This is a genomic window from Gilliamella sp. Nev5-1, from assembly GCF_001690895.1.
GTDB classification, from domain to species: domain Bacteria; phylum Pseudomonadota; class Gammaproteobacteria; order Enterobacterales; family Orbaceae; genus Gilliamella; species Gilliamella apicola_C.
On sequence record NZ_LZHO01000088.1, the window covers coordinates 1 to 57671 of the forward strand.

52 protein-coding genes, 1 tRNA gene and 1 pseudogene (1 of these 54 running past the window's edge) are annotated in these 57671 nt (G+C 35.9%); 29 read left to right on the forward strand and 25 right to left on the reverse strand.

All coding sequences use genetic code 11. The annotated features are described in order from the left end of the window. The first annotated feature begins 1 nt into the window (after nucleotide 1). The 3 genes from tuf (at nucleotide 2) to nusG (ending at nucleotide 2273) form a co-directional block, all read left to right on the forward strand. Complete coding sequence (tuf, locus tag A9G41_RS11935) at nucleotides 2-1186, forward strand: elongation factor Tu (RefSeq protein WP_075539747.1); 1185 nt, start codon at nucleotides 2-4, stop codon at nucleotides 1184-1186. Between the two features lie 138 nt (nucleotides 1187-1324). Continuing rightward, nucleotides 1325-1726, forward strand: coding sequence for a preprotein translocase subunit SecE (gene secE / locus A9G41_RS11940; protein ID WP_065582368.1), 402 nt, complete (start codon nucleotides 1325-1327; stop codon nucleotides 1724-1726). Nucleotide 1727: 1 nt separating this feature from the next. Further along, nucleotides 1728-2273: a transcription termination/antitermination protein NusG gene (nusG, locus tag A9G41_RS11945; protein ID WP_075539748.1), complete on the forward strand. Its 546-nt coding sequence runs from the start codon at nucleotides 1728-1730 to the stop codon at nucleotides 2271-2273. Between the two features lie 126 nt (nucleotides 2274-2399). On the opposite strand, the gene A9G41_RS11950 is transcribed toward nusG, so the two are convergent. Beyond that, on the reverse strand, nucleotides 2400-4322 hold the full coding sequence (locus A9G41_RS11950) for an ABC transporter ATP-binding protein (protein WP_065582366.1): 1923 nt from the start codon (nucleotides 4320-4322) through the stop codon (nucleotides 2400-2402). A 145-nt stretch (nucleotides 4323-4467) separates the two neighbouring features. After that, entirely contained in the window at nucleotides 4468-6471 is a 2004-nt protein-coding gene (locus A9G41_RS11955) for an OPT family oligopeptide transporter (protein WP_065582365.1), read from the reverse strand. Nucleotides 6472-6693: 222 nt separating this feature from the next. Between A9G41_RS11955 and mazG the strand changes: the two genes are divergently transcribed. Further along, a complete protein-coding gene (mazG, locus tag A9G41_RS11960; protein WP_218057960.1) occupies nucleotides 6694-7497 on the forward strand; it encodes a nucleoside triphosphate pyrophosphohydrolase in 804 nt (267 codons plus the stop codon). Then, entirely contained in the window at nucleotides 7490-7930 is a 441-nt protein-coding gene (locus A9G41_RS11965) for a hypothetical protein (protein WP_065582363.1), read from the forward strand. Before mazG ends, A9G41_RS11965 begins: the two co-directional genes overlap by 8 nt. A gap of 610 nt (nucleotides 7931-8540) precedes the next feature. On the opposite strand, the gene efp is transcribed toward A9G41_RS11965, so the two are convergent. Further along, the gene (gene efp, locus A9G41_RS11970) at nucleotides 8541-9107 is read right to left on the reverse strand and encodes an elongation factor P (RefSeq protein ID WP_065566367.1); all 567 of its coding nucleotides are present in this window, start codon (nucleotides 9105-9107) and stop codon (nucleotides 8541-8543) included. Nucleotides 9108-9140: 33 nt separating this feature from the next. Between efp and epmB the strand changes: the two genes are divergently transcribed. The 6 genes from epmB to nudC all read left to right on the forward strand — a co-directional run bounded on the left by epmB (nucleotide 9141) and on the right by nudC (nucleotide 13682). After that, the gene (epmB, locus tag A9G41_RS11975) at nucleotides 9141-10169 is read left to right on the forward strand and encodes an EF-P beta-lysylation protein EpmB (protein ID WP_065582362.1); all 1029 of its coding nucleotides are present in this window, start codon (nucleotides 9141-9143) and stop codon (nucleotides 10167-10169) included. Nucleotides 10170-10389: 220 nt separating this feature from the next. Beyond that, entirely contained in the window at nucleotides 10390-10530 is a 141-nt protein-coding gene (rpmH, locus tag A9G41_RS11980; protein WP_025314679.1) for a 50S ribosomal protein L34, read from the forward strand. 11 nt (nucleotides 10531-10541) lie between these two features. Continuing rightward, nucleotides 10542-10898, forward strand: coding sequence for a ribonuclease P protein component (gene rnpA / locus A9G41_RS11985; RefSeq protein ID WP_081302171.1), 357 nt, complete (start codon nucleotides 10542-10544; stop codon nucleotides 10896-10898). A gap of 47 nt (nucleotides 10899-10945) precedes the next feature. Continuing rightward, nucleotides 10946-11188 carry a membrane protein insertion efficiency factor YidD gene (gene yidD / locus A9G41_RS11990; RefSeq protein ID WP_065582360.1) on the forward strand — a complete coding sequence of 81 codons (243 nt, stop codon included), beginning with the start codon at nucleotides 10946-10948 and terminating at the stop codon, nucleotides 11186-11188. Beyond that, entirely contained in the window at nucleotides 11188-12816 is a 1629-nt protein-coding gene (gene yidC, locus A9G41_RS11995; protein WP_075539749.1) for a membrane protein insertase YidC, read from the forward strand. Before yidD ends, yidC begins: the two co-directional genes overlap by 1 nt. A gap of 62 nt (nucleotides 12817-12878) precedes the next feature. Then, nucleotides 12879-13682: an NAD(+) diphosphatase gene (gene nudC, locus A9G41_RS12000; protein ID WP_065582358.1), complete on the forward strand. Its 804-nt coding sequence runs from the start codon at nucleotides 12879-12881 to the stop codon at nucleotides 13680-13682. Here the strand turns inward: nudC and A9G41_RS12005 are convergent, their stop codons facing one another. The 4 genes from A9G41_RS12005 to A9G41_RS12020 all read right to left on the reverse strand — a co-directional run bounded on the left by A9G41_RS12005 (nucleotide 13683) and on the right by A9G41_RS12020 (nucleotide 17173). Further along, a complete protein-coding gene (locus tag A9G41_RS12005; RefSeq protein WP_065582357.1) occupies nucleotides 13683-14492 on the reverse strand; it encodes a hypothetical protein in 810 nt (269 codons plus the stop codon). It lies immediately after the preceding gene. Nucleotides 14493-14561: 69 nt separating this feature from the next. After that, the gene (locus A9G41_RS12010; RefSeq protein ID WP_065582356.1) at nucleotides 14562-15347 is read right to left on the reverse strand and encodes a transposase; all 786 of its coding nucleotides are present in this window, start codon (nucleotides 15345-15347) and stop codon (nucleotides 14562-14564) included. 846 nt (nucleotides 15348-16193) lie between these two features. Beyond that, nucleotides 16194-16919 (reverse strand): outer membrane protein, encoded by a 726-nt coding sequence (locus A9G41_RS12015; RefSeq protein WP_075539750.1) that lies wholly within the window; start codon nucleotides 16917-16919, stop codon nucleotides 16194-16196. Between the two features lie 178 nt (nucleotides 16920-17097). Next, nucleotides 17098-17173, reverse strand: a tRNA-Asn gene (locus A9G41_RS12020). 148 nt (nucleotides 17174-17321) lie between these two features. Between A9G41_RS12020 and A9G41_RS12025 the strand changes: the two genes are divergently transcribed. After that, the gene (locus A9G41_RS12025) at nucleotides 17322-17897 is read left to right on the forward strand and encodes a TIGR00730 family Rossman fold protein (RefSeq protein WP_075539751.1); all 576 of its coding nucleotides are present in this window, start codon (nucleotides 17322-17324) and stop codon (nucleotides 17895-17897) included. Between the two features lie 57 nt (nucleotides 17898-17954). On the opposite strand, the gene fruA is transcribed toward A9G41_RS12025, so the two are convergent. The 12 genes from fruA to A9G41_RS12085 form a co-directional block, all read right to left on the reverse strand. Next, nucleotides 17955-19649 (reverse strand): PTS fructose transporter subunit IIBC, encoded by a 1695-nt coding sequence (gene fruA, locus A9G41_RS12030; RefSeq protein WP_065582354.1) that lies wholly within the window; start codon nucleotides 19647-19649, stop codon nucleotides 17955-17957. 9 nt (nucleotides 19650-19658) lie between these two features. Further along, nucleotides 19659-20594 carry a 1-phosphofructokinase gene (gene fruK, locus A9G41_RS12035; RefSeq protein WP_065582353.1) on the reverse strand — a complete coding sequence of 312 codons (936 nt, stop codon included), beginning with the start codon at nucleotides 20592-20594 and terminating at the stop codon, nucleotides 19659-19661. Further along, nucleotides 20595-21797, reverse strand: coding sequence for a fused PTS fructose transporter subunit IIA/HPr protein (fruB, locus tag A9G41_RS12040; protein ID WP_075539752.1), 1203 nt, complete (start codon nucleotides 21795-21797; stop codon nucleotides 20595-20597). It lies immediately after the preceding gene. 225 nt (nucleotides 21798-22022) lie between these two features. Continuing rightward, a complete protein-coding gene (gene cra / locus A9G41_RS12045; protein ID WP_065582351.1) occupies nucleotides 22023-23027 on the reverse strand; it encodes a catabolite repressor/activator in 1005 nt (334 codons plus the stop codon). Nucleotides 23028-23216: 189 nt separating this feature from the next. Then, nucleotides 23217-23972 (reverse strand): iron ABC transporter ATP-binding protein, encoded by a 756-nt coding sequence (locus A9G41_RS12050; protein WP_065582350.1) that lies wholly within the window; start codon nucleotides 23970-23972, stop codon nucleotides 23217-23219. Continuing rightward, the gene (locus A9G41_RS12055) at nucleotides 23969-24940 is read right to left on the reverse strand and encodes an iron chelate uptake ABC transporter family permease subunit (RefSeq protein ID WP_065582349.1); all 972 of its coding nucleotides are present in this window, start codon (nucleotides 24938-24940) and stop codon (nucleotides 23969-23971) included. Before A9G41_RS12055 ends, A9G41_RS12050 begins: the two co-directional genes overlap by 4 nt. Beyond that, nucleotides 24930-25889, reverse strand: a complete 960-nt coding sequence (locus A9G41_RS12060) for an ABC transporter permease (RefSeq protein ID WP_218057956.1) — start codon at nucleotides 25887-25889, stop codon at nucleotides 24930-24932. The genes A9G41_RS12055 and A9G41_RS12060 overlap by 11 nt, the downstream gene beginning before the upstream one ends. Nucleotides 25890-25897: 8 nt before the next feature. Continuing rightward, a complete protein-coding gene (locus A9G41_RS12065) occupies nucleotides 25898-26851 on the reverse strand; it encodes a siderophore ABC transporter substrate-binding protein (RefSeq protein ID WP_065582348.1) in 954 nt (317 codons plus the stop codon). 218 nt (nucleotides 26852-27069) lie between these two features. Beyond that, nucleotides 27070-28524 carry a nitrogen regulation protein NR(I) gene (gene glnG / locus A9G41_RS12070; protein ID WP_065582347.1) on the reverse strand — a complete coding sequence of 485 codons (1455 nt, stop codon included), beginning with the start codon at nucleotides 28522-28524 and terminating at the stop codon, nucleotides 27070-27072. A gap of 11 nt (nucleotides 28525-28535) precedes the next feature. Continuing rightward, nucleotides 28536-29585: a nitrogen regulation protein NR(II) gene (gene glnL, locus A9G41_RS12075; RefSeq protein WP_065582346.1), complete on the reverse strand. Its 1050-nt coding sequence runs from the start codon at nucleotides 29583-29585 to the stop codon at nucleotides 28536-28538. Nucleotides 29586-29647: 62 nt separating this feature from the next. After that, nucleotides 29648-31057 (reverse strand): glutamate--ammonia ligase, encoded by a 1410-nt coding sequence (gene glnA, locus A9G41_RS12080; protein ID WP_065566349.1) that lies wholly within the window; start codon nucleotides 31055-31057, stop codon nucleotides 29648-29650. A gap of 226 nt (nucleotides 31058-31283) precedes the next feature. Continuing rightward, nucleotides 31284-32237 (reverse strand): DUF4952 domain-containing protein, encoded by a 954-nt coding sequence (locus tag A9G41_RS12085; protein WP_065582345.1) that lies wholly within the window; start codon nucleotides 32235-32237, stop codon nucleotides 31284-31286. Between the two features lie 130 nt (nucleotides 32238-32367). Here A9G41_RS12085 and A9G41_RS12090 point away from each other — a divergent pair, with 130 nt between their 5' ends. From A9G41_RS12090 to gpsA, 3 genes are read left to right on the forward strand one after another with little or no spacing between them, the layout of a single operon-like run. Next, complete coding sequence (locus tag A9G41_RS12090) at nucleotides 32368-32808, forward strand: rhodanese-like domain-containing protein (RefSeq protein ID WP_065582344.1); 441 nt, start codon at nucleotides 32368-32370, stop codon at nucleotides 32806-32808. Nucleotides 32809-32833: 25 nt separating this feature from the next. Beyond that, complete coding sequence (gene secB / locus A9G41_RS12095; RefSeq protein WP_065582343.1) at nucleotides 32834-33301, forward strand: protein-export chaperone SecB; 468 nt, start codon at nucleotides 32834-32836, stop codon at nucleotides 33299-33301. Nucleotides 33302-33341: 40 nt separating this feature from the next. Then, a complete protein-coding gene (gpsA, locus tag A9G41_RS12100) occupies nucleotides 33342-34358 on the forward strand; it encodes an NAD(P)H-dependent glycerol-3-phosphate dehydrogenase (protein WP_176700443.1) in 1017 nt (338 codons plus the stop codon). A gap of 74 nt (nucleotides 34359-34432) precedes the next feature. On the opposite strand, the gene A9G41_RS12105 is transcribed toward gpsA, so the two are convergent. Beyond that, on the reverse strand, nucleotides 34433-35413 hold the full coding sequence (locus A9G41_RS12105; protein WP_065582341.1) for an ornithine cyclodeaminase family protein: 981 nt from the start codon (nucleotides 35411-35413) through the stop codon (nucleotides 34433-34435). 196 nt (nucleotides 35414-35609) lie between these two features. On the opposite strand from A9G41_RS12105, the gene aas reads away from it, so the two are divergent. The 12 genes and pseudogenes from aas (at nucleotide 35610) to A9G41_RS12165 (ending at nucleotide 46159) form a co-directional block, all read left to right on the forward strand. Then, nucleotides 35610-37751, forward strand: coding sequence for a bifunctional acyl-ACP--phospholipid O-acyltransferase/long-chain-fatty-acid--ACP ligase (gene aas / locus A9G41_RS12110; protein WP_065582340.1), 2142 nt, complete (start codon nucleotides 35610-35612; stop codon nucleotides 37749-37751). A 15-nt stretch (nucleotides 37752-37766) separates the two neighbouring features. Next, nucleotides 37767-38954 (forward strand): lysophospholipid transporter LplT, encoded by a 1188-nt coding sequence (gene lplT, locus A9G41_RS12115; RefSeq protein WP_065582339.1) that lies wholly within the window; start codon nucleotides 37767-37769, stop codon nucleotides 38952-38954. After that, entirely contained in the window at nucleotides 38941-39846 is a 906-nt protein-coding gene (gene murQ, locus A9G41_RS12120) for an N-acetylmuramic acid 6-phosphate etherase (protein ID WP_065582338.1), read from the forward strand. Before lplT ends, murQ begins: the two co-directional genes overlap by 14 nt. 115 nt (nucleotides 39847-39961) lie before the next feature. Next, nucleotides 39962-40936 (forward strand): mannose/fructose/sorbose PTS transporter subunit IIA, encoded by a 975-nt coding sequence (locus A9G41_RS12125; protein ID WP_065582337.1) that lies wholly within the window; start codon nucleotides 39962-39964, stop codon nucleotides 40934-40936. A gap of 20 nt (nucleotides 40937-40956) precedes the next feature. Then, nucleotides 40957-41757: pseudogene (locus A9G41_RS12130) on the forward strand (PTS mannose/fructose/sorbose transporter subunit IIC). Between the two features lie 15 nt (nucleotides 41758-41772). Continuing rightward, nucleotides 41773-42684 carry a PTS system mannose/fructose/sorbose family transporter subunit IID gene (locus A9G41_RS12135; protein WP_065582335.1) on the forward strand — a complete coding sequence of 304 codons (912 nt, stop codon included), beginning with the start codon at nucleotides 41773-41775 and terminating at the stop codon, nucleotides 42682-42684. A 137-nt stretch (nucleotides 42685-42821) separates the two neighbouring features. After that, nucleotides 42822-43187, forward strand: coding sequence for a DUF956 family protein (locus A9G41_RS12140; protein ID WP_065582334.1), 366 nt, complete (start codon nucleotides 42822-42824; stop codon nucleotides 43185-43187). A gap of 269 nt (nucleotides 43188-43456) precedes the next feature. Then, on the forward strand, nucleotides 43457-43705 hold the full coding sequence (gene rpsP / locus A9G41_RS12145) for a 30S ribosomal protein S16 (protein ID WP_034900786.1): 249 nt from the start codon (nucleotides 43457-43459) through the stop codon (nucleotides 43703-43705). Nucleotides 43706-43728: 23 nt separating this feature from the next. After that, the gene (rimM, locus tag A9G41_RS12150) at nucleotides 43729-44259 is read left to right on the forward strand and encodes a ribosome maturation factor RimM (RefSeq protein ID WP_065566336.1); all 531 of its coding nucleotides are present in this window, start codon (nucleotides 43729-43731) and stop codon (nucleotides 44257-44259) included. Nucleotides 44260-44275: 16 nt separating this feature from the next. Next, nucleotides 44276-45028: a tRNA (guanosine(37)-N1)-methyltransferase TrmD gene (gene trmD / locus A9G41_RS12155; protein WP_065582333.1), complete on the forward strand. Its 753-nt coding sequence runs from the start codon at nucleotides 44276-44278 to the stop codon at nucleotides 45026-45028. Between the two features lie 31 nt (nucleotides 45029-45059). After that, entirely contained in the window at nucleotides 45060-45410 is a 351-nt protein-coding gene (rplS, locus tag A9G41_RS12160; RefSeq protein ID WP_034913735.1) for a 50S ribosomal protein L19, read from the forward strand. Between the two features lie 146 nt (nucleotides 45411-45556). Beyond that, complete coding sequence (locus A9G41_RS12165) at nucleotides 45557-46159, forward strand: MarC family protein (RefSeq protein ID WP_065566334.1); 603 nt, start codon at nucleotides 45557-45559, stop codon at nucleotides 46157-46159. A gap of 183 nt (nucleotides 46160-46342) precedes the next feature. On the opposite strand, the gene A9G41_RS12170 is transcribed toward A9G41_RS12165, so the two are convergent. Genes A9G41_RS12170 through lysA form a run of 4 tightly spaced genes read right to left on the reverse strand, consistent with a single transcriptional unit; the run spans nucleotide 46343 to nucleotide 51763 of the window. Then, complete coding sequence (locus A9G41_RS12170; RefSeq protein WP_065582332.1) at nucleotides 46343-47719, reverse strand: amino acid permease; 1377 nt, start codon at nucleotides 47717-47719, stop codon at nucleotides 46343-46345. Between the two features lie 54 nt (nucleotides 47720-47773). Further along, entirely contained in the window at nucleotides 47774-48880 is a 1107-nt protein-coding gene (locus A9G41_RS12175) for an alanine/ornithine racemase family PLP-dependent enzyme (protein WP_065582331.1), read from the reverse strand. A 4-nt stretch (nucleotides 48881-48884) separates the two neighbouring features. Further along, the gene (locus A9G41_RS12180; protein ID WP_065582330.1) at nucleotides 48885-50312 is read right to left on the reverse strand and encodes an APC family permease; all 1428 of its coding nucleotides are present in this window, start codon (nucleotides 50310-50312) and stop codon (nucleotides 48885-48887) included. 53 nt (nucleotides 50313-50365) lie between these two features. Next, nucleotides 50366-51763: a diaminopimelate decarboxylase gene (gene lysA, locus A9G41_RS12185; protein WP_065582329.1), complete on the reverse strand. Its 1398-nt coding sequence runs from the start codon at nucleotides 51761-51763 to the stop codon at nucleotides 50366-50368. Between the two features lie 250 nt (nucleotides 51764-52013). On the opposite strand from lysA, the gene A9G41_RS12190 reads away from it, so the two are divergent. Next, nucleotides 52014-53453 carry a sigma 54-interacting transcriptional regulator gene (locus A9G41_RS12190; RefSeq protein WP_141675207.1) on the forward strand — a complete coding sequence of 480 codons (1440 nt, stop codon included), beginning with the start codon at nucleotides 52014-52016 and terminating at the stop codon, nucleotides 53451-53453. Between the two features lie 19 nt (nucleotides 53454-53472). On the opposite strand, the gene A9G41_RS12195 is transcribed toward A9G41_RS12190, so the two are convergent. Further along, nucleotides 53473-54654, reverse strand: a complete 1182-nt coding sequence (locus A9G41_RS12195) for an NAD(P)/FAD-dependent oxidoreductase (protein WP_065582327.1) — start codon at nucleotides 54652-54654, stop codon at nucleotides 53473-53475. A gap of 590 nt (nucleotides 54655-55244) precedes the next feature. Here A9G41_RS12195 and gltB point away from each other — a divergent pair. Further along, a protein-coding gene (gene gltB / locus A9G41_RS12200; RefSeq protein WP_065582326.1) for a glutamate synthase large subunit crosses the window boundary here: on the forward strand, nucleotides 55245-57671 show its 5' portion. It continues 2031 nt past the right edge of the window; 2427 of the gene's 4458 nt are visible here — the first part of the coding sequence; it begins with the start codon at nucleotides 55245-55247; its stop codon lies beyond the right edge, outside the window.

Consider the following 57671-nt stretch of genomic DNA (forward strand, 5'->3'; position numbering starts at 1 on the left):
GATGTCTAAAGAAAAATTTGAACGTACAAAACCCCACGTTAACGTTGGTACAATCGGCCACGTTGACCATGGTAAAACAACTTTAACTGCAGCAATTACTTCTGTTCTTGCTAAAAAATACGGCGGTCAAGCTCGTGCATTCGATCAAATCGATAACGCACCAGAAGAAAAAGCACGTGGTATCACCATCAATACTTCACACGTTGAATACGATACACCAACTCGCCACTATGCGCACGTAGACTGCCCAGGCCATGCTGACTATGTTAAAAACATGATCACTGGTTCGGCACAAATGGACGGTGCTATCTTAGTCGTAGCAGCAACTGATGGTCCTATGCCACAAACTCGTGAGCACATCCTTTTAGGTCGTCAAGTAGGTGTTCCTTACATCATCGTATTCTTAAACAAATGTGATATGGTTGATGACGAAGAGTTATTAGAATTAGTTGAAATGGAAGTCCGTGAGCTTCTATCTCAATACGATTTCCCAGGTGATGACACACCAGTAATCCGTGGTTCAGCGCTTAAAGCATTAGAAGGCGAAGCAGCGTGGGAAGACAAAATTGTTGAATTAGCTGAAGCATTAGACAGCTACATCCCAGAGCCAGAGCGTGATATTGATAAACCATTCCTATTACCAATTGAAGACGTATTCTCAATTTCAGGTCGTGGTACAGTAGTAACTGGTCGTGTTGAACGCGGTGTAATCAAAGTGGGTGAAGAAGTTGAAATCGTGGGTATCAAACCAACAACTAAAACCACTTGTACTGGTGTTGAAATGTTCCGTAAATTACTTGACGAAGGTCGTGCAGGTGAAAACGTTGGTGTATTACTACGTGGCACAAAACGTGAAGAAATCGAACGTGGTCAAGTACTTGCAAAACCAGGTTCAATCACTCCACATACTGATTTTGAATCAGAAGTGTATATCTTAAGTAAAGATGAAGGTGGTCGTCATACTCCATTCTTCAAAGGTTACCGTCCACAGTTCTACTTCCGTACAACTGACGTAACGGGTACTATTGAATTACCAGAAGGCGTAGAAATGGTAATGCCTGGTGACAACATCAAAATGACAGTATCATTAATTCACCCTATCGCGATGGCTGAAGGTTTACGTTTTGCGATTCGTGAAGGTGGTCGTACTGTTGGTGCTGGTGTGGTTGCTAAGGTTATTAAATAATTTAAAGGCTTGCAATTATGAGATGAGGGTGTCATTTGATGCCCTTTCTTATCTAGTCTGTTTAGCAAAATGTTTTTATTTAAAAGAGCATTTTGGAAAGTAGATATTATTATAATATAACATAATCATGGGTTTTATATGCTAGTAAGTAACGAGGGTCAAAATACAAATACTGCTCTAGACAAATTGAAATGGTGTTTAGTTTTAGTATTGATTGCGTTTGTTGTTTGGGGAAATTTTTATTTTGCTGAACCTAATGATATATATCAACCTAATACGATCGTTCGGATTATAGCGGTTGTTGTGCTTTCGCTATTAACTTTATTAATTGCGATCACGACAGCTAAAGGTAAATCATTTTTGTTGTTTTTACAAGAATCACGAAAAGAGTTAAGAAAAGTTGTATGGCCGACTCGTAAAGAAACGACACAAACAACCATGCTGATTGCTGCTATCACAGTTATTGTTGGTTTAGCGCTTTGGGGAATGGATTCTTTATTCGGTTCAGCCATCTTTTATTTAACATCAATAGGGCGTTAATATGAGCGAAACACAACAAAAACGTTGGTATGTTATACAAGCGTATTCTGGTTATGAAGCGCGTGTAGTACAATCATTACGTGAATATATTAAATTACATGATATGGAAGATTCTTTTGGGGAAGTATTAGTACCAACCGAAGAAGTTGTTGAAATGAAAAGCGGTCAGCGCCGTAAGAGTGAACGTAAATTCTTTCCCGGTTATGTATTAGTTGAAATGGCGATGAATGATGCGACTTGGCATTTAGTAAGAAGTGTGCCAAGAACAATGGGCTTTATTGGTGGTACTTCTGATAGACCTGCCCCGATTAGTCAGCGTGAAGTTGATGCTATTATGAATCGCTTACAACAAGTTGGTGATAAGCCACGTCCTAAAACTTTATTTGAACCAGGTGAGCTTGTTCGTGTTAACGAGGGTCCATTTGCTGACTTTAATGGTGTTGTTGAAGAAGTTGATTATGAAAAAAGCCGCTTAAAAGTATCGGTTTCAATCTTCGGTCGTTCAACGCCTGTTGAGCTTGATTTTAGTCAAGTTGAAAAAAGCTAATCAATTTTATTAGAATAAATTATTTGATAAAATCAAAAAATCACAGAGTTAAATCTGTGATTTTTTTTATTCTAGCCAATAAAATTAAACTTATTTATTACAATATTGCATTACAAGTGAAATAATCTATTCTATTTGAAATTCTTCAAGTTGCTGTTGCAAATCCAACCACTTTAACTCGCTTTGCTCTAACTCGCTTTTCAGTTGGCTTTGTTGCAAAAGTAAACTTGTTAAATCCGATTTTTTATTGGCTTCATACATCATCGGATCAGACAGTTGTTGTTCTATCATTTGCAATTGTTTTGCTAAATTTTCCTGTGTTTGCTCTTCTTTTTGTAACTGTTTTTTTATTGGCTGCATTTGTGCGCGTAATTCAGCTTGCTTGCGTTTTTGCTCTTTACGATCTTGAGCTGATATATTAATTGTATTTTCTTTTTTGGGTGAATTTATTTCGTCATTTGATTGGTTATCATTTTTTTGTGCTTCGGCTAACCATTTTTGATAATCATCAAGATCGCCGTCAAATGGTTCAACTTTATGATCATGGACTAAATAGAATTCATCGGTGGTCGAACGTAGTAAATGGCGATCATGTGACACCACAACTAATGCACCGTCAAAATCAATTAGCGCTTCTGTCAACGCTTGTCGCATATCTAAATCTAGATGGTTAGTTGGTTCGTCTAATAAAAGGAGATTCGGTTTTTGCCAGACAATTAAAGCTAAAACAAGACGTGCTTTTTCACCGCCCGAGAAAGTTTTAACTGGCTCGGTGACTTTATCGCCTTGAAAATCAAATCCACCCAAATAATTACGCAGTTCTTGCTCTGTATTTTTTTGTTCAGCAAGTTGCGTTAAATGCCAAAGTGGTGACTCATCGGGGCGTAGATATTCTAATTGATGTTGAGCAAAATAGCCTAATTGAACACCTTTAGCGAGATTAATATGTCCTTCCTTAGGTGCAATTTCTCCGGCGAGTAATTTAATCAGTGTTGATTTTCCCGCACCATTGCGCCCTAATAAGCCAATGCGCGAACCGGGAACTAGATTAAGCTTAATTTTTTCTAGTATAATTTTGTCATCGTAACCCGCGACGACTTTGTCCATCATTAACAAAGGGCTTGGTAAGAATTCAGATGGCTTAAAATTAAAATGAAATGGATTATCAACATGCGCAGGTGCAATCAGCTCCATTCTTTCTAACATTTTTATACGGCTTTGTGCCTGTTTAGCTTTTGTTGCTTTGGCTCTAAAGCGATCGATATAATTTTGCAAGTGTGCAACTTTGAGTTGTTGGCTTTCATAAAGCGACTGTTGTTGAGCAAGTTTAGTTGAACGTTGGATCTCAAAGGAGGAATAATTGCCCGTATATTCAAATAAACTCTTTTGCTCAATATGAATAATTTTATTGACTAACGGATCCAAAAAATCACGATCGTGAGAGATTAAAATCAAAGTTCCCGGATAGTTACTTAACCATTTTTCAAGCCAAATCACGGCATCTAAATCAAGGTGATTGGTTGGTTCATCAAGCAGTAATAAATCAGAACGACACATTAATGCCTGAGCCAAATTTAATCGCATCCGCCAACCACCAGAATAGGACTTAACCGGTAACATTAATTGTTCATTAGAAAATCCTAGTCCATGTAGTAGCGTTGCGGCTCGAGCGCGAATTGTCCAAGCATCAATGGTATCAAGCTTTTCATGAATAACCGCAATTTGCTGACCATTATTTTGTTCATTAGCGGTATTTAATTGTTTTTCTAATTGTCGATACTCACGATCGCCATCAATGGCATATTCAATCGCAGGGATATCTAATGCGGGTGTTTCTTGATTGACCCAAGCGAGTTGCCATTGCGATGGTATATTTAACGTGCCAGCATCAGCTTGAATTTCACCTTTAATCAGTGAAAAGAGCGTCGATTTTCCGCAACCATTTTTACCCACTAATCCCACTTTTTGTTGAGGATTAATAGTTGCTGAAGCATTATCTAAAAGCAAGTTAACGCCTCGGCGCACTTGGATTGAATCAAAAACTATCATGATATTTTTGTCTATTATTCAAAATAAAATAAGTTAATAAAAATTGTTTTAATCATCCAAAATTAGGGACGTTATAACACAATCAATTTAAACAAAAAAGCCCTTTGATAAAACGAAAAGGGCTTAAATTTAATAATTCACAGGACTATTTTTTTATTGCTGATAAAGCACGACGAATAAAGAACGTACATATACCAACAAAAACAAAGAGACCTAAAAGTTGAGGTAACATACCTAAATCGAGCGGTATTGCAAGTGGAGCATCATTTCCACCATTGGTGATGCTAATCACAATCACAATGGCTAATAAAACGCCCACTAAACTTTCACCAACAATCAAGCCTGATGCAATTAATGCCGCTTTACGATCAGCTTTTTTGAATTGCTCTTCTGGATCTAAATTTTGTGCTTTGGCTTTTTTGTAAGCATTACGTTTAATTATCCATGATAATAAAGTGCCAATAAAAATTGGTGTTGTGATACTTGGTGGTAAATAAATGCCTAAACCAACAGCAAGTGCAGGTATGCGAAAGTTAGATTTATTTTGGGCAAGAATTAAATCAATAATAATAATGACAGCGCCTAAAGCAAGCCCTATTAAAATCATCGTCCAGTCAAGTTGATGGGCAAAAATACCTTTAGCAATTGTTGTCATCAGTGTTGCTTGTGGTGCTGCCAAAACTTGAGTTGTATCCATATCAGAACGAGGTAAAGCGCCAGTAAAGCCGTAAGCGTTATATAAAATCTCTAAAATAGGCGCAATAACAATTGCACCAACAACACAGCCAAGTAATAATGCCACTTGTTGTTTCCATGGGGTAGCATTAACCAAATGACCTGTTTTTAGGTCTTGTAAATTATCATTTGAAATACATGCTATTGCCAAAACGGCACTAGTAGTAAAGAGTGCAAGGGCTGTGGCAAAGTTGGAGCCTTCAATAGAAGCTAGCATACCATTCGCTTCACCTAAACCTAATAAGATTAATGAAATGACAACCACTGCAACAATTGCTATTCCTGATATTGGGCTTGCTGATGAGCCAACAAGTCCAGCCATATAACCACATGCGGCAGCCACTAAAAAGCCCATAATAAAAGCAAATAATACAGCGCAAAAAACTAATGTCCAAGCCATGCTTGCTGATAAACCACTATCGGCAATAAAGCTATAAAAAGTCACTAACAAAATAACTAACATACCACCCATAATTAATAAAATAGCTTTAGGTGATAAATCCCGCTCGGTTGATGCAATATCATTGCCAGACACATCTGAACGCATACTTTTAAATGATATTTTTAAACCTTCAATCATCGGTTTGATTAATGTCAGTAATGTCCAAACCGCTGCAATAGCTATGACCCCCGCACCAATAAAGCGTATATCTTTTGCCCAAAATCCCATTGCAACTTTAAATAAAGGCTGACTGGTATCATAATCGGTAATTGCACTTAAAATTGGAACGCCAAATACCCAACCAATAATGGTTCCAATTAAAATAGCAATTCCTGACATAATTCCGATCAAATAACCAGCACTGAGTAACGCTAACGAGAATCCCATAGGCAGTTGAAAAATGGATTTGCCAGCGGTAAACCAATAAGCAGTACTTTCAGATAATAGGCGAAAACCATTAGTAAAAAGACTAACAATAGAGGCAATGATGCCGCCAAATAAAATATCCTTTAAACCATCGTTAGCTTCTTTATTATCGGATTTAGATCCTGCCTTTAAAATTTCAGCAGCGGCTACACCTTCAGGGTAAGGTAAATTACTTTTAACGACCATGACATGACGCAATGGAATTGAAAATAAAACCCCAAGCATTCCGCCTGCGGCACATATTGCAAAGGTTAGCCAAAAGGGAAAGTCTTGCCAGTAACCAATCATTAACAAACCCGGAAGCACAAAAATAATTGAAGATAATGTACCCGCTGCTGATGCTTGAGTTTGCACCATGTTATTTTCTAAAATAGTTGAACCCGAAAACAGTTTCAATATTGCCATTGAAATCACTGCCGCAGGAATTGCGGATGAAAACGTTAATCCAACTTTCAAACCAAGATAAACATTCGATGCAGTAAAAATGACAGTAATAAAAGCACCAAGAATGGTGCCTCTTAAAGTAAGTTCACGTAAATTATTCATATATCAATAAAGTTAATTTAATAGAGGAGTATTATATACTTAATTCGCTTTTATCGGCTACAAGTTCCGTAAATAGCTTTAGTTTAGTGCTTTTATCATTATTTTGGGTGAAATAATTAGCAATAACATCAAAATATATTGGCATTAACCTTTAAAAAATAACCGTTTTGTTATTAAACCTTTACAATGACGCTGATTAATTACTTATTTGTGGGGGATATTTTGAACGCATTACAGCGCTTACAAGCTATTATTAAACAACTTCGCGATCCAATTAATGGTTGCGAATGGGATCGAATTCAAACTTTTTCGTCTTTAAAATCATATACACTAGAAGAAACGTACGAAGTGCTTGATGCAATTGATAAACAAGATATGGAGGAGCTAAAAAAAGAACTTGGCGATCTATTGTTTCACATTGTCTTTTATGCTGATTTAGCCCAAGAACAAGGAAGCTTTGATTTTGATGAGGTCTGTTTAGCGGTTGCTGATAAGTTAGTTTATCGTCATCCGCATATTTTCACCGAAAATAAGGTAGAAAAACCTAACTGGGAACAACTTAAACAAAAAGAACGCGATCAAAAAGCACAATACTCATTGCTCAATGATATTCCCCAAGCAATACCTGCCTTAATGCAAGCTGAAAAAATTCAAAAGCGTTGTGCCTCGGTTGGTTTTGATTGGCATGATATAAAACCTGTGCTTGATAAGGTAAAAGAGGAAATTGATGAAGTTGAGCAAGAGCTTGAACAAAACAAACAAGATCCACAAAAAATTGAGGAAGAACTTGGTGATTTATTGTTTGCGACCGTCAATTTAGCTAGGCATTTAAAGGTTAAATCAGAACTCTGTTTACAGCAAGCCAATAAAAAATTTACCCGACGATTTCAACAATTAGAATCGATACTCAAACAAAAAAACTTATCTTTAATTGATGCAACGCTTGAACAAATGGAAGACGCGTGGCAAAGTGTTAAGCAATTAGAACAGATTAAACTCAATAGCGAAGTGAATAAAAATGACTGAACAAAAAAATGAATTATATCAAGAGATCGAAGCATGGGCACAAAATGCGATATTAAATAGTCCAACATGGAGCATTAACCAGCTCGATTACTCTGAAAAAAGTATTACGGTTGTTGAAATGATCATCAGTGAACTGGCTGAAAAAAACTTTAGCATTCCAGAAGAACAACTCAACATGATATCGCAAGAATACGGATGTTATTTATTGCTCACCGCCCATAAAATATACGGCGGTGAATTTTATTGGAACGAAGAATTTGAACAACCCATGTTAATTTGCTGTGAACCTGATGCCATGATAGTCCTCATGACATGGAACAAAGTAAAAGGACGGTTAGTAGGGGATAAAGCCGATCATATTGCCTATTTCTTAGATGAATTTGGCAAAGCTACTTTTCAACCCGAAAAAGGCACTCATGTGGTTTATTTATAATTCGCTTAAATTGAAATATAGCCTGATAAATACGATAATAGCCTCTAATATGAGGCTATATCACTGCCTAAATATTTTCACCGATAGCTTGCTAACTCGACTAACGGCAACAAACAAAACCACGCTACAATTCTGGTTATTGAAAACGACATCAATATGTTGCTTAATTTTTATTGGCAATATACGATAAAAATTAATAACAATATGGTTTAATGGGAAATATTTGATTATTTCGACTTCGTAACAAAACTTTAGAATTTATTAAAATTGAGTAATATTTTGAAAATTAATACTTACCGCTATGCCATCATCCAAAGATAAAAGCTGCAAAATATAGATCCCTTATCGCATACTAGATTCAGTAAAAAATAAAAAAATCCAATAAAATCAATGTGTTTTCTGAATGATTTTTAAGTGCTAGATGCATTGTTTTGGGGATTATTTAATTTAGTACTTTTTAAGCTTTGTGGATAAAACTCACTATTGATGATAACTTTCGAGTAGGAGATTAGACTTCTTCCAGAGGTAAGCAACATGGATTTGGGTAAGCAAGAGAGAGGTCAAGAAACCTCTCTTGTTTATGATAAATTAAAATTAATCATAAGCTACTTTATTTTACGCGTGAAACATATTCGCCAGAGCGTGTATCAACTTTTAGAATTTCGCCAATTTGTACAAATAGTGGCACACGTACGACAGCACCAGTTGATAGCGTTGCTGGTTTTCCACCCGTTCCTGCTGTGTCACCTTTTAGACCTGGATCGGTTTCAATCACTTCAAGTTCAACAAAGTTCGGTGGCGTTACTGCAATTGGCTGACCATTCCATAAAGTTAAAATACATTCAGCTTGATCAACTAGCCATTTGGCATTATCACCAACCGCTTTAGCATCAGCTGAAAGTTGTTCAAATGTTTCATTATTCATGAAATGCCAAAACTCGCCATCGGTATAAAGATAAGTTAAATTCATATCCACAACATCAGCGGCTTCAACTGATTCGCCAGATTTGAAAGTTTTATCGACAGTTTTTCCTGAAAGTAATTTTTTAATTTTTACGCGGTTAATTGATTGACCTTTACCGGGTTTGTAAAATTCATTTTCAACAATGACACATGGCTCGCCATCTTGCATTATTTTAAGACCCGCTTTAAACTCATTAGTACTATAAGATGCCATAAAAGCTCCAACTAAAATTCTGAATTACAAAAAATGAGCCACATTATACAGCAAAAAATTGAACTACCAAATAATAAAGATAGATGGATTATAGAGCTTGCCAATGTTGTGACAGATATCAATGTTTTATATGCTTATTTGGATCTAGACCCAAAAACCATTTCAAGCTCTATGCAATTGGCAAAAAAGCAGTTTCCACTTCGTGTACCTATGGCTTTCATCAACCGGATGAAAAGAGGCGACAATAACGACCCTCTTTTATTGCAGGTGCTTTGCGATGATAACGAATTATTAAAAGTAAAGGGTTATAGCAATGACCCATTACAAGAGCAAGATAATGTTATCCCTGGGCTATTACATAAGTATCATAACCGAGCATTGTTAATAACGAAAACAGCCTGTGCAATTAACTGCCGTTACTGTTTTAGGCGGCATTTCCCTTATCATGATAACCAAGGCAATAAAAAAAATCTGGCTTTTGCACTTGAATATATTGCTAACCATCCAGAACTTGATGAAATTATTTTATCAGGTGGTGATCCTTTAATGGCTAAAGATCATGAAATAGCATTTTTGATTAATGCCTTAGAACAAATCCCACATATTAAACGTTTGCGTATCCATACCCGTTTAGCAGTTGTTATTCCTTCACGAGTAACATCTGAGCTTTGCAAATTATTTTTTGAAAGCAGGTTGCAAATTGTAGTAGTTACTCACATTAATCATCCCAATGAGATTGATAATGATGTTGCTAATGCAATTAGGCTTTTAAAACAAAGTGATGTGACAACACTGAATCAAAGCGTGTTATTGAAAAATGTTAATGACAACGCCAAGGTTTTAGCACAGTTAAGTAATCGGCTTTTCGATATTGGTATTTTACCTTATTACATCCATTTGTTAGATAAAGTGCAAGGCGCCGCCCATTTTTTAGTCGAAGATGATGTTGCAAAAATCATAATGAAACAGTTAGCCGAAAAGATATCGGGTTATTTGGTACCTAAATTAGCACGCGAAGTCGGTGGCGAAAAAAGTAAGCGTGTACTTGCTTTTATGGATTAGTTGATTTATTTTTGTTTTTTTAACCTATTATGTTATAAGAATTTGTTTAATTTTATTCAATTGTGCCATAATGAACTGTTAATGGTTTTTATTCAAATAAATCGGTGAAATCTCATTGACGAAAAATAAAATAGTCTCTATAATTCCGACTTCTTTAATTAATGCTGTGGAGTTTAGACTCTGCAACCTGTTGATAAATTAGATTTGGATATAAATCGTCATGAAACGCACATTTCAACCATCAGTATTAAAACGCAATAGAACTCACGGTTTCCGTGCTCGTATGGCAACTAAAAACGGTCGTCAAGTTCTTGCTCGCCGTCGTGCTAAAGGCCGTGTTCGTTTAACTGTTGCTAGCTGATTTAAAGTTGGGTGATTAAGTTCACTTTTCCTCGGGAGTTACGATTGCTAACTCCCTTTGATTTTAATCATGTCTTCCAAGAGTCTGTGCGTGCTGGATCGCCATTTTTAACCTTAGTCGCACGTAAAAATAACTGTACCCATATACGGTTAGGGTTTGCTATAGCGAAAAAACAGGTAAAAAGAGCGCATGAGCGTAATCGTATTAAGCGATTGACTAAAGAGTATTTTCGACATCATCAACATCAACTTCCTAATATTGATTTTATTTTGATGGCTAAACAGCCTGTTATAGATTTAGATAATCAACAAATCGTTGAAACACTCAATAAATTATGTCAACGAATCATAGCCAAAATCGATATTTAGATAAATTCATATCAATTATTAAGCTGCACGTTTATGCATGTAACCACATGATAGTTAATACTTTTGTTTTTTTTGTGCGTGTTTATCAACGTTTTATTAGTCCTTTATTTGGTCCAAAATGCCGCTTTACGCCGACATGTTCACAATATGCAATAATTGCACTAAGACGCTTTGGATTCATAAAAGGTGGTTGGCTAACAGCTAAACGTGTATTAAAATGTCATCCTTTACATGACGGAGGAGAAGATTTTGTTCCTCCAAAAACTAAAACCAATAGAGAAAAACACTAATGGGATCTCAACGTAATATTTTAGTCATTGCTTTACTTTTTGTATCTTTTTTTATTTGGAAAGCGTGGGAGGAAGATCACGCACCTAAGCCTCCGATCACAAACCAATTAACACAACAAATAGGTGATGATAATTCAACAGATGGCTTGGCACAGGGTAAAATAATTACTGTAAAATCAGATGTGTTGTCACTCACTATTAATACTTATGGTGGTGATGTACAAGCTGCACAATTATTAAAATATGAGCAAACACTGCATTCTGGTACGCCTTTTCAGTTATTAGCATCACGTCCTGATTTCATCTATATTGCTGAAAGTGGTTTAACAGGTAAAGATGGCCCAGATAATGCTAAACAAGGTTCAAAACGCCCAGTATATAAAACTGAAAAATCAGAATATGTTTTAGCTGATGGTCAAGATGAGTTGCGTGTTCCATTAACGTATCAGGTCAATGGGGTAAGTTATACTAAATATTACATATTACATCGTAATAATTATGCTATTGATGTTCAATATGACATCAACAATCAAAGTAGCCAGCCTATTGATGTTTCTATGTATGGACAACTAAAACAAACTATCAAATTACCTGATGATATTCCAACTGAAGGCGGTAGTGGGTTAGGGCAAAGTGCATTCCGTGGTGCAGCTTACTCTAGTTCTAGTAGCAACTACAGCAAATATAGTTTTGACAATATCAAAGATAAAGCTTTATCGGTCGAGACGCAAACAGGCTGGATTGCGATGCTGCAACACTATTTCGCTTCGGCATGGGTGCCAGCACAGGGTACAAATAATCTATTTTACTCTCGTGCAACTGCGAATAACTCACAAGCAACAATTGGCTTCAAAGGTGAGCCAACCGTTATTCCTGCAGGTAGTACACAAACCATTAGTGCCAAATTATGGTTAGGACCTGAAATTCAAAATCAGCTTAAAGAAACTGCAAATCATCTTGATTTAATTGTCGATTACGGTTGGTTATGGTTCTTGTCACAACCTCTTTTTTATTTGTTGAAGTTTATACAAAGTTTTGTTGGTAACTGGGGCTTCTCAATTATTGTTATTACTTTTATTGTTCGAGGTCTTTTATTCCCATTAACTCGAGCACAGTATCGTTCAATGGCAAAAATGAAATTATTACAGCCTCGTATAGAAGCTTTGAAAGAGCGTTATGGTGATAATAAACAAAAAATGAGCGTTGAAACAATGGCGCTCTACAAACAAGAGAAAGTCAATCCATTAGGCGGTTGTTTACTAATAATTATTCAAATGCCGATTTTCTTGTCATTATTCTATATGTTAAGTAGCGCAGTTGAATTACGCCATACACCATTTGCGCTTTGGATTTATGACTTATCTGCGCAAGATCCTTATTATATTTTGCCTTTATTAATGGGTGGCTCCATGTTCTTAATTCAAAAAATGTCACCAACTCCAGCTACCGATCCATTACAACAAAAATTAATGACTTATATGCCATTAATCTTTACTGTGTTCTTTTTATGGTTCCCATCAGGCTTAGTTTTATATTATATCGTCAGTAACTTATTCACAATTGTCCAGCAACGCCTTATCTACTGGGAACTTGAGAAAAAAGGGCTTCACGAGAAAACAAAAAAATAATATTGTTAAAAAAGGAGGAGGGAACCCCTCCTTTTTTCGTTTTTACTTTTGGCATTTATAATATGAATATACAACAACAATTTAATTTAACTGGCAGTGAAATAGGTTATTGGTTTGTAAGTACTAATGGGCGATTATGGTTGCCTGATGGTGAAGTTCCTGTAGGGCGTGCTGATGAACTTGGTTTTACGAATAAACGAGCTCAACCAATAGGTGAGTTAAATGGACAAACTGCTTGGCTCATTTGTAGTGAAATAAAAAATGCGATGAGTTCAATCCGTCCATTGCTTGATAGCGCAGATCAATCCTTATTTAATATGGCTGGACGAGCTGTGCAGCTTTCTGAATTTTATCGCTCCCATAAATATTGTGGATATTGTGGATATGAGATGTATATCAGTAATACCGAATGGTGCTGTATGTGTGATCACTGCAAAGAACGTTATTACCCACAAATTTCACCATCTATTATCGTAGCAATTCGTCATAAAAATAAAATTTTATTAGCCAAGCACGTTAGGCATAATCGAGATAACTTGTACACCGTATTGGCGGGTTTTACTGAGATTGGCGAAACAATGGAAACCGCCGTTGAACGGGAAGTATTTGAAGAATCAAAAATAAAAATTAAGAATATTCGTTATGTTGGATCGCAACCTTGGCCATTTCCAAATTCATTAATGATGGCTTATTTGGCTGATTATGATAGTGGTGAAATAGTGGTAGACAAAAATGAACTTATTGAAGCAAACTGGTACCATTACACGCAATTACCTAAAATTCCTAAGTATGGCACCATTGCTAGGCGGTTAATTGAAGATACAATTATACTTTGCCGCCAATATGACGAATATGGCTGTGACTAATCAATCATATTGAATTGTTCTGGTTAGATTAACAGTTTTTGATTCGCTACCTGCTGTAATACAAACAGCTTTAGTCCAATCGTTGTTTTGATTATATTCCGAGTAAGTACAAGTTTCTGTTAGTTCAACTTCTTGCTCATTATTCTCATTAATGATGATGTCTCCATTTGATGATAACTTAAATGTTTTAGTAATGGTCTTTTCTATTTGCTCGTTATCATTATATATGACATCTTTTTCTTGTGATAATACTGGGAATTTCGTTTTTTCATCGACAGGAACATAGGCATTATATAATACAAGTTCTACATGATCATTATCATAAATAATTCTACTGCTAAATATCACATTATTTTCGGCAAAATGTGATAAAGTTGTCTCAACCAAACGGCCTTGCTCATCAAATTCCGTACTTGCAACGATGTCATTATCATTATTCTTCATACCAAGAATATTTTTTGATGAATCAAAAACAATGTCATAAACATTTCTGGTGTCGTTCATACCATAGCTATACTTAGCCGTATCATAGTTTATTTCACCATGTAATCCTTCTAAATCATAATTAGTGACAAAGCCTTGTTCATTATAGTTAATTGTTTTACTTGATGAACCTTGGATTTGTTGTTGTTTAATTTTTTTACTAAATGGTAAAAGTTCTGGCTCAGTATGAAAAAGATAACTATTAATAACCGCAGTTGGTAATTGTGATAATCGGGTACCGTCAGATGTTTTTTTACCATCACAACCATTGATTAAAAATGTACTGCTAATTAAGCATATATATAAAAATAAATTATTTTTTTTCATAGAACTGATTTCCATTTATGTTATTGTTTGAAAAATTTATGATAAAACGTCAAATTATCAAATTAATTGTTAATTATTATCTTCTTCTTTATATTTACACCAAATGGCAAGCGCATCACAGTGCCAATACTTCATCATTTTGCACCAATTAGATCGCCATTTACGCACGGTATCGTTGTGTAAGTTAAGTGTTTTTGCTATTTGCAAATTATTTGTCCCAGAAACAATCAAATCAATAAATTGTAGCCATAATTCTGGTTTTGGAATATGGTTTAAGCTGGTATCTCTTAAAATATTAAAACTATGTCGACAACATCGGCAACGATAGCAAGCACGATTTCCAACTTTAGTTGTTTCGTTGGATCCACAATATATGCAGGTTTGATTTTGTTCACCCAATAAATTCGTTACTTTGTCTTTAATTATTTTATATTGTTGTTCTAAAGTTGGAATTAATGTTGTTTGTTTTTTATGAGTATACCAATTATGTAATGATGGATAATTGTTTTTAAGATAATTAATAATTGCACATTCCCGACGAATAACTTTTGCCAGTGAAATATCAAGCTGTTTAGCAATATTGTTATAACTGATATTTTTTATACGGCTAATAAAAATAACTTCTAATTCATTAAATGGCACTAAACGACGGAAAGGAGTGTTGGTTGAAGCAGTAAAATATTTATGACAAGCTTTACAGCGGTATGTTTTAGTTGGTTTTGACCGAACTTTATAAAACTTAGTATTTTTACAAAATGGGCAAACTTCTACATGTTGTGATGCTATTTTTTCTAGATTATGATGAAAAGCTTTAAATTCATCATGCAATTCGGCTGGTGCGAGTTCATAAATCATTTTTATTCCCTTATCGCTTATCCTTGTAAATATTATCAGATTTTTCCCTAAACATATAGCTTTATTGACATTTTTTGCATTTATTACTTTGAGTAATGTATTTATTGTATTGATTTATATTTTTCTGTGGTTTATTTATAGTAAATACTGTTAATAATTCATCGACGAAGATGGCTATTAAAAATATAACTATCGACTAAAATAGCACAGCAAAAAGTAGAAAATTCTCTATAATACAAGCAAAAGAAGATTCAGCCATAAAAATGACCAAGCACTAAATTATGATTATTTTAAAATAAGCTTATGTTGACGCTTTTCTGACTTTAATGGTATATCAAAAAGCAAGGGGATCAATAGCATTATAAGCGGGTATACCAAGCATATTACGAGTTAAAGTTTAATCCACAGGTAAAAAACGTATTGCCCGACGAAAAGTAGAAAATATATCGGCAAGTAAAATTATCTGCTGTTTACAAATTGGAAAATAGAATTAGAGATTGTTTTTCAGACTACTAACAACTAATCAAATAGTTTGCTGTAAATAACCAACGCATTGTAAGCTTAGCAGTTCAAGCATGTGGAAAATCAATACTGATATTTCTTATTATGATTTGCAATATGAATACTCTATAATAAATCATCTTTACGATTAAGCTACATAGACTCTTAAATATTTTTTACAAATTTATAAAATATGACGCCTATTGAACATGAAACATTGACATAGGTAGCGTAATTTTTTAAATGAGATTTATACTAACTATGAGGGTTTTTGTAACTAATTTTGATGCAGCACTTGTTAATCAACTAAAAAGGGCTACAGCCCTTTTTAGTTTAATCAATTAATTAGAAGTTATAACGAACACCTGCTAATAAATCAATTGATCTTAATTTACCACTAGCATTAGTTCGATAGTATTCGTTATATTCTTTAATGGTTACTTTACCAGCATCTACATAACGAGCGGTGAAATCAAGAGCTAGGTTATTATTAACTTTATAAGCAGCCCCTGCAGCAACATTCCATGCAAATTTAGTTTTTGTTTTTGATAATGAACGTTCATAATCAACACCATCATCAACAGAAACATTCCACTTTTCTTTATGACTATGCTCTAATTTGGTGAATGCAACACCTAATCCTGCACCAACAAATGGAGTAATTGGTGAGTCTATTTCAATATCATAATAACCGTTCAACATTAACGTATTCATGCGTACTTTTACTTTTTGCGTAGTGCGACGGCGATAATCCTCATATGTGTTATATCTATTTTCTTTTTTCTCTGCATTACCACGTAAAGTATAAGATAATTCTACTCGAGCTGGCACGTCATAATCATAAAGGTTGTAACCTAAATTTAAAGCACCTGCTAATTTAGTTTTATGCATTGAGTCGAAAATATTGCCTTTCACTATACCACCATGTCTATAATGTAAAGTATCTTCAATGTCACTCGCTTTTAAAATAGTAGCACCTAATTGCCCGCCTAAATAAAATCCATTTACCTCAGCGTAAGCAAGATTTGAGAAACACGCAAATGTTGTAAGTGCAATTAATGTTTTCTTCATTTTATTTCCTTTTCTTTAATTATTTCTGGCTATTAAAAAACCTATTGATTATAAAACATTAAATTTATAAGATCTATATCTAATATTATTGGAAATAAATTTGTATGATTTGATATGGGTTATTAGGCGACAGGTAATCTACTATAAGCAGGCTATAAAAATTGATTGATTGATTGATTGGCTCCTCCAACAGGACTTGAACCTGTGACATACGGATTAACAGTCCGCCGTTCTACCGACTGAACTATGGAGGAACACTTAACGGGTAAAATATTAACGATCTATGGCGATTATGTCAATATCTAAAACACTAAACACAACCGAATGCTCAGCTCGTAAACAAATAAAGTGATTGCTGTGCTAAAATAGTAAGAAAATAACGTAGTGGGTAGAATAAAATTTATGAAAAAAAATATTTGTGTTTTTTGTGGTGCTAATGATGGAAGCCACTTTGAATATCGTACACAAGCAGAACTGTTAGGTAAAACTTTAGCTGAACAAAATCGACGCCTAATTTATGGCGGTGGCAATAAAGGCTTAATGGGGGTGATTGCCAATTCAGTATTAGAGCATGGCGGCAAGGTCATTGGTATTATTCCTAAACTTTTAGTCGAAGCTGAAACTGCTCATCATGGTATTACACGTTTGGAAGTAGTTGATAATATGCATCAACGAAAGGCAAGACTTGCAGAGCTTGCTGATAGCTTTATTGCCATGCCAGGTGGAACAGGCACACTAGAAGAAATTTTTGAGGTATGGACAGCCATGCAAATCGGTTATCATGAAAAACCCGTTGCATTGTTTAATGTAATGGGATTCTGGCAACCTATGCTCAATTTTTTACAACATGCTGTGAATGAAGGGTTTGTTCGAGATAGTTTTTATAAAACATTAATCGTTTCGGAAGATCCACAATCGATATTACAACAAATAGATCACTTTATTCCTAAAGATTTACAGCGTTGGGTAAAAAAATAATGTATTGATGATAAAAAACGCCATCTTTTGATGGCGCTTTTATTTATATGATTAAAATTAAGCGGCAGTTGCAGCTTCTGGCTCTGGTTGTTTAATAAATGCATAAGCCACACCAGCAATAACAGAACCTGTCACAATAGATAACAAGTAGCCAACTACAGGTTTAACCACGCCAGGAATCGCTAAGGCAAATAACCCACCATGTGGCGTCATTAATGTTGAGCCAAAGGCTAACGCCATGCCCCCAGTAATTGCCCCACCAATAATACAACATGGGATAACACGTAATGGATCACGAGCAGCAAATGGAATTGCCCCTTCGGATATAAAGCATAAGCCTAATACCAATGAAGCTTTACCACTTTCTTGTTCAGTTTTAGCAAATTTTTTGCTCGCAATAAGTGTCGCAAGTCCCATCGCTAAAGGTGGAACCATACCACCAGCCATAACCGCTGCCATTGGTGCATAAACTTGTGCTGAAATTAAACCAGTACCAAATGCGTAAGCAACTTTATTAATTGGCCCACCCATATCAGTACACATCATTCCGCCTAAAATAGCCCCCAATATAACCGCATTCGCCGTACCCATTGAGTTTAACCATACTGTTACAACGTTCATTAACCATGCAATAGGGGTACCAACAATAAATTGCATCACAAGGCCTGTAATAAGCGTTGCAAATAGTGGTACGATTAGTATCGGTTTTAATGCCTCTAGCGTTTTTGGTAATGGTAAATATTTTGTGATTAATAGCGCCAAATAACCAGCAAAGTAACCAATAATAATCCCACCTAAAAAACCTGCACCAGTTGATACCGCAAGTAAACCACCCACAAGCCCCGGTGCAAGCCCAGGTCTATCAGCAATAGAATAAGCAATATAGCCTGAAAGCAATGGCACCATAAGCGAGAAAGCAAGCCCTCCAATTTGAGCTAAATGCGGTTCACCTATTAATTTTTGCACCCCTTCAACCATTTCAAATGAACCAAAAGCAAATGAAAGTGCAATAATCAAACCACCTGCAACCACCATTGGTAACATGTAAGATACGCCAGTTAATAGATGTTGATAAACACCTTTTTTCTCATTACTTGCCTTAGCTGTTGAGGAGTTTGCTATTGGCTGATAAACCGTTGCTTCTTCAAATGCTTTATCAAATTCTTGTGCTGTTTTTTTCAGGGCAGGGCCTGTTTTGGTACGATAAAGTTTTTTACCCGCAAATTTGCTTAAGTCGACATCGATATCACATGCAGCGATAACCACATCGGCAGCGGCGACTTCTTCTGGCGTTAATTCATTACCCACACCAACTGAACCACGAGTTTCAACTTTACACCACCACCCCCGTTTTTTGGCTTCTTCTTCAATGGCTTCTGCCGCCATAAAAGTATGAGCAACACCGGTTGGACAAGCAGTAACAGCAACAATACGTTTTACACCATGACTTGGCGTTGCTGTTGGTGCCACCTCAGTAGATTGTTCATAGACACTTGCTTTACTTTGTGCATCAGTTAAAATCTGTTTTGGATTAGCAAAAAGTTGATTTAAGTCTTCAACGACATACACTTTTTTGCCAACCACAGATTTATCACTTATGGTTCCCGAACCGACAGCAACAATAACGTCTGCCGATACAGCAGTGTCAACCATGTTTAAATTTAAGGCATTTGCCGCTAAAGCTAATTCGGCTTTAGCTAAACGTCCATTAACTGGACCTGCATGACTACCTTCAATAATATATATATTCATGAATACTCCTTATGCAGCAATTATTTCAATTTTTTCTAGCATATTATTTACAGCTTGGCGCTCAGCGATACCAACACCAGCCTGTCCAACCGATAGAGCCGCAACGCTTGATGCAAAGACTAAAGTGTCTTTAATTGATTGCTCAGTGATTAAACCATACATTAAACCAGCGACCATTGAATCGCCAGCACCCACAGTACTAACTACTTGGCATTTAGGTGGTTTTGCTAACCATGCTTCATTTTTAGTAACCCATAATGCACCTTTACTTCCAAGCGAAATGATAACATTGTCAACGCCGCAATTAACTAATTCCATAGCAGCTTTTTTTACATCATCCAATGTCGATAATTTGCGACCTATCCACATTTCAAGCTCTTTATCATTTGGTTTAATTAACCATGGTTTTGCTTTTAAGCCTGCGACCAATGCATCTCGACTACTATCGAATACAATTTTTGGACAAATCGTTTTAACTTGTTCCATCCAATTTGTAAATTTATCAAGTGATACTCCAGCAGGTAAGCTACCGCTAATAGCAACCATATCAATGTCTTTTAACCATTCAAGAGAATTTTTTACAAAGCTTTGCCAGTCTTGCTCACTAATAGTAAAGCCTGAAAAGTTGAGATCTGTTACTTCACTATTTTCTTCGGTCAATTTAACATTAATACGTGTACGTCCCGCAATTGTTTCGAATTTATCAACCACATTTAATGATTTAAATAATAAATTAAAGCCATCACGATTTTCTTTACCTAAAAATCCACCGACAGTTAGTTGAACGTCTAAATCAGACAAAACCTTAGCCACATTGATGCCTTTACCAGCAGCAAGTAACGCATTGGTTTGGACTAAATTAACATCACCAAGCTCCACTTTTGGGCAAAAACCTAAAAGATCATAAGCAGGATTTAAGGTGATTGTTGCAATACGATAAGTCATTTAAACACCCTCACCTAGACCGCTTTCAATCGCTTTACCAATAGCATCAAGTGCTTGAGCCGCATCATCGCCAACGGCGGTAAATTTTAATCGACTGCCTTTTTTGGCACCCAATGCAACAATTTTCATTAAACTCGTTGCACTCACTGGCTCGCCTTTGCCATCTAAATTAGCAACAGTTACTTTACTGTTAAATTCTTTAACGAGTTTGACTAAAACGGATGATGGGCGAGTATGTAAACCATTCTCATTAGGAATAATAAATTCACGACTTAATGATTCATTATTTGATTCGGTAATAGACGACTCATTTGGAGAGGTTGATTGAATTTCTGATTCATCAGATCCTACGGTTTGAGAACCAGATAAAAGAAGATTGATAAGCCCATCAGTATTTGCTGATAATAGTAACGCTAATTTTTGATTAAAAGCTAAAGTTGCAATGTTATTTATAATTTCAGAAACAGAATCATCAACGACTGACATAGTAATAAGTAACTTAGCAGGCTTATCATCTTCATTAAGATTACTAATTGTACGGCTAATCGCCATCGCATTTTTTAAATTACCTTCTTTGCTATCATTTAACCAAACACCCTCGCCTAGGTAAGTTGGTTTATTATCTAATACATCAGCAATAAAACTTGCATTGACTGCATTTTGCTGTTTTAAACGTGATGCATTTAATGCTTGTAGCGTTGATAAACTATCAGCAGGAATATCCAATAATAATGCTGATTCATTTACAGTAAATTGACTCTCTTCTGGACTTGTTTTGCCAGTTAAAATGGCAATTGCTTCATCGGCCGATTGAATTTTTTTGATTCGTTCCTCTACCCCATCAGCACCAAGCACATGAGTGAGTTGACGAAGTAATTCTAAATGCTCATCAGAACTTGCTGCAATACCAATTGCAAGATAGGCCTTTTCACCATCATCCCCCCATTCAACACCATTAGGAAAACAAAATACTTGCACCCCTGTTTTTTTCACCAAATGGCGAGTTTTAGTTGTGCCATGGGGAATAGCAAGACCGATACCTAAATATGTCGCTGCTTGAGATTCTCGTTCAAGCATGCCATCAACATAACCATCTTCAACATATCCTGCTTGGGTTAATGCCGATGCAACTTTCTTTATTGCTTCTGTTTTATTTGTAGCTTGCTCATTTAAATGAATGTTTTCTTTAACTAAATGAAACATATAATAAATACCTCTGGGTTAAAATGTTGGGTCGACTAAAATGACTCAGCAAATATAAATCCTTGAATTAACATTATTGAATCGTTTCAGCAATAATGAATAAATTAATATTAATTATCAAATAAATTATTTCTATTGATCAATAATTTGTGATCTGGATCTTATTTTTTATTTAAAATTTAAACTGTTTTAGAGCCAATATAGCGTTTGGTGTCTATCAATATCTTAACGGCTTAAGCTACCTCGATAGATCAATCGCCTCGGAATTATTGTCGTACCTGATTGATAATTCTCGTTATGCAGATAGTTTAAAAACAGTTTTATTGTTACATTGGCAACTTCTTTGTGATCTTGTGAAAGCGATATGACTTTACATGGCAAAAAGTCTAATAACTCATTATCACCAAAGGTAGCAATCGTTAAAGCTTCGGGTAGATGTCCAAATTTTCTTAAAATTGCATCAATACTTCCTTGTAATAAAGAAAAAGAAGTCGTAAAAATGCCATTAGGCATTTCATGGTTTTCTAACCATTGACTAAAGGCAAAATCAGCATCTTGACGACTATAATTATTTGCATATAAAAAATCAATTTGACTACAATTATTAAGTTGAATATCTTTAAAACCATCTAAACGAAGTTGACTAACCGATAAGTTGGGCAAAGCCCCAATATAAACTACCGAATCTTCTACAAAGTTATTAAATGCTTGAGCCAGTAATTTAGAATCTTGTTTATCGGCACCTACAATATTTCTAAATTTAGATATGGATAATATTCTATCGAGTGCGAATAATGGAATCTTTTCGTTTTGCCAGTCATCATAAAAAATATAATCCTGAGCAGAAACGAATGATGATGAAATAATCAAAGCATCTACCCTGCGTTGCTGAAGATGTTTGACGCACTCTTTTTCGATTTGTGGATTGTCTTCAGAACACGCGAGTAATAATTGATATCCCTCTTTTCTTACTAGTTGTTCTAAATAATTGGCAATGCGGGTGTAACTATTGTTTTCTAAATCAGGAATAATAAAACCGATAGTACGTGTTTTACCAGCTCTAAGCCCTGCTGCTACGGCATTAGGTTGGTAATTATGCGCTTTTACCACCGACATGACTTTTTCAACTGTTTTGTCACTCACGCGGTACTTTTTGGCTTTTCCATTGATCACATAACTCGCTGTTGTTGTTGAGACACCAGCCAAAAGAGCGATTTGTTCTAATTTCATAACACCATCCCAACTAAATATAGTTAGTTATTTAACCTGAATCAAAATAATTTGTAAATATTGATTATCATGACTACTCAATAAGTTAGCTGTATTTTACGTTTTATACAAAAAGCCTAAAGATAAAAATGACTAATCAAAAAAATAGGATTTAGTTAGATCTTACCAAAATAATAAGTACATTAATCATTAGTAATAAATAGCAATATTTTGATCATGGACATTTTCAATTTTGACGGGCGTATCAAATATATCTTCTAAAATAGTCGAATTCATAATTTGTTGTGGGCTGCCTTGGTATATTAGCTCGCCATTTTTCATGGCTAAAATGTAATCTGAATATACAGATGCAAAGTTGATATCATGAATAACAATCACAATGGTTTTACCCAGTTCATCAGCAGCACGGCGCAATTGTTTCATCATAGTGACAGCATGTTTCATATCGAGATTATTGAGTGGTTCATCAAGTAATACATATTCAGTATCTTGGCAAAGTACCATGGCAACATAAGCACGTTGCCGTTGTCCGCCAGATAATTCATCTAAAAAGCGCTCTTTATATTCAGTAAGATCTAAAAAATCAAGTGCACGATGAATATGGTTATAATCATCAGCATTTAAGCGCCCTTTGGTATAAGGGTAGCGCCCAAACCCGACTAACTCAAAAACAGTTAATCTACTGGTGAAGCGGTTTTCTTGCCTTAATACTGATAAATAGGTAGCTAATTTATCGCTTGGTGTGTTAACAACATCCATATTTTGAATTTTAACTTGCCCTTCATCGGCTAATAAAAGTCGACTTATAATTGATAGTAACGTTGACTTACCTGCTCCATTTGGACCAATGATAGCAGTAATGCCACCTTGTGTAATTGTCGCATTCACATTTTGCAATACAGGTATTGTTTGATAATTTTTACAAACATTCTCAATTTTTATCACTTTTGAACCTTTTTCAATAATAAGAAGATAAACAAAGAACCACCAATAAATTCAATGACAATAGATAATGCTCCAACCATATTTAACACTCGCTCTAAAAACATTTGTCCACCAACAAGAAAAATAACGCCTAATAAAAAAGCGGTAGGAAGTAAAAAACGATGCTGGCTAGAGCCACTAACACTATAAGCTAAATTAGCAATTAAAAGACCTAAGAAAGTAAATGGACCAACTAAAGCCGTTGATATCGATACCAAAACCGAGACAAGCAATAAAACAATCGTGATACTTCTATGGTAATTAATCCCTAGATTTATTGCATTATCACGTCCCAGCGCAAGCACATCAAATTTAAATCGCATTCGCCATAAAACGACACCAATAATTGAGGCAATCACTAATGAAAATATGATCAATACTGGTTCTGCACGTGTAAATGTCGCAAAAATACGACTTTGTAACACAGCAAATTCAGTTGGTGTCATTAGTCGCTGCAATAGATTAGAAAAACTACGGAATAATGTGCCTAAAATGATACCAATTAATAATACTAAATGTAAATTTTGCTTGAATTTAGTAAACAAACCTCGATACAAAAATAGAGAAAATAAGATTAATAAAAGTGATTCAAATACAAATTTGCCGATAATACCGATATAAGGAATGCCTTGTGTATCAATACAAAAGATCACAACAGTTTGAATGAGCACAAACAGAGATTCAAATCCCATAATTGATGGAGTTAATATTCGATTATTGGTAACCGTTTGAAAAAGTAATGTCGACGTCGCAGCTGAAAAGGCAACTAAAATCATAGTTAGCATAATCCATGTTCGATGGCTCAAAATGTAACTGATATTGCCCTTAAGACCGAAGGTCATAAAGCAAGTTACGCAAATTAGCGCAATAATAAACAATAAAATTACTCTTTTTTGGCATAAAGCATGGCGTTTTTGGCTAACTAACATGGCGTTTCCGACCCAACAATATTAAAAAAATAATAGCGCCAACCACGCCCAAAATCACACTAACTGGAATCTCAAACGGATAGCGAATAATGCGCCCAATGATGTCGCAAATTAAAACTAACCCACTACCAAACAAACAGATCCATGGAATAGTTTTACGGACATTATCACCAAATAATAAACTAACAATATTTGGTACAATCAATCCTAAAAAAGGCAAAACCCCCACAACCACAACCACAATACCACCAATTAATGCAATAACAATAAGTCCTGTCAACATAACAAGTCGATAATTAAGCCCCACATTAATTGAAAAATCTCGACCCAAACCAGCTACAGTGAATTGATCAGCGCTCCAACATGCGAGTAACGTCAATCCACCAACTAACCATAATAGTTCATAACGACCTTGCAAAACCCCTGAAAAATCCCCCGATTCCCAACCACCAAGTGATTGTAATAAATCAAAATACATGGCAAAAAACGTAGTAATTGCACTAATAACCGCTCCTAACATAATACCAATAAGTGGTACCATCAAAGCAGATTTAAAAATGACTTTTCGAGAAATTACCATAAAAATCATTGTGCCAATCATGGAAAATAAGCTGGCAACGACCATTTTAGTCATAACACTTGCGCTAGGCGCTAAAACCATCATAACTAATAAACCAAGGCTAGCTGATTGCGTTGTACCAACCAAAGATGGTTCAACAAATCGATTTTGTGTTAACAGTTGCATAATTAAACCTGCAACACTCATCGCACTTCCCGCTAATAATAAAGCGACAGTTCTTGGCACACGGCTGACAAAAAAAATCTCGCGCATGTTACTATCAGAGCATAGTTCCAATAGCGTCACATGCCCAGCGCCAATAAATAAACTTATTGCAGTCATTATCAATAAAATGAAAATGCCTGCAATAATATAAAAGGACTTAATCATGTTTTACATCAATTCGTTGATGTTTTTTGTAAAGCTTCACGAATTTGATCTATCAAACGGCTATAAGTTTGAATACCGCCTGCAATATACATTGAAGTTGAATCTAAATAGATAATTTGTTTATTTTGCCATGCTGCTGTTTTTTGAATTAAGTCGTTGTTTAGTACTTGCTGTGCAGATTGTGCTTCTTTATTACCAATTGCACTATCTCTATCTAACACAAACAACCACTGCGGATTAACACTTAAGATAAATTCAGAGGTCACCGCATTACCATGACGACCAGCTTCTTGGAAGGTGGTTGCAGGTTGAAAACCAAGTAGATCAAACACAAAACCAAAACGAGATTTTGGACCATAAGCCGACATTTTACCACCATTAACCATAATCACTAATGCACTACCTGCCGCGCTTGTCTTTGGTTTTAGCTGTTCAATTTTTTGATTAAAATCATTAATAAGTTTTTTAGCTTCGTTTTGTTTATTAAAAATAGTGCCTAATTGCTCTGTTCTTTGGGTTAAACTACCTAAAAAGTCTTTCGGATCAATATCTAAAGAAAGTGTTGGAGCAATATCATTCAATTTTTTATAAGCATCAGTTGCACGACCACCAGCAATAATAATATCAGGTTGAATTGAGCTTAATACCTCATAATTTGGTTCAAATAAGGTTCCAACATTAGTATAGGCTTTATCGCTATATTTAGATAAGAAATCTGGTAAATGTACATCAGATTGAGGAACAGCCGAGACAGGAATATTCAAAGCATCAATAATATCAAGTGTTGCAATATTAAAAACAACAACTTTTTTCGGATTTTCAGGAACATCTGTTTTACCTTGAGCATGTTCAACAGTAATCGTATTTGCTGGTGTTTGCGATTCTTTTTTATTGTCACACCCAACTAAAACAAGTAATGCGGTAAGTAAAACTAAAAATTTCACTTTAATATATGAATACATTATAACTCCTAATTATCAGCCTAAATAAAAAACTATAAAACAATGATTATAATAATTATCATTTACATCATGATTGTAACCAAAAAATAGGTAGGGTTCAATGAACTTTATATATTTAACAAAGCAATATATTATTAGAGACAAGTGAAATAAATGTGAAATGGATAAATAGGCTAAAAAGCTATCGATTTATTCGATAGCATAATTCATGTTAATAGTTAGAAAACTTTATTGGGATCACGCGATAACTCTTTAAGTTTTCGAGTTAATGTATTTCGCCCCCAACCTAAGAGATAAGCCGCATCTTGTTTATGGCCACGGGTAAAATTGAGTGCACTTTTTAATAAGATGTATTCAACATCATTTATTGCCTCCGTCAAAATGCCATTTTTACCCTCTATCAAAGCTTGCTTTGCCCACTGTGCTAATAATACTTTCCAATCTGCTTCTTGCTGAGAAAAGTCATTTTCGGACAAAGCCATCGTTTCATTTGTAATAATAGTTTTGGTAGCAGATAACGGCAATAACTCTGGTGGTAAATCTTGAACTAAAACCTCTTGATTTGAAGACATTACCGTCACCCAACGACAAGCATTTTCAAGCTGACGCACATTGCCTGGCCAATTAAACCTACATAAAACACCTAATGCCTCAGGACTAAATACTTTACTTTCTACACCTAATTCTTTAGCTGTTGTATGTAAAAAATGATCAGCAAGCTTTGGAATATCTTGCGCTCTATCACGCAATGGCGGGAGCAAAATGCGAATCACATTTAAACGGTGGAATAAGTCATCTCTAAATTTACCTTCTCTTACTCTTGCTTCTAAATTTTGATGGGTTGCAGCAATAATTCGAACGTCCACTTTTACAGGTGAATAACCACCAATACGATAAAACTGCCCATCTGCAAGCACCCTTAATAGTCTAGTTTGAACATCAAGTGGCATATCGCCAATTTCATCTAAAAATAAAGTACCACCATTAGCTTGTTCAAAACGTCCATGCCTAATTTGAGTTGCCCCTGTAAATGCCCCTTTTTCATGCCCAAAAAGCTCAGCTTCAATCAAATCTTTAGGGATTGCTGCCATATTTAACGCAATAAAAGGGGATTGAGAACGGGGACTATGAGTATGTAATGCCTTAGCAACCAACTCTTTACCTGTTCCTGACTCACCATTAATTAACACACTAATCGATGATTTAGATAATCGCCCAATAATACGAAATACTTCTTGCATGGAAGGAGCTTCGCCAATAATACCTGCTGATGCTTTCGCAGGCGTATTATTACTGGTTTTGTTGCTCTGAGTTTGTAAAATAGCCCGCTCAACCAGCTGAATCGCTTCGTCCACATCAAAAGGTTTTGGGATATAATCATAAGCACCTTTTTGATAAGCATTAACTGCAGCATCAAGATCAGAATGTGCTGTCATAATAATAACAGGTAAATTTGGCATTTGCTCTTTTACATGATGGAGCAATGTTAACCCATCAAGCCCGGGCATTTTAATGTCGGAGATTAATACAGCGGGTTTTTGCACATGTGTATCTAATGCCTCAATAACTTCTTGGCCACTAGCAAAGCTAACACAATTGAAATTTGCATTCGTTAATGCTTTTTCTAATACCCAGCGAATAGAACTATCATCGTCGACAATCCAAACATTCATTTTAATTTACCTCACTGCCTAATTGGCAAATAGATAGAAAATTCTGTATGCCCCGGCCAACTATTAAATTCAATTTTACCATGATGTTGATCAACAATATTATGCGCAATAGAAAGACCAATGCCTGTCCCACCTTCATAACCGCTCACCATAGGATAAAATAAGGTATCTTGGATATGAATAGGAACTCCTGGTCCGTTATCTTCAATATCAATACGAGCACAAAGCCGATAGCGCTGACCATGTAAGGTAACCTGAAAAGCCGTTCGTGTCCTAATGATAATTTTACCAACTTTAGAACCAATAGCTTGTAAAGCATTACGAACAATATTCAAAATCACCTGCTCGATCTGTTCCGAATCATGAATTAAATCAGGTAAGCTTGGATCATAATCACGCAGAATTTCAATATTGATCGGTTTTTCCAAACAGAGTAAAGCATAAATACGTTCTATTGCTTGATGGATATTTTGTTCTTTTTGTTGCAATCGTTGTTGTGGACCTAATAATCTGTCTACAAGTTTTTTCAATCTATCCGCTTGTTCAATAATAACTTTTGTATAATCTTGCAATTCATTTTTGGGTAGCTCTCGTGATAATAATTGGGCAGCACCTCGAAGTCCGCCTAGTGGATTTTTGATTTCATGAGCAAGGCCTCGGACTAATTCACGAGCAGCACTCTGCTGGGCTTGTTGCAATTGTTCTTGGCTAAGGCGTTTGTGATTATTTAACGGAGCCATTTCAATTAAAATTCGAGTACCACCTAATAGTTGAGCTGTCAATGATAAAATATGTAATTCATTATTAATCACTAAATTGACTTCGTTGTCTGTAAAACCTTGATTTTGATTTAATGCACTTAGCATTAAATCAATATCTAAAGAGAAATAACCAATTAAATCGGTCAGGTGACTTCCTAATATTTTTTTAGAACTTTGCGCTAATAATTGCTGTGCAGCCGTATTGGCATAGAGAATATTGAGTTTTGTATCGAGTAATAAAATACTTGTAATCATCGAATCAAGAACAAGATTAGCGTCAGGTTCACTATCAAATATCATCGTTGGGTTCCCGTCCTGATTAGAAGCCACCGCAAGTACGGTAGCTTAACGTTTAAAATACCTTATAAACTATAATACATTTCAAACTCAACTGGATGAGGAGTCATACGTACACGATCAACATCTTGACGTTTTAAATCAATGTATGCATCAATAGTATCATTAGTAAATACATTCCCTCGTGTTAAAAATTCACGATCCGCATCTAATGCATTAAGTGCTTCTTCAAGCGAACCTGCTACTTGAGGAATTAATTTAGATTCTTCTGGCGGTAAGTCGTATAAATTTTTGTCCATTGCATCACCAGGATGAATTTTATTGATAATGCCATCTAAACCAGCCATTAACTGCGCAGCAAAAGATAAGTATGGATTACCTGCTGGATCTGGGAAGCGAACTTCAATACGACGCGCTTTAGGACTGGTAACAACAGGAATACGAATTGATGCAGAACGGTTACGTGCAGAGTAAGCAAGCATAACTGGCGCTTCATAGCCAGGAACTAGGCGTTTATAAGAATTAGTTGCGGGGTTTGTAAATGCATTAATCGCTTTAGCATGTTTGATAATACCGCCAATATAAAATAATGCCATTTCTGAAAGACCGGCATACTTATCCCCAGCAAATAAATTGACTCCATCTTTTGCCAATGATTGATGACAGTGCATACCAGATCCATTATCACCAAACATTGGTTTTGGCATAAAGGTCGCAGTTTTACCATAAGCGTGTGCCACATTTTGTACTACATATTTATAGATTTGTACTTCATCAGCTTTTTTAGTTAACGTGTTAAAACGACAAGCAATTTCGTTTTGACCTGCTGTTGCCACTTCATGATGGTGAGCTTCAACCACTAAGCCAAGTTGCTCCATAATTAAACACATCTCGGAGCGGATATCTTGTGATGAATCAACTGGTGGAAGTGGAAAATAACCGCCTTTAACACCAGGACGATGTCCTTTATTACCTTCATCATATTTAGTACCTGAGTTCCACGCTGCTTCAATATCATCAATATGCACAAAACTTCCAGACATTGGCGAGCCAAAACGAATATCATCAAATAAGAAAAATTCTGGTTCAGGCCCAAAAATAACAGTATCGGCAATACCTGATGACTTTAGATAATCTTCCGCACGTTTAGCGATTGAACGTGGATCGCGATCATAGCCTTGTAGCGTCGCTGGTTCTAAAACATCACAACGGAGATTTAATGTCACATCTTCGAAAAAAGGATCGATAACGGCCGTTGAAGCATCGGGCATTAATACCATGTCTGATTCATTAATCCCTTTCCAACCAGCAATTGATGAGCCATCAAACATTTTACCATCTTCAAAGAAATCAGCGTCAATTTGGCTAACAGGAATAGTAACGTGTTGTTCTTTACCTTTAGTATCGGTAAAACGTAAATCAACAAATTTAACATCATTTTGTTTAATTAGTGATAAAACTTTTTGTGTAGACATGTATCTTCTCCATTGAGGGCAAATAATAATTATTCAGTTTTTAAGGTATTCTTATCAAGTTGCTATAGTGAATGCAAATTTAATGCCAATTTTTTAACTCTATTTTTAGTGGCTTTATAAGTAGCTATAGTAACATAAATATTACAGTTGCATCAAAACAATGCAATTAGCACCAAAATGATGCGCAAAAATGGTCGTATAAAAAATTAAAATCAATTTTTATATCCTATATATCTTCTCGCAGTGCTTCAATGCTCAAATAAAAAGTTATTTTATTCCAGTCATACTTAATTGTTTCTTCTGAACTAAATACTACGTTATACAGCATATGATCTTTAGGATTTACAAAAGATGTAGAAGGATAAACATCCGTGCCCCAATAACAGCAAATTAATTTAAGTTCACCTATTCCCATGGTGTTAGCTAAATACTGATGTGCTTGTTTTGCATATTTACCTTCAATTTTATAAATAACTTTAAGAGGTTTTCCTTGTCCTTTGTCATTTTGTATACAATCATTATATTTAAAGAAATCGGGCGCATCTGTATCAAATTCACGCAAAAAATCACGACAAGTCAAATCAGGATCATAGTAATAGTGCGGGAAATATTCTGAATGTTTGATTTTTACGTTACGGAGTTTTGTTCTCTTTAACTCAGAAATTTGTTTATTAAATTGAGTTAATGCATGTGGATTATTAGGAAATAAAATGGCAAATAAGTCTGACTTTTGCTTTGCTGAAACATAATGACTATTTGAAACAATATCAACAAACATAAAATTCCACAATTTTTCTTGCTGATTCATATATTGTGCTGCATTTACCTCACTAATCATCAAATCATGATTAAATCGATTAAAATCACGATAAGAATCATAATAAAGATCAATTGCCTTAAATACATCTTGCTTAGTGTCATATCCATTTATTATTAACCAAGCAAAAGTATTTTGTATGTAAAATCTTTTTGTAAAACTAAGATTTCTTTTCATCAATTTAGCATATTCAGCATAAGCTTGATGATAATTACCGTTTTCTAAATAATAATTAGCTAATAAAGATTCTGCTTCAATAGTTTGAGTATTAAATTTATTAGATTTATAATAATCATCAGCAAATACCTGAGGAATAATGGAAAATAAGACACACACCAAAAAGATAAGTCGTTTCAATTTCATTAGTCAATTCCTTAAAATTAAATAAATATAATTTATAAAATAGCAAGATTTTCTTATTGGTGCTGTATTTCAGTGCATAATATCGTTATAATCTCACCTTATATTGAAATGACTAGGTAATCATACAAATATGGACTTTATAACACTCGAAATACTACCTTTTGTAAAAAATCATCTTTTACTTTCTTTAGGTTGGATTGTACTGTTTGTTGCAATTATTGTGCTAACCATTAAAAGTAAACTATCTAAGGTTAAAATTATTAATAATGCTCAAGCAATCCATATGATTAATAAGCAAAATGCTGTTATCATTGATATTCGCTCTACCGATAGCTTTAAAAAAGGGCATATCACCGAATCTCACAATGTTTTGCCTATCGATATTAAAAATGCGAGTGCAAAAATAATTGAAAAATTTAAAGAAAGCATTGTTATTTTGGTTGATGAAAATGGTTTATCATCAACAGGTATAGGTGAAATACTGGTCAAACAAGGTTTCTTAAATGTCTTTACATTAAAAGACGGTATTGCCGGATGGAATGGCGAAAATTTACCACTCGTTAGAAAATAATATATTTTAAAAATAAGGTTTTATCATGACAGAACAAAACAATACGCAACAACCCGAAACACAGTTTGCAATTCAACGTATTTATACTAAAGATGTTTCATTTGAAACCAATAATGTTCCTGAAATTTTTACAAAACAGTGGCAACCAGACTTAAATATAGAATTAAACTCATCGTCACAAGTTTTAAGTGAAAATGTGTACGAAATTGCGTTACGCGTTACTGTGACTGTAAAGCAACAAGAGGAAGTGGTGTATATTTGTGAAGTGACTCAAGCAGGTATTTTTTCACTTATTGGATTCGACGAAGGTCAAATTCAACATTGTGTTGGTGCTTATTGCCCAAATATTTTGTTCCCTTATGCTCGAGAAGTTGTGTCAAGCTTAGTTAATAAAGGCACGTTTCCTCAAGTAAATTTAGAGCCAGTAAATTTTGAGGCATTATTCATTAATTATCTTCAACAACAAGCTGAACCAACTGAAACATTGCAATAATTATTGTGTTTCAGACAATTAACAATAAGTTTATTGAGTTATTATGAAAAAAACTGCTGCAATAACAGTAATTGGCTCAGGCTCTTATGGAACATCTTTAGCTATTTTACTGGCACGAAATGGGCATTCAACTTTATTATGGGGTCATAACCCAGATAAAATGACCATTTTGCAGCATGAAAGGCAAAATAGACAATTTTTACCAGATATCCCATTTCCTGATCTGTTACAAATCGAAAGTGATTTAAAAACAGCGGTTTCAGCCGCTCCAATTTTACTTATTGTGGTACCTAGCCACGCTTTTGCAAGTATTCTAACTCAAATTAAACCATTTTTACGCCAAGATACTAAAATTGTCTGGGCAACAAAAGGGTTGGAAGTAGATACAGGTCGATTACTACAAGATGTAGCAAAAGAAATTTTGGGTGATAAAGTTCCATTAGCCGTGATTTCAGGGCCAACATTTGCTAAAGAGGTCGCATCTGGATTACCAACTGCGGTAACGGTTGCATCAACAGATGAACATTTTTTAAATCAATTGCAAACATTATTCCATTGCAGTAAAAGCTTCCGCGTTTATAGCAGCAAAGATTTTGTTGGTGTACAGCTTGGGGGGGCAATAAAAAATGTGATTGCCATTGGCGCTGGATTATCGGATGGACTTGGTTTCGGTGCTAATGCAAGAACCGCATTAATTACGCGTGGGCTTGCTGAAATGATGCGATTAGGTGCAGCATTAGGCGCAGATCCTGCAACCTTTATGGGAATGGCTGGACTTGGGGATCTGGTTTTAACCTGTACAGATAATCAATCTCGTAATCGTCGTTTTGGCATATTATTAGGACAAAATAAGTCTATTGAAGAAGCTCAAAATGCCATTGCCCAAGTTGTTGAAGGATGCAAAAATACAAAAGAAGTCTGGTTGCTAGCCCAAAAATATCATATAGATATGCCAATTACTGAACAAATTTACCAAGTCCTTTATCAGCATAAAGATCCAAAACAAGCAGCTATGACATTACTTGGACGTTCACAAAAAGAAGAGCTAAAAAGCTAGTTTTATACTTAAACACGCATCTACCTAAAAAACTTTTTGATAAAAAAATCGCATTCCAGCCCAAAAATCAATTACTATAAATCCAGACCTATTCCTATTCCTTTTTCTTTTGCTTTGAGATAGATATCATAACCAATATACACATCTAGTACAGCCGTTCCAACTGTTTTAAATAGCGTAATTTGTTCCTCATTTTGTCGGCATTGTGTCGGATCGATGACTAAATCCCCCAACTCTAGAAAATCATCTTCTGATACCAGATTTTGTTTAATTGGATCAATAATATCGCCAGCCTCTGCAAATACCCCCTCTTTAGTATCAAGCACACGAATATCGGCCTTTTCAACAATACTTTGAGGGATTTCATGCATTTGTGGAGTATAAGCACCGACACCATTTATATGCGTACCAGGCTTTACTTTATCACCATTAAATGTCACCACTTTTGATGTAGTAATAGAAGTAATAATATCAGCTTGGCTAATGTCTTCATCCAAATCCTGTGAAAAATAAAAATGAGTAGAATAATGAGAAAAACGACATTTTACCTCATCAGTAAACCGCTTAGCTTTTTGTATATCAATATCAAAAATAGCCACATCTGTAAGCGGACGAACCGTTAACATTGCTTCTAATTGAGATATCGCTTGGCCACCTGTACCGATCAATACTGCACGACGAGCATCTTTACGAGCCAACAAATCCGTTGCCGCACCTTGAACAGCACCTGTTCGAAGCTGAGTAACAAAAGTACCGTCTAACAAGGCACAAACCTCACCAGTTTTTGGATCTAGCATTAACACTTGAGCAGGTACTGATGGTTTGCCTAGCTTTGAATTATCAGGAAATACCGAGACAATCTTAATTCCTACAATATCTTGATCCTTAATATGAGCAGGCATAAATAAACATTGACCTTTTTGCATATCAAAATTGATTCGCAGTGGTACATCACTATTTCCTTCAGTGTAGATTTTTAAGGCTTGTTTATCAGCAGCTACAGCATCTTTCATGGTATAAAATTTTTCAATATCTTTGGCTGTTAAAATCAGCATTTTTATTCCTTACTGGTTTTCCCAGATTTATTCTATGTTTAGTATCTATTATCTAACTTTCAAGTCAATCATTCCAATTACTTTCTAACAAAATGATTTATATAATAAAAACTAAGAATAATTACATCTCTTGTATATTTTATGTATTTTAACTATTATTACACAGTGCAATTTGGCACGCTAATAGAGAAATACGATGTTATTTAAAATATTAAAATTTTTCTTAAAGACTTTATTCCACGTCAAAATTCACGGTAATCTTGACAATTTAAAACAAAACAAGCTTCTTATTACACCTAACCATGTATCTTTTCTTGATGGCATTTTAATTGGTGTGTTTTTACCAATAAGACCCGTCTTTGCTATTTATGCAGGTTATATAAATCACTGGTTAGTCCGCTATGCAAAGCGTTACGTTGATTTTGTGCCAATGGATCCGCTTAGCCCAATGGCAATCAAGCGATTAGTACGCCAAGTTGAAAAAGGTCGCCCGATAGTTATCTTTCCCGAAGGAAGAATTACTGTCACTGGGTCATTAATGAAAATTTATGATGGTGCTGCTTTTGTTGCAGCTCGTTCTCAAGCAACGATAGTGCCTGTCTGGATTGAAGGAGCTGAATTTACACTAACCAGCCGTTTAAAAGGGCTATTTAAGCGCCGTTTATTTCCTAAAATAACGATTCATGTACTTGAACCAACTTCTATTGCTATGCCTGATGCACCGAAGGCTAGCGAAAAACGTTATATTGCAGGAGAGAAACTTCATCAAATCATGATGAATGCCCGTATGGCAAGTCGCCCAAAATTAACGTTATTTGAAGCGCTACTTGAGGCTCAAGTTCGTTATGGTATTAAATCACGTATGGTGCAAGACCCCACAACTCACGAAGCATCTTATCGTAATTTGTTAAAACAAATCATAGGTATTAGCTGCATTATTGCTAAAATTACCCAGAAAAAAGAACGTGTTGGCGTTTTATTACCTAACGCAACTATTACTGTTGCAACAATTTTTGGCTTATCGGTTAAAAATCGAATTCCAGCAATGCTCAATTATACCGCTGGCACCAAAGGGTTAATTTGTGCAATTACCGCGGCCGAAATCAAAACTATCATTACTTCACGCAAATTTATTCGCAAAGGAAAGCTTGATTATCTCCTTGATGAAATAAAAGGTGTTAAATGGTGCTTCCTTGAAGATTTACGTCAAACTTTAACCCTTAAAGACAAACTTTCTGTTTTAGTTCATCACTATATCCCACGCTTAGTTAAACATTCTCAAACAAGTGATGATGAAGCCCTAGTATTGTTTACATCTGGATCAGAAGGTAATCCTAAAGGTGTTGTTCATAGCCATGGTAGCTTGCTTGCTAATGTTGAACAAATCCGAACAGTTATTGATCCAACGCCTGCTGATCGTTTTATGTCTGCACTACCTCTATTCCATGCTTTTGGTATTACTGCTGGGTTATTTCTACCATTATTTTCTGGTAGCCGTACATTTTTATATCCAAATCCATTACATTATCGTATGGTGCCTGAAATTATTTATGACCAGAACTGTACCGTTTTATTTGGCACACCAACGTTCTTAGCAAACTATGCTCGTTACGCTCACCCATATGATTTTATGCGTTTACGTTATGTTGTTGCTGGAGCAGAAAAATTATCAGACGCAGTACGAGAACAGTGGAAAGATAAATATGGAATCCGTATTTTAGAGGGCTATGGCGTTACTGAATGCGCACCAGTTGTATCGCTGAATGTACCAATGGCATTTAAAACAGGTACCGTCGGGCGCTTATTGCCGGGTATGAGCTCAAGATTAATTCACGTCTCAGGCATTAGTGATGGCGGTAAATTGCAAGTTAAAGGCCCTAATGTGATGAAAGGCTATTTAAGGGTTGAAAACCCTGGAGCACTTGAAGAGCCAATTGCAGTCGATGAACATGGGGAGGCTAAAAAAGGTTGGTATGATACTGGTGATATTGTTGCTATCGATAATGATGGATTTGTCAAAATTAAAGGACGCTTAAAACGGTTTGCCAAAATTGCGGGTGAAATGGTTTCACTAGAAAGTGTTGAGACTTTAGCAAAAAAAATTGACCCTGATGCAATGCACGGTGCGACAGTGAAAGCAGATGTTGCCAAAGGTGAAGCGATAGTTCTATTTACTACCTCGACAAAATTAGATCGAGAGCTACTTAATCAAGCAGCTCAAGAACTTGGTATACCAGCATTAGCTATTCCTCGTGATATTCGTGTGGTTAAAGAGTTACCCCTACTAGGTACAGGTAAAATTGATTTTATTGCCTTACGAAAGATGGCTGAAGAATAAGCTAAAGGGTGTTACATGAAACAACATTCACTATTAAATAAAGGCATGGTTGCTACCATGCTGGCACAATTTTTTTCGGCATTTGCTGATAATGCAATTTTTTTTGCTATCCTTGCTTTTATTAAAAAGCTGCACTACCCAGAATGGAGCCAATCGGTATTACAAATTAGTTTTGTGGTACCGTTTATCATCCTTTCGCCGTTTGTTGGGCAATTTGCTGACAGCATGCCAAAAGGTAAGGCCATGATGATTTCAAATAGTATAAAATTACTCGGTACCGCTTGTATTTGCTTAAACATCAGCCCCTTTATCGGCTATTTTTTAGTTGGTATTGGTGCTGCCGCATACTCTCCAGCTAAATATGGAATTTTAGGCGAGCTTACCTCGGGCGATAATTTGATTAAAGCAAATGGGTTAATTGAAGCATCAACCATTGCCGCCATTTTACTTGGTTCGCTAGCTGGTGGACATATTGCCGATCTTAATGTAAGCGCATCTTTACTTATTTGCGTACTACTATATGGGCTTGCGGTTATTGCTAACTTTTTTATTCCTAAATTACCTGTCGCACGGCAAAATACTTCATGGAAACTCAATAGTATGGTAAAGGATTTTGCTAACACAGTTAAAATCATCTTTACGAATAAACTTCTTTTATTGACATTATTAGGCACTAGTCTGTTTTGGGGAGCGGGTGTTACTTTACGGTTTTTGTTGATTAGTTGGGTTCCTGCTGTTTTAAATATTCATGACAATGCAACACCAACAAATCTCAATGCGATTGTTGCTATCGGCATTGTTATTGGTGCAGGGTTAGCAAGTACATTTATATCAATTAACAACACGTTACGTTGCGTCCCTGCGGGTATCATGATGGGGATTGCTGTAATCGCCTTTACATTACAAAGTAATATAATTTCATCTTATATTTTGCTTATTGTCATTGGCGCGCTAGGCGGCCTGTTTTTAGTACCATTAAACGCTCTTATTCAGAAAATAGGTAAAGGGTTAGTGGGAGCTGGCAGTGTAATTTCTGTGCAGAATTTAATTGAGTATACCTCAATGATAGTCATGTTAGGGGGTTATACATTAGCAGTTGCGCTGAATTTGTCCGTTATTACTATAGGTGTTGGCTTTGGTAGCTTATTTGCTATCGTAATATTTTTATTATGGTTAAGGTTAAGAAAGCATGCAACAAATTAATCTTTTAGGAATGGTAACCGAAAGTCGCAATCCAAACAGTGAAAATATTGATAGTTGTTCAACGCTTGAAATACTTAAAATTATAAATAATGAAGATAAGCAAGTAGCACTAGCAGTTGAAAAAGAACTCGCCAATATTAGCTTAGCTGTTGATGCAATTAGCCAAGCTTTTTTAAATCAAGGCCGATTAATTTATATCGGTGCTGGCACTTCAGGACGATTAGGCATTTTAGATGCAAGTGAATGCCCACCGACATACGGCACATCGCCAGAACAAGTCATTGGATTAATCGCTGGTGGTCAGCCGGCTATTCTTAAGGCAGTTGAAAATGCTGAAGATAACCCTGAGTTGGCAACTAATGATCTTAAAAAAATTAATTTTAATTCAAACGACATTTTAGTTGGCATTGCTGCTAGTGGGCGCACACCTTATGTAATAGGTGGTATGCAATATGCTAAATTAATCGGCTCAACAGTGATTGGTTTATGTTGTAATCCAAAATCCCCAATGATTAATTTAGCCGATATCGCCATTACACCAATTGTTGGTGCAGAAGTAATTACTGGCTCATCAAGAATGAAGGCTGGTACGGCACAAAAATTAGTTCTCAACATGTTAACAACAGCAAGCATGATAAAACAAGGTAAAGTTTATGGAAACTTAATGGTTGATGTTGAGGCAACTAATGCCAAACTTATTGAACGACAAATATCCATTGTTATGCAAGCCACCGATTGCAGCCGAGAAAAAGCCATTGTCACATTAACCGAGAGTAACAGGCATTGTAAAACCGCTATTTTGATGATTCTTTCGGGGTTAAATGCAGAGCAAGCGAAGAAAAAACTAACCCAAGCCCATGGTTTTATTCGCCAAGCCCTACAAACAACCTAACCTTGCATTGATGAGCACATATGTCTTAAATTATTTTGTGGTGTAAACTAACCCAATATTTTCATTATATAGACTTTTATATTATGTCATTAATATAAAATTTGGAGGAAAATTTATGGTTGGAATTATCCTAGCAACTCATGGTGAGTTTGCAGAAGGTATTTTACAATCAGGATCGATGATATTTGGTGAGCAAGATAATGTTAAAGCCGTTACCTTGCACCCAAGTGATAGTCCTGAAAGTTTAAAAGAAAGGATGCTTGAAGCAATAGCAACATTTGATAATCAAAGTGAAGTGCTGTTTTTAGTAGATTTATGGGGTGGAACGCCATTTAATCAAGCCAACAATTTATGTGGAGAACATGATAATTGGACTATTGTGGCGGGTTTAAACTTACCAATGTTAATTGAAGCCTATTCTTCCCGTTTTTCAATGGAAACAGCCAAAGAAATCGCTACCGCAATTATTGAACCAAGTAAAGAAGGCGTTCGAACAACTGTCAAAATACAAGAGCAAACCGCTACCAATGCGAAGACTGCAAATACGATTCCTGAAGGAACAGTAATTGGTGAGGGTAAAATGAAAATCGTTTTAGCTCGGGTTGATTCGCGCCTATTACATGGGCAAGTTGCAACAGCATGGACAAAATCAACCAATCCTAACCGTATTATTGTTGTTTCTGATTCAGTTGCAAAAGATGAATTAAGAAAAAAACTTATTCAAGAAGCAGCACCTCCTGGCGTTAAAGCAAATGTTGTGCCAATTAGAAAGATCATCGAAGTAGCACACGATCCGCGTTTTGGTAATACCAAAGCATTACTTTTATTTGAAAATCCACAAGATGTACTTCGAACCATAGACGGCGGTGTTGATATTGATACTCTTAATATTGGTTCAATGGCGCATTCGGTGGGCAAAGTCATGGTTAATAAAGTATTGTCAATGAATGCTGACGATGTTGATACATTTGAAAAATTAAAAGCTAAAAACGTGAAATTTGATGTTCGTAAAGTCCCCAATGATTCTAACAGTAATATGGACGAATTATTGCAAAAAGCGAAAGAAGAATTAGCTCAGCAAAAGAATTAGTTTATTTAAGAGGTTATATTATGACATTATCCATTGTTGCTATCATTTTAGTGATAGTTATTGCCTTTTTAGCTGGTATGGAAGGCATTTTAGATCAGTTTCAATTTCATCAACCGTTAGTGGCTTGCTCTTTGATTGGTCTTGTCACAGGGAATTTAGAGGCTGGTATTGTGCTAGGAGGCTAATTACAGATGATTGCTTTGGGTTGGGCCAATATCGGGGCAGCGGTAGCACCTGATGCTGCATTGGCAGCCGTTGCTTCATCGATTATTTTAGTGTTAGGCGGGCAAGGTGTCGCTGGTGTATCGACTGCTATAGCCGTTGCTATCCCACTTGCTGTTGCAGGGTTATTCTTAACTATGATTGTTCGAACAATTGCCGTTCCTTTAGTGCATATGATGGATGCTGCAGCAACTGAAGGCAATATTCGAAAAATTGAATGGTTACAAATTTTAGGTATCTGTTTACAAGGTTTACGTATCGCTATACCGGCTGCGGCTTTATTATTCATCCCAGCAGAAACGGTTAAAGCAACATTAAATGCAATGCCTGAATGGTTAACAACGGGTATGGCCATTGGTGGTGGTATGGTTGTTGCTGTCGGCTATGCGATGGTGATTAATATGATGGCTAATCGTGAAGTATGGCCATTTTTTATTATCGGATTTGTCGTTGCTGCGATATCGCAATTAACACTAATCGCACTGGGTGCCTTAGGCTTCGCATTAGCATTGATTTATCTTAATCTTTCAGAACGAGGCAATTCATCAAATGGTGGTAGCAAAGGTGATCCACTTGATGATATTTTAAATGATTACTAGGCACTGGAGAAAAATATGACAAATAGAATTCAATTAAGCAAGAAAGATCGTTTAGCCGTTGCTTGGCGTTCAACTTTTCTCCAAGGATCTTGGAATTACGAACGGATGCAAAATGGTGGTTGGGTGTATTCCATGATCCCCGCTATAAAAAAATTATATTCAACTAAAGAAGATCGTGCTGCAGCACTTAAACGGCACTTGGAGTTTTTTAATACACACCCTTATTTAGCTTCTCCAGTTCTTGGAGTAACGCTTGCTCTTGAAGAAGAAAGAGCCAATGGTGCCGCGGTTGATGATGTAGCAATTCAAGGGGTTAAAGTGGGTATGATGGGACCATTAGCCGGCGTAGGTGATCCTGTATTTTGGTTTACCGTAAGGCCAATGCTAGGTGCGCTTGGTGCCTCGCTTGCGCTAAGCGGTAATATCATGGGACCTATTTTATTCTTTTTACTCTGGAATATTATTCGTTGGAGCTTTATGTGGTATACCCAAGAATTTGGTTATAGAACGGGTTCGAAAATTACCGATAATTTATCAGGCGGGTTACTACAAAAAATTACTAAAGGCGCATCTATTTTAGGCATGTTTGTGCTTGCTGCATTAGTACAACGGTGGGTGTCAATAAAATTCCAACCAATAGTATCTATCGTCAAACTAGACAAGGGTGCATTCATTGACTGGAACTCATTACCTGCTGGTGCAGAAGGTATTCAAAAAGCATTGATGCAAATGCAAAATGGGTTATCACTTACCCAAGAAAAGGTAACTACCTTACAAAATAACTTAGATCAATTAATCCCAGGACTAGTTCCCTTACTATTAACTTTCTTTTGTATGTGGTTATTACGCAAAAAAATATCGCCAATTATCATCATTATGGGCTTATTTATAGTGGGTATTATTGGTCATGTCATTGGCCTTTTATAAGCATATAAATTAGCTAAAATAGTCAAGAAAATATAAACCGTTAGAATAAAATTATATTTTTTATTAAATATCCTTTTTATCACCTTAAGTGGTAAAAAGGATGACCTTATTAGTGTGCGAAAAATGGATATCAAAAAATGGTTCAGTCCTTAAATACTAAAATAGACTTAACGATTAAAGCCACTTCTTTTACTGGATTTACCGAATATGGCAGTATAATAGTTGGTGACAAAGCTTTTGAATTCTATCATCAACATGACCCACGTAAATATATCCAAATCCCTTGGGATGAGGTTGATTATGTCGTCGCATCGGTGCTATTTGGTGGAAAATGGATACCACGCTATTCAGTTGAAACGAAGAAAAATGGTACTTTTACCTTTGCATCTAAAGAACCTAAAAAAGTGCTAAGAGCGATCCGTGGTTATATTGACGGGCAGAAGATGGTTCGTTCACTTGGTTTCTTTGATGTTTTAAAACGCGCTTTATTTCATAAAAAATAGTGGCGACAGATGATAAATGCGTGTAAATAGCCCTAAAAACAAAGTGTACTTTTTTTGTAATAATTACTAATTTTGGCCTAATGTAAATGAATGGTAATTAGTATTATTTTATCTACTCTTTTCTCATTTTGCTTTAGTCTTGCATATTCCCCCACCCACCGTCAATAAAGAGTCATTGCACTTTTTGCTAGAAAGGGTATAATTCTGGGGCTTTGATTTTGTCCATGTTGGACAGAAAAAAGATTATTTTTTTAATTTAAGAGGATGTTATGGTAACTATTCGTTTAGCTCGTGGTGGCTCTAAAAAGCGCCCTTTTTATCAAGTAGTTGTCACTGATAGCCGTAACCCACGTGATGGTCGTTTTATTGAGCGCGTTGGCTTTTTTAATCCAATTGCACAAGGTAAAGCAGAAGAATTACGTTTAGATCTTGATCGCGTAAATCATTGGGTTGGTTTAGGTGCAACTGTTTCTGATCGTGTGAATGCACTGATTAAACAAGCACAAAAAGCTGCTTAATTTAGTAATTAATAGTCACTGTAATGATGAATACTGAGAATCTTATTGTTGTTGGTAAACTTGGTTCAAGCTACGGCATTCGCGGATGGCTCAGAATTTTTTCGTTTACAGAATTGCCAGATAGCATTTTTGATTACACTCCTTGGTATATCCAGCGAGCCGGACAATGGCAAGAAGTCATTGTGGAAAGCTTCAAACCACATAATCATGATATGATTGTGAAACTCAAAGGTATTGATGATCGTGATCAAGCTAATGCATTAACCAATATTGAAGTGTTTGTTGATGCAGAAAAATTACCAGCGCTTAATAATGGTGATTTTTATTGGAAAGATCTCATTGGCTGTCGAGTGAAAACAGTTAACGGTTACGATTTAGGTCAGGTTACTGATTTAATGGAAACTGGCTCTAATGATGTGTTGGTGGTAAAAGCAAATCTAAAAGATGCATTTGGTACAACAGAACGTTTAATTCCTTTTGTTGATGATCAATTTATAAAACAAGTTGATTTAGTAACAAAAATGATTGTGGTCGATTGGGATCCTGCTTTTTAATTGGTAAGGTAAGACTATGTGGATTGGCGTAATTAGCCTTTTTCCCGAAATGTTTCAAGCTATTACCTGTTATGGTGTAACTGGTCGAGCCGTTAAAAACGGGCTGTTAACAGTAGAATATTGGAACCCGCGCGATTTTGCGTATGATAAGCATAAGACTGTTGATGACAGACCTTATGGTGGTGGTCCTGGCATGTTAATGATGGTGCAACCACTTAGGGATGCAATTCATGCAGCAAAGGCTGTTGCTGGTAACGATACAAAAGTAATTTATCTTTCCCCACAAGGGCGCAAATTAAACCAACAAGGTGTTTGCGAATTGTCCCAAAGCCAAAAGTTAATTTTGATTTGTGGGCGATATGAAGGTATAGATGAACGTGTTATCCAAACTGAAATTGATGAAGAATGGTCAATTGGGGATTACGTGTTAAGTGGTGGTGAATTACCAGCGATGACTATGATTGATGCATTAGCAAGATTTATACCTGGCGTGCTAAATCACCAATCATCGGCAGAAGAAGACTCTTTTGCTAACGGTTTACTTGACTGCCCACACTATACTCGACCTGAGGTGTTAGATGGAATGGCGGTGCCTGACGTGTTAATGTCTGGTCACCATGAAGCGATTCGTCGCTGGCGATTAAAACAATCACTAGGACGAACTTGGTTAAGAAGAAAAGATCTTCTTGCAAATCTAGCTCTGACTGATGAAGAGCAATGTTTACTCACTGAATTCCAACGAGAATACAGTGACAAACAAGGCAATTAATGTTTCAGTATAACTAGTAAGAGATAATATTATGAAAAATGCAATTATTCAGCAATTAGAACAAGAACAAATGAAGAAAGACATCCCGTCGTTTCGCCCTGGTGACACGGTTGAAGTAAAAGTATGGGTTGTTGAAGGTAATAAAAAACGTCTTCAAGCTTACGAAGGTGTTGTCATTGGAATTCGTAATCGCGGTTTACACTCAGCATTTACGGTACGTAAAATTTCGAATGGCGAAGGTGTTGAACGAGTATTCCAAACTCACTCACCAATTGTTGATTCAATTACTGTGAAACGTCGTGGTCAAGTGCGTCAAGCTAAACTTTACTACTTACGCGAACTTCGTGGTAAAGCAGCTCGTATTAAAGAGCGCCTTAACTAATTTTTGTTGATTATCAATAAAAATATCGGATTAAGATGGTCACCTTTGTGGTGACCGTTTTTATATATAATGAAAATAATTTCAATCCAACAATAACTAGTTGGCAAAATTAAAGCAATTTTTTAAATAAAGTAAAAGGTAGTGCAATGGTTGATTATATTTTTGCGATTCTCTCAACAACAGTAAAATTGTTTGCATTAATGACACCACCTGCCGTTTTGAGCGCATTTCTAAGTGGTACAAAGCAATATGATGAACAGCTTAGGAGAAAAATAGCACTAAAAACTTCATGTGCAGTATTTATTATCGGTATTGTACTATTCTTTTTTGGCAATACCATGTTTAGCGTTTTTGGATTTACCCTTGATGCATTTCGAATTGGTTCGGGGGCATTACTGTTTATCACTGCGGTATCACTAATGAACGATTCGCCAGAAAAAAACAAAATCAATAGCGATGATGATATCAGTGTTGTTCCACTAGCCATTCCACTATGTATGGGTCCGGCATCTATTGGTACTATCATTGTGATGGGCACTAGCTCAATTGGCGTTGTACCGAATTTGATTGGTGCAATTTCGTTGCTTGTTGCCTCAATGGGTATTTATATTATGTTATTGTGCGCTAAAAGCATTGCAAAAGTATTAAAAAATACTGGAATTGCGATATTATCAAAGCTAACGGGATTACTCATATCAGCTATTGCTGCACAGGTCGTTTTTACAGGTATATCTGCTTTTTTAAAATAAACATTAGTTTTAATTTTTTGATAGTACGATAATAACAATATTGAGATATAAAAATAGTATTTAGCTAAACCAATTTAAGTTTTATTAATTCTTAATAGTATGTAATCACTAACAATAATAAACCTTGAATTAGTGATTACATAATTAAGCAATATACAATTAATTATGACTTATTGAAACAACTCATTTTTTATAGAAAAAATAAGATATTAGAATTATCACAATTAATATTATTTCAGAAAGTAAAATAAAATAACCTGACTCACCAAACCAAACGCCAACAATAATCACAACATTAACGATGATAGAAATACCAGCCAGCCAAGGAAATAGCGGTGATTTAAATTTTATCATTTCTTTTGAATATTTGCCGCTATTTACACCCTTACGAAATTGATACTGACACAAAGCAATAATAATCCATGCAAAACAGCCTACTTGTCCGGTTCCTGCTACTAAATAAATATACAATTTTTCAGCGGCAATATATTTTGAAAATAATGAAACTAACGCAATAACTGCAATAAATAAAATACCTTTTGTAGGCACGCCTCGTTGATTGACTTCGGAAAAGTATTTTGGAGCTAAATTATCTTGCGCCATAGACCATAGCATTCTTGAACTGGCATAAATGGCTGAATTCGTTGCTGATATTGCTGCACAAAAGATCACAAAAAGCATCGCATACGAAGCAAATGTAATTCCCGCTTTATTAAATACCCACACAAATGGACTAATTTCAGAATGCACTGTTCCATACGGGTAAACGAGAGCTAATACAGCAATAGCTAGGATATAAAATAGAATAATACGGAAAGCCACACCAGTAATAATTTTGGGTAACACTGACTGTGGAGATTGCGCTTCGCCAGCTGCATTACCAATTAATTCAACTCCTTGAAATGAGTAAGTCACGATAGTCATACACACAAATATGGCTAAAAAGCCATTAGGAAACCAGCCATTTTCTGTTTTGAATGTTGGTAAAACATGAGTTTCGGTATACTGATGATAAAGTAAATAAATTCCTACCCCAATAAAAACAATAATCGCGAGTACTTTAATGGTTGAAAACCAATACTCACTTTCACCAAATGCACGAACAGATGTTAAATGTACTGAAGTAATAACAATTAGAATTAACAAACTAAAAAGATAAATAGGAATTAAAGGGAAGGCTTGGTGAGCAATCATTGAGGCGGCAGTTAAATCTGCAGCCATAGACAATACCCAACTTAGCCAATACAGCCAACCTATGGTATAGCTCCAAATTGGATTTGGGATAAACATCAACGCATAGTGTTGAAATGAACCAGCATGAGGAAATGCACAAGAAAGTTCACCTAAACATAGCATGGTTGAAAGCATTATACTTCCCGCCATTAAATAAGCAATAATGGTTCCTAATGGACCAACGGTGCTCAGTGGAGCTGCAATACCAATAAATAATCCGGTACCAATTGATCCACCTAATGAAATCATCAACAAATGACGATTTTTTAAGTTCTTCTTTAAATTACTGCTGGGATAAGGGCTTTCTTGTGATTCAGATGTTGTCATATAAACCGCCTAGTAATTAATAAAAACTGCTGGTTGCCCAGCAGCTAACACAAATTAATAAATAAACCGTTTTTCTACACCATTAGTTTGACAAGCCATTAGCAAGGCAGTGTAATCGAGTTCAAATCCAATCATATCGCCAACACGAAGAGTTTGAGTAACATCTTCAATGTCGACCAACGTATGATCACTGGTTTGACCCAATATAGTAATATCATCATTGATAGGTATACAACTTTCTGCCGGCACATCTTGACGCCCAAAAGCCAGCAAGGCTCGTTTACGTATACCATGATCAACAAAGGTTTTACTATTTAAAAAAGCATCTACACCTAACTCGCCAACAGGAACTGTCGGCTTACTATTGAGCTCAATAATTTGCGCGTAAAACTTATATAAATTACTGCACGCTTTATCGACAGGTTTGTTGGAATGATGAAATTCATCAAGGTATTTCATATCCACATATTCAATACCGAACTCATGCAAACCGCCAATTCTCAAATGATTCAGCCCTTCTGGCCAAATACCTTTATCCAACAGGTGGTAACTAGTACAATTACCAGCTGATAAATATTTTATCTTAATATGACAAGATTGCTCTACTTTACGTGCTATGTGTAAAAAATCCACACCATTTTTAACCGTTGGTAAAACAGTACCATAACAGTTAAAATTAGTACCAAGCCCATAAAGCTCAACACCCGGTAACGATAGAATGAGTTTGACAGTATCGATAATATCATCCACATGTTCAAACCAAATACCTTCTCGCAAATCACCCATATCAACCATTAATAATACTTGATGGACTTTTTGCTGTTTTACCGCCTCATCAGAAAGTGCCTTAATCACTTGTTTTTCGCTGTTTAAGCTAATATCAGCATATTTCACAACATCACTAATCTCACTTAAACAAGGGCTACGCAATAAACAAGTTTTACAATTTAAAGCATCTTTAAGCTTCTTCAAATTGTAAGTTCTTGACTCGGCAATCACATCAATACCGCCATCAAGCACGGCTTTAGCAGTTTCAACACAACCATCAAAAACTTTATTAACCGCCATTACTTCAATGCCGTGTTTAGCAAGTAGCTCTTTTTCAACACGAGCATTGTCTCTTAATTTACGTAAATCAATTTCTAATATAGGTTTGTACATAATATTACTCCTCTATATCTTTAACTTGTTGCAAACGATTACGTTTTTGTGCTCGATAATAGATCCATTCAGCTAAACCAATGGCAAGCACTGCACCACCAACGATTTTAGCAATATACTCAACATATCCCCCCATATCGATTTGCGCAGGTGGAATAAATACTAATATCACAGCAAATAGAGTAGATAAGAACCCAAGTGCTGGTAATACAACTGGCATCACTTCACCCGGAATCTTAAAGCTACGTGGCACATCTGGTTGAGCAATACGCAAACGATAGTACGCAATAAACATCACTAAATAAGGAATAAAGTAACAAATTGTTGTTAACGCGGTTAACATCCAATATGCAGCTGCAATACTTGGTGAAACGAAAGTTGAAAAACAAAGTACTGTTACAATAATCGCTTGAACAATTAAAGCAAAAGCTGGTGTTTGATATACCGGGTGTAAACGACCGATACGTTCACCAAGCAAATTATCTTCTTTTGATGCTTCTTGTAACATATAGATAGGACCAACTAACCATGAGTTAATTTGACCTAACGCACCAAAGAATAAACAAATTGCCATTACTGGTAATAACCAAGGCATATGTAACGCTTTTGCCGATACTTCCATCGCTTGCATTACACCTGCAACAATATCAGTATCTTTTGCTGGCAATAAAGTATTAATTGCCCAAGTACCAATCATATAAATACCCACAATCACAATAGCTGAAACAACCATCGCTTTAGGGAAGTCACGTTGTGGGTTACGAGTACGGCCAGCAATCATTGGTGCCACTTCAAAACCAGCAAACGCAAACATCATGCTTGATAAGAAAACAATAGTATCCCAACTGCTTAAATCTGGAACCCAATCACTAACATGGCTATAATCCGTTGCCATAGAGTGACCAGTCATTAACCATACAATCGCTAATAACACAATAATACCGGCAGGAATAAACACACCTAACCATGCACTAACACTGTTAATGATTTTAGTCCACTTCATGCCTTTAATATTCATTAATGTTAAGATCCAAAATACCACCATGGATCCCACCCCAATAAACACCTGATTTTGGGCCAACTCAGCACTAAACATATAGCCAATTGCCGTAAAGCCAAATTGCAACATTAATGGGAAGAAAAGCACACAAGAAAACAAGAAACAAACAACTACTATCCAGCCAACTCGTTTACCAAATGCTTCTTTTACCCAAACAAATATCCCACCATCTTTTGGCCAACCAGTAGAAAGTTCACCACAAACCATCGCTAATGGAAAAAACAAACAAAATGCAGCAAGTAACCAAAGCACCATTGCTGACGCCCCATATGGAGCAACATTGGGAATCTGACGTAAACTTAGTATCGCAATGACATTCATAAACACAATGTCTTTGATACCAAGTAAACTTGAATCTTTAGAATCACTCATAATAACCTCGTATTATAATATCTGGAGCATAAAATGCCCCAGATAATTGATGATTAGTATATGTCGTATCCAACCATATCTTCGTAAGTATCTTCACGACGAATTAATCTATCTTTGCCGTCTTTATCGATCATGACAACCGATGTGCGAGGACGATTGTTATAGACTGTTTGGCTTTCAATGGTATAAGCACCTGCATCTAAGAAAGCAACAATATCACCAACTTGCGTGTCTTTTGGCATTAAGAACTCTTCACCTTTCACGCCAATATGGTAATAGTCGCCACCATCACATAAAGGTCCTGCTAGCTTAATGTATTCGTCATGTGCTTCATTGATTTTTGAAGCATTATAAACATAGAAGAACCAATCAAAATGCTGGCTATCAGATAAAACGCTATAGCCTGCATCAACAAATTTCCATTCAACATGCTCTTCAATGTTGCCGTCTAAATCGTAATTGGTTTTACGTTTTTCACAGGCAACTTCAGTTACAAGTACTCCCGCTGAACCAGTTACTTTACGACCAGGTTCAATACAAATTTCAACATCGGTGCGCCATTTGTGTACTTCGCTAATTACTGCATCAGCAAAGTCTTGTGCGGTTATGCCTGCATACATATTATCTTGCAATGGATTACCATTTTCTTCGTCATATTTATATGGAACAGGAATCCCACCACCAACATTGATTAAATCAAATTTAATGCCAAGTACTTCTTCTAAACGTCGTGATTCATCAACTAATACTTTAGTTGCTTTTGCAAAAGGTTCTGCTTCAGGCACTTGATCCCCAACATGCATATGTAAACCACGTAAATGTACATAAGGCATATCCAGAATTCGACGGCAAGTCTCTTCTGCTTGTTCTAAATCGATACCTGATTTAGCATGATAAGCCGTTACTAATTCTGCATGAGTCGCTGATGGCACATTCGGTTCAACGCGCACACAAACGTTTGCTACTTTTTTCAAACGTGTTGATATTTCATCAATAATATCAAGTTCATATAAACTATCGACATTGATGATATACAGATCATTTTGGATTGCAAATTCTAAATCCACTGGTTTTTTTACCACGCCGTTAAACACAATTTGGCTACCACTAAAGCCTATTTCTAAGCATTTACGCACTTCAAACATCGAGTTTGCTTCGGCATAAATACCTGCATCTTTAATCGCCTTAAGCACCCCCATAACTGAGCAGGTTTTTGAGGCATAGAAGATTTTTGTATTTGGATGAGCCTTAAATGCACCTTTTATTTCTTGAACATTGCGATCAATTTCTTTCTCAGAAAACACATAAAAAGGAGTTGGATATTTTTTGGCTAATTCTTCTAAATTAACCCCATCAAAACATAATTTGCCATTTTGAGCACTAAAGCGACGATCTTTTGTTACAAGATTAGTACGTAATTTGTTATAATTTGACATAATTGAGTCAGACATATGACCTCCAGTTAATTTAGTATATAGAAATATGTAACAGGCTTCTCACTGGTAATGCAATCAGCATGCCAAAATTAGAATCAAATATAATCAATTAGTTAATAAGTTTAGCCCCAAAATTAAAATTAGTCATTTAGTACAAAATATGTTTTTATGACAAAAATTTGTCATTTTTTGATGATGGCCGAAAAGCATTTAAATTAAACGAAGCAAAATTTAGTAAATAATCCAAACATAAAAAGGTACTAATATCATGACCATTGATCCTGAGTTATTACAAGCATTGGAAATATTTAAACATTTTTTTGATTTAATCCATCAACCGATAGCTATTATTGATAAAAATGGCAATTATATTTATTACAATCAGGAAAGTGCAGAACTCGATGGCTACCCTAAAGAGCAAGCTATTGGTAACCCCATGCTTGAGGTTTACCCCAACTTAAAAAAAGAAGATAGTACTATGTTGCAAGCTTTGCAACTTGGTAAAGAATACCAAGATAACTACCAAACTTATTATAACCATGTTGGTAAGTTGGTTGATTATTTGCATACAACTGTTCCGCTTTATAATAATAAAGAAGAAATCATTGGTGCCATTGAGATAGGCCGAAACTTATCAACGGTTAGACATTTGCAAGATCAAGTTTTTAAATTACATAGTAAGTTATACCACAATAAAGAACAGCCTTTGCCCGATATTGTTTTTGTTTCGGAAAAAATGCAGAAAGTGATTGACCAAACCAATATTTTAGGACGCAATGATGTTCCTGTACTAATTGTAGGTGAAACAGGAACAGGTAAAGAACTGTTTGCTCGCTTAATACACCAGACAAGTCAACGCCGTGACAAAGCTTTCATCTCACTTAATTGTGGTGCGTTACCAACTACCTTGATTGAAAGCACTTTATTTGGCACAGTCAAAGGTGCGTTTACGGGGGCCGAAAACCGTCAGGGTTATTTAGCGCTAGCTAACGGAGGCACACTGTTTCTTGATGAACTTAATGCAATGCCTTTTGATATGCAAAGTAAGCTATTACGATTTCTACAAGAGAAAACCTATTGGCCATTGGGTGGTAGTAAAGAACAACATTCAGATGTTCGTATCGTTGCCGCCATGAATGAATCACCGACAGAGTTGCTAAAAACGGGAAAAATAAGAGGCGATCTATTTTATCGATTAAACGTTGGTTTAATTAAACTTCCTGCTTTGCGAGACCGAACAGAAGATATTCCCGTTTTAGCTCGTTATTTTATTGATAAACATAAAAACGATGTAAATATAGTCATTAGTGGTATCAGTAAACAAGCACTACAACAATTAATGTCAGCACATTGGCCTGGTAATGTGCGTATGCTTGAAAATGCCATTGTCAGAAGCATGGTATTACAAAACAAATCAGGTGAATTACAGCATATTACCCTTGATGAAGAACTATTTGAGCTTAATAAACCACAGTCTGAAGATGATAATACAAATAAGCACAATGAAACAGTTGTTCAAACATCTCCTAATGGAGGTAACTTAACCGAACAAGTTGAAAACTTTGAACGGCAACTGATTATTGACGCATTGAATCAAGCTAATGGCAAAATTATAACGGCGGCAAAAAACTTAAATATTTCACGCACAACATTACAATATAAAGTCAAAAAGTATCATATTCAGATGGGGGTAATTGATGCTTAATTTTAAGCATCAAAAACGATCAATTAAACGCCTGAGCACATGCAAATGCACTACTCCATGCCCATTGGAAATTATAACCTCCGAGCCACCCCGAAACATCAACCACCTCACCAATAAAATAGAGGTTAGGAAGTGTTTTAACCGCCATAGTTTTGGAGGATAACGCATCAGTGCTTATACCACCCAGTGTTACTTCGGCAGTACGATAACCTTCTGTTCCATTTGGAGTAATTTTCCAGTGTGTTAGATTGTAATAAAGTTGCTGCTGTTGCCTAGGAGTAAGCTGTTTCACCGTTAAATCGTCCATTAAATTTAATTGTATTAATGCTTCAATAAGCCTTTTCGGTAAAATCTGTGCTAAGCAATTTTTTATAGTTTGATTACGATTTTGTGCTAATAATGGTTTAAACGATGATTCAAATGCTAATTCAGGTAATAAATTAATAGTGATTGATTCACCAGCTTGCCAATAACTCGACAATTGTAAAATCGCTGGTCCAGAAAGCCCTCGGTGAGTAAATAATAAATTTTCTTTGAAGCTGATTCGTTCATTAGATACTTCAACTGGTACCGCAATACCAGACAAGGTTGATAACACATCAAGTAAAGGTTTATGCAACGTAAACGGAACAAGTCCAGCTTTCACAGGCACAACTGGGATGGCAAATTTTTCAGCAATTTTATAACCTATTGAAGTCATACCGAGAGCTGGCATAGATAAACCACCGGTTGCAATAATAAGATTGTCACTATCAATCATACCTTGAGAGGTATGTAATTTAAATCTTTGCCCATCACTATCAATATCTTCAACTTGGGTCTGCATCATAAACTTAACATGCCCTTTTTGACACTCTTTTAATAACATATCAACAATATCTTGCGCTGAATTATCGCAAAATAATTGTCCATGCTCTTTTTCGTGATAGGCAATATAATATTGATTCACCAATTGAATAAAATCCCACTGGGTAAATCGTTTTAAAGCCGATTTGCAAAAATGCGGATTGTCAGAAATATAATTACTCGGTTCAATCGACAAGTTAGTAAAGTTACATTTACCCCCGCCAGACATTAAGATTTTACGTCCTCGTTTTTTACCATTATCAATCACGGTAACATCGTACCCTTTTTGACCGAGTAAGCCAGCACAAAAAAGCCCAGCAGCGCCAGCACCTACAATTGTAATTTTAGTTTGCATTATTGATAGATTAAAAATAAAAGATAACAAATTATAACAGCATAACAATTGTCACTTATAGTCGCTGTGTATAAAAATACTGGATTGTTTACACCCGATGATTAAAATAATCATCTAACAATACATAAGGTCTTTTACTTAAAATTAATTAATTTTTGTTTTTTTATCTTTTACATAACTACTATTTTATTGATTATACAACATCACCATGAAATTACGTATCACGCTTTCGGCTTTTCCATTTTTTGTAGGCAAGCAGGTTTAGTGAATTTTTAATTGATATGATAGTTATCAAATATTTTAACAGATAGATATTGTAAATTCCCAAATAACCACCAAACGGTATAGAATCCTGAATATTTTTTACAAATATATAACCTAAAAAGTAAATTTTTGTGTAAATACCCCTAGTAAATACACAACTACCACTTATTAGTTTTATTAATAAGTTTAGTCTTAGTTATCAAAAAATTAAGTTATAAGTAATATTTATTTGACCAAAAACTGATTTTTAATTAACTTCACACCTAATATGGGATTAATGCCTATACCTTCTCAAATTATAAAAGCGATGAATTAGAGGCAATGATATGTTATATAACCAGCATCATGAAAAAGATAACTGCGGATTTGGGCTAATTGCTCACATTGAAGGGCAACCAAGTCATAAAGTGGTGCGTACTGCAATTCATGGCTTAGCCAGAATGCAACACCGTGGCGCCATTTTATCTGATGGCAAAACTGGCGACGGTTGTGGTCTTTTATTGCAAAAACCCGACCGTTTTTTTAAATTAGTAGCACAAGATGCAGGTTGGCGATTAGCGACCAATTACGCCGTTGGTATGTTATTTTTAAGCCAAAATGAAACTGAAGCACAAGCTAGCCGTGATATTGTTGAACAAGAACTCGCTGAAGAAACCTTATCTATTTTAGGTTGGCGCGAAGTACCGATTGATAAAAGCGTACTTGGCGAAATAGCATTATCATCACTACCAAAAATCGAACAAGTGTTTGTTAACGCCCCTGCTGGTTGGACTAAAATCGATTTAGAGCGTCGTTTATATATGGTGCGTCGTCGAATTGAAAAACGGGTGAAAGACGATACATTTTACGTTTGTAGCTTCTCCAATCAGGTCAATATCTATAAAGGCTTGTGTATGCCTAAAGATTTACCTCGATTCTATTTAGATTTGGCTGATATTCGCATGGAAACGGCTATTTGTTTATTCCATCAAAGGTTCTCAACTAATACCGTGCCACGTTGGCCGTTAGCGCAACCTTTTCGGTATCTGGCGCATAATGGTGAAATCAATACCATCGAAGGTAACCGCCAATGGGCAAAAGCGCGCTCATACAAATTTAAAACGCCACTCATTCCAGACTTACAAGATGCCGCCCCGTTTGTTAATGTAACGGGCTCTGATTCAAGTTCATTAGATAACATGCTAGAGCTATTTCTTGTAGGAGGAATGGATATTGTACGAGCTATGCGCTTATTGGTTCCACCTGCATGGCAAAATAATCCTGACATGAACGAAGACCTGCGTGCCTTTTTCGATTTCAACTCAATGCATATGGAGCCTTGGGACGGGCCTGCTGGCATTGTTATGTCTGATGGTCGTTATGCGGCATGTAACTTAGATCGTAATGGATTACGCCCTGCACGTTATGTTATTACCACAGACAAACTTATCACCTGTGCCTCTGAAATTGGTATTTGGGATTATCAGCCCGACGAAGTAGTTACTAAAGGACGTGTTGGTCCAGGTGAATTGTTAGTTATCGATACGGAAGAAGGCCGCATTTTACAATCTGATGAAACCGACAATGATTTACAAAAACGTCATCCTTATAAAGAATGGATGACAAAAAATGTTAAGCAACTAATCCCATTTGAAAGCTTACCCGATGATAGCATCGGTTCGCGCGATTATGATGATACATTACTAGCAACCTACCAAAAACAGTTTGGTTATAGTGCTGAAGAACTCGATCAATGCATCCGAGTACTTGGCGAAAATGGTCAAGAAGCTACTGGCTCAATGGGCGATGATACACCTTTTGCGGTATTATCAAATAAACCTCGATCAATTTATGATTATTTCCGCCAAAAATTTGCGCAAGTTACTAACCCACCTATCGATCCACTACGCGAATCGCACGTTATGTCACTTTCAACCAGTATTGGTCGTGAAATGAACGTGTTTGCCGAGGCAGAAGGCCAAGCGCATCGAGTTGCTTTTAAATATCCTGTTTTAGTGTATTCGGATCTACAACAATTAACGGCGCTAGAATCACGTTACTACAAATCAGAAACATTAGATATCACTTATGAAATTGATGGTAGCTTACGTGACGCGATTGAACAATTATGCGGTGATGCTGAAACAAAAGTTCGCAATGGCACCGTATTACTGATTTTATCAGATAAAAATATTGCTCCCGACCGTCTACCAATTCCAGCACCTATGGCAGTTGGGGCTGTTCAGCAACGCTTAGTTGAAAAGAATTTACGTTGCGATGCCAATATTATTGTTGAAACGGCAAGTTGTCGTGATCCTCACCACTTTGCCGTACTTCTTGGTTTTGGTGCAACAGCAATTTACCCTTATTTAGCCTATGAAACCTTATCCCAAATGGTGGATAATGGCACAATAAACAAATCTCATCGTGAAGCGATAGTTAATTACCGCAATGGGATTAATAAAGGTTTATATAAAATTATGTCCAAAATGGGCATTTCAACAGTCGCATCTTATCGTTGCTCAAAACTGTTTGAAGCCGTTGGTTTACATAAAGATGTGGTTGAACTTTGTTTCCAAGGTGTCACTAGCCGCATTAGTGGCGCTAATTTTGATGATTTTACGCAAGACCAATTTAACTTATCGAAAAGTGCATGGTTAAAAAGAAAACCATTAGAACAAGGTGGACTACTTAAATTTGTTCATGGTGGCGAATATCATGCCTATAACCCTGATGTTGTGCAGTCACTACAAAAAGCGGTCAATAATGGCAAT

What these genes read in the sequence shown, in the direction of transcription:
- tuf (WP_075539747.1), top strand. Translation starts at nt 2, where the DNA reads ATGTCTAAAGAAAAATTTGAACGTACAAAACCCCACGTTAACGTTGGT.
- secE (WP_065582368.1), top strand. Translation starts at nt 1,325, where the DNA reads ATGCTAGTAAGTAACGAGGGTCAAAATACAAATACTGCTCTAGACAAA.
- nusG (WP_075539748.1), top strand. Translation starts at nt 1,728, where the DNA reads ATGAGCGAAACACAACAAAAACGTTGGTATGTTATACAAGCGTATTCT.
- A9G41_RS11950 (WP_065582366.1), bottom strand. Translation starts at nt 4,322, where the DNA reads ATGATAGTTTTTGATTCAATCCAAGTGCGCCGAGGCGTTAACTTGCTT.
- A9G41_RS11955 (WP_065582365.1), bottom strand. Translation starts at nt 6,471, where the DNA reads ATGAATAATTTACGTGAACTTACTTTAAGAGGCACCATTCTTGGTGCT.
- A9G41_RS11965 (WP_065582363.1), top strand. Translation starts at nt 7,490, where the DNA reads ATGACTGAACAAAAAAATGAATTATATCAAGAGATCGAAGCATGGGCA.
- efp (WP_065566367.1), bottom strand. Translation starts at nt 9,107, where the DNA reads ATGGCATCTTATAGTACTAATGAGTTTAAAGCGGGTCTTAAAATAATG.
- epmB (WP_065582362.1), top strand. Translation starts at nt 9,141, where the DNA reads ATGAGCCACATTATACAGCAAAAAATTGAACTACCAAATAATAAAGAT.
- rpmH (WP_025314679.1), top strand. Translation starts at nt 10,390, where the DNA reads ATGAAACGCACATTTCAACCATCAGTATTAAAACGCAATAGAACTCAC.
- yidD (WP_065582360.1), top strand. Translation starts at nt 10,946, where the DNA reads ATGATAGTTAATACTTTTGTTTTTTTTGTGCGTGTTTATCAACGTTTT.
- yidC (WP_075539749.1), top strand. Translation starts at nt 11,188, where the DNA reads ATGGGATCTCAACGTAATATTTTAGTCATTGCTTTACTTTTTGTATCT.
- nudC (WP_065582358.1), top strand. Translation starts at nt 12,879, where the DNA reads ATGAATATACAACAACAATTTAATTTAACTGGCAGTGAAATAGGTTAT.
- A9G41_RS12005 (WP_065582357.1), bottom strand. Translation starts at nt 14,492, where the DNA reads ATGAAAAAAAATAATTTATTTTTATATATATGCTTAATTAGCAGTACA.
- A9G41_RS12010 (WP_065582356.1), bottom strand. Translation starts at nt 15,347, where the DNA reads ATGATTTATGAACTCGCACCAGCCGAATTGCATGATGAATTTAAAGCT.
- A9G41_RS12015 (WP_075539750.1), bottom strand. Translation starts at nt 16,919, where the DNA reads ATGAAGAAAACATTAATTGCACTTACAACATTTGCGTGTTTCTCAAAT.
- A9G41_RS12025 (WP_075539751.1), top strand. Translation starts at nt 17,322, where the DNA reads ATGAAAAAAAATATTTGTGTTTTTTGTGGTGCTAATGATGGAAGCCAC.
- fruA (WP_065582354.1), bottom strand. Translation starts at nt 19,649, where the DNA reads ATGAATATATATATTATTGAAGGTAGTCATGCAGGTCCAGTTAATGGA.
- fruK (WP_065582353.1), bottom strand. Translation starts at nt 20,594, where the DNA reads ATGACTTATCGTATTGCAACAATCACCTTAAATCCTGCTTATGATCTT.
- fruB (WP_075539752.1), bottom strand. Translation starts at nt 21,797, where the DNA reads ATGTTTCATTTAGTTAAAGAAAACATTCATTTAAATGAGCAAGCTACA.
- cra (WP_065582351.1), bottom strand. Translation starts at nt 23,027, where the DNA reads ATGAAATTAGAACAAATCGCTCTTTTGGCTGGTGTCTCAACAACAACA.
- A9G41_RS12055 (WP_065582349.1), bottom strand. Translation starts at nt 24,940, where the DNA reads ATGTTAGTTAGCCAAAAACGCCATGCTTTATGCCAAAAAAGAGTAATT.
- A9G41_RS12060 (WP_218057956.1), bottom strand. Translation starts at nt 25,889, where the DNA reads ATGATTAAGTCCTTTTATATTATTGCAGGCATTTTCATTTTATTGATA.
- A9G41_RS12065 (WP_065582348.1), bottom strand. Translation starts at nt 26,851, where the DNA reads ATGTATTCATATATTAAAGTGAAATTTTTAGTTTTACTTACCGCATTA.
- glnG (WP_065582347.1), bottom strand. Translation starts at nt 28,524, where the DNA reads ATGAATGTTTGGATTGTCGACGATGATAGTTCTATTCGCTGGGTATTA.
- glnL (WP_065582346.1), bottom strand. Translation starts at nt 29,585, where the DNA reads ATGATATTTGATAGTGAACCTGACGCTAATCTTGTTCTTGATTCGATG.
- glnA (WP_065566349.1), bottom strand. Translation starts at nt 31,057, where the DNA reads ATGTCTACACAAAAAGTTTTATCACTAATTAAACAAAATGATGTTAAA.
- A9G41_RS12085 (WP_065582345.1), bottom strand. Translation starts at nt 32,237, where the DNA reads ATGAAATTGAAACGACTTATCTTTTTGGTGTGTGTCTTATTTTCCATT.
- A9G41_RS12090 (WP_065582344.1), top strand. Translation starts at nt 32,368, where the DNA reads ATGGACTTTATAACACTCGAAATACTACCTTTTGTAAAAAATCATCTT.
- secB (WP_065582343.1), top strand. Translation starts at nt 32,834, where the DNA reads ATGACAGAACAAAACAATACGCAACAACCCGAAACACAGTTTGCAATT.
- A9G41_RS12105 (WP_065582341.1), bottom strand. Translation starts at nt 35,413, where the DNA reads ATGCTGATTTTAACAGCCAAAGATATTGAAAAATTTTATACCATGAAA.
- aas (WP_065582340.1), top strand. Translation starts at nt 35,610, where the DNA reads ATGTTATTTAAAATATTAAAATTTTTCTTAAAGACTTTATTCCACGTC.
- lplT (WP_065582339.1), top strand. Translation starts at nt 37,767, where the DNA reads ATGAAACAACATTCACTATTAAATAAAGGCATGGTTGCTACCATGCTG.
- murQ (WP_065582338.1), top strand. Translation starts at nt 38,941, where the DNA reads ATGCAACAAATTAATCTTTTAGGAATGGTAACCGAAAGTCGCAATCCA.
- A9G41_RS12125 (WP_065582337.1), top strand. Translation starts at nt 39,962, where the DNA reads ATGGTTGGAATTATCCTAGCAACTCATGGTGAGTTTGCAGAAGGTATT.
- A9G41_RS12135 (WP_065582335.1), top strand. Translation starts at nt 41,773, where the DNA reads ATGACAAATAGAATTCAATTAAGCAAGAAAGATCGTTTAGCCGTTGCT.
- A9G41_RS12140 (WP_065582334.1), top strand. Translation starts at nt 42,822, where the DNA reads ATGGTTCAGTCCTTAAATACTAAAATAGACTTAACGATTAAAGCCACT.
- rpsP (WP_034900786.1), top strand. Translation starts at nt 43,457, where the DNA reads ATGGTAACTATTCGTTTAGCTCGTGGTGGCTCTAAAAAGCGCCCTTTT.
- rimM (WP_065566336.1), top strand. Translation starts at nt 43,729, where the DNA reads ATGATGAATACTGAGAATCTTATTGTTGTTGGTAAACTTGGTTCAAGC.
- trmD (WP_065582333.1), top strand. Translation starts at nt 44,276, where the DNA reads ATGTGGATTGGCGTAATTAGCCTTTTTCCCGAAATGTTTCAAGCTATT.
- rplS (WP_034913735.1), top strand. Translation starts at nt 45,060, where the DNA reads ATGAAAAATGCAATTATTCAGCAATTAGAACAAGAACAAATGAAGAAA.
- A9G41_RS12165 (WP_065566334.1), top strand. Translation starts at nt 45,557, where the DNA reads ATGGTTGATTATATTTTTGCGATTCTCTCAACAACAGTAAAATTGTTT.
- A9G41_RS12170 (WP_065582332.1), bottom strand. Translation starts at nt 47,719, where the DNA reads ATGACAACATCTGAATCACAAGAAAGCCCTTATCCCAGCAGTAATTTA.
- A9G41_RS12175 (WP_065582331.1), bottom strand. Translation starts at nt 48,880, where the DNA reads ATGTACAAACCTATATTAGAAATTGATTTACGTAAATTAAGAGACAAT.
- A9G41_RS12180 (WP_065582330.1), bottom strand. Translation starts at nt 50,312, where the DNA reads ATGAGTGATTCTAAAGATTCAAGTTTACTTGGTATCAAAGACATTGTG.
- lysA (WP_065582329.1), bottom strand. Translation starts at nt 51,763, where the DNA reads ATGTCTGACTCAATTATGTCAAATTATAACAAATTACGTACTAATCTT.
- A9G41_RS12195 (WP_065582327.1), bottom strand. Translation starts at nt 54,654, where the DNA reads ATGCAAACTAAAATTACAATTGTAGGTGCTGGCGCTGCTGGGCTTTTT.